Raw genomic sequence first — 57,671 nt, 5'->3', positions numbered from 1 at the left:
AGGCCGCCCGGGAGGCGGAGACGGCCGTATGGCGGGCGACCTACGCCCGGCTGCCCGCCGACACCCACCCGCACATCGCCGCCACGGCCCGCCACCTCGTGGCCGACATGCCGCACAGCTCCTATCCGGCCGCGCTGGACCTGCTGCTCAGCGCGGCGGCGGCACGGCTGGCCGAAATCCGGGAGCGGCGAGAGGCCTGACCGCCCCGGCCCCTTCGAGGAACGCGGCTACGCAGACCCGGCAGGCCACTCCTTCTGCGAAGTCCGCGGCGGTTCGGCAGCGCCCTGAAGGGGCGCGGGGCTGTGTCGACAAGCGGCTCCGCCGCGGGGCGCGACCAGCCACGATGGCGCCGCAGACGAACGACGGACATCGCCGCACAGCCCGAGGAGCGTCTAGTCCCGGTCACCCTTGTCGCTGGCCGGCCAGACACCGGTCGACCGCTCGATGGCCTTCGCACCCGTGCGGTCCACCGCACTGCGCACCACGGCGAACAGGGCGCCCTGCACCGCCGCGGCGAGCAGGATCTCTCCCCAGCCGCGCTCCTGGTCCAGGGCGTCGGGCGCGTCCTCCTCGTGCCGCAACGCCATCCATGTCTTGCGGAAGGCGAACCCGGCAATGGCCCCGCTGGCCCAGCTCATGGCGAACCCCAGGGGCTTGTAGGCGAGGGGCAGCTTCAGTTTCCTCTTCTTCGTCTTCGCCACGGCTGTCTCCTCCGTCGGTCAGGGCCGCCCGGGCGCAGCATCCTCGTGGCGGTGATGGCGAGCTCGACGGTGTCACCGAAGCCGGGCTTCCGGTAGAGGCCGGGTGCCCCGTCGCGGCTCGCGATCGGCTTGGGAGGCACGAGAAAGCCCCGCCGCGACGGGGGAGCGCGGCGGGGCCTTACGCACGGGTGCCCGGCGGAATCCGGTTCATGCGTCCTCAATCGAAGATTTTTTCCAGCCCGGTTCAGAGCCGGTCCCCCCGGCTCCTGCTCACTGCCCCGCGCCGGCAGGTTCCAGCACGAACACCGGGATCTGCCGGTCCGTCCTCTTCTGGTAGTCGGCGTACGGCGGATACGCAGCCACGGCACGCTCCCACCAAGCGGCCTTCTCGGCGCCGGTGACCTCGCGGGCCGTCATGTCCTGCTTCGCCGGCCCGTCCTGGAGCTCCACACGGGGATCTCCCTTGAGGTTGTGGTACCAGACCGGGTGCTTGGGCGCGCCGCCCTGCGAGGCGACGAGGGCGTACTGCCCCTCGTGCTCGACGCGCATCAGCGGCGTCTTGCGGATCTTGCCGCTCTTCACGCCGCGCGTCGTGAGCAGGATGACGGGCAGGCCGGTGTCCCGCAGCGTCGTTCCCTTCGTACCGCCGGAGCTCTCGTACAGCTCCACCTGCTCGCGCACCCACTGCGTCGGGCTCGGTTCGTACTCGCCCTCAAGAGGCATGGCATCCGTCCCATCGTCGAGTCCTACGGCTGACTGGCACCGTGCTTCAACACCGGTGCGCGCAGGAATCATCCATACCGCACCGCCCCTCGGCCCCGTTCACGATCATGCCGCGGGCGTGGCGGGATCCGGCAGACCGACCACTCGGGCGGTGGCTCCAATCGGGCCACCGCCCGCACGGCCGACGTCGTGATCACGCCACTCGGCGGCTGCCGGGCATGTCTGCCGGATCAGCCCGGCGCAGGGGTCCTGCGGCGGCCGACTGCCCGCCCGGCCGAATTCAGATGCACGAGCGAGCATCCCCGGCCAGATTGCCCGCGCCCCCGATCTGGCCGAACTTCACGGTGCCCCATAGGTGCCCCGGGCATCTAATGAAGATCTGCACGACGCACTCTTCGTCTGCGAGGTCTTCCATGACGGAAACCGAACCTGTCGCGTTCCCCCAGGACCGGACCTGTCCCTACCACCCGCCAACCGCCTACGATCCGCTGCGCGCAAACCGCCCGCTGACCCGGATCACGCTCTACGACGGCCGTCCGGCCTGGCTCGTCACCGGGCACGCCCTCGCCCGCGAGCTGCTCGCCGACCAGCGCCTGTCGACCGACCGCAACCATCCCGACTTCCCGGCCCCCACCGAGCGGTTCGCCGCGGTGAAGGACCGGAGGGTCGCGCTGCTCGGCGTCGACGATCCGAAACACCGCACACAGCGGCGGATGATGGTCCCCAGCTTCACCCTCCGGCGCGCCGTCGAACTGCGCCCCCGGATCCAGCGGATCGTGGACGAACGGCTCGACGCGATGATCGCGCAGGGGCCGCCCGGCGAGCTGGTGAGCGCCTTCGCACTGCCCGTGCCGTCGATGGTGATCTGCGCACTGCTCGGCGTCCCGTATGCCGACCACGAGTTCTTCGAGGGGCAGTCGCGCCGGCTGCTGCGCGGCCCGAAGGTCGAGGACGTGCAGGACGCGCGCAACCAACTGGACGCGTACTTCGAGGAGTTGATCGACACCAAGCTGAAGCAGCCGGAGCCCGGCGACGGTGTGCTGGACGAACTCGTCCACCAGCAGCTGCGCGAGGGGCAGCTGGACCGCCAGGAGGTCATCTCGTTCGCGACCATCCTGCTGGTCGCCGGTCACGAGACCACCGCCAACATGATCTCCCTGGGCACCTTCACCCTCCTCCAGCACCCGGAGCAACTGGCCGAGCTGCGCGGCAACGCGGAACTCCTGCCCGGCGCCGTCGAGGAGTTGATGCGCATGCTGTCGATCGCGGACGGGCTGCTGCGCAGGGCCACCGAGGACATCGAGGCGGGCGGCACGACGATCCGGGCGGGCGACGGCGTGGTCTTCGCGACCTCGGTCATCAACCGCGACGAGGACGTCTACCCGGCCCCCGACACCCTCGACTTGCATCGGTCCGCCCGCCATCACGTCGCGTTCGGCTTCGGTATCCACCAGTGCCTCGGCCAGAATCTGGCCCGCGCCGAGCTGGAGATCGCCCTGCACACCCTCTTCGACCGGCTGCCGACGCTCCGTCTCGCCGCCCCGGCGGACGAGATCCCCTTCAAGCCCGGCGACACGATCCAGGGGATGCTGGAACTCCCCGTGACCTGGTAAGAGGCTCAGGCCATGCACACCGACATGCACATCGAGATCGACAAGGACGTCTGTATCGGCGCGGGCCAGTGCGCCCTGGCCGCCCCGGGCGTGTTCACCCAGGACGACGACGGATTCAGCGCGCTGCTGCCGGGCCGGGAGGACGGCGCCGGCGACCCGATGGTGCGGGAGGCGGCCCGGGCCTGCCCGGTGAGCGCCATCACCGTGTCCGAGGGCTGAGGCTCAGCAGGCCCGCAGCAGCAGCCATGCCGCCTCGCGCGCCTCCCCGGCGGGCTCCGTGCTCTGGGTGATTCCGGCGGTGACCATGGCGCCCTCGGCCAGCAGGAACAGCTGCCCGGCCAGGGCGCCGGGCAGCCCCGCGTCCGCCACGAGCCCGGCCAGATACTCCCGGAACGCCCGCTTGTGCGCCCGCACTCGGTCCGCCACCCGGGCCGACGTGGCGCCCAGCTCGCCGTAGGAATTTATCCACGCGCACCCACGGAACCCGTCCTCGCCGAACCACGCCTGCAGCCAGTCGAAGACCGCCAGGATCCGCTCCTCGGGTCCCTCCTGCCGTTCCACGAACTCGGCGAGCCGGCCGCGCCAGCGCACGTCGCGGCGCTCCAGATACGCCTCCACCAGCTGCTCCTTCGCCGGGAAGAGCTGATAGAGCCGCTTGAGCGAGACCCCCGAGGCGCCGCGGATGTCGTCCATGCCGACGGACTGGATGCCCCGCCCGTAGAACAGCTCCTCGGCGGCGTCCAGCGCCTGCTCCCTGGCGACTGCGGTGTCCATGACGGGCATGCGGCGTACGACCTCTCCTCGACGAGCCCCGCTTGACGCGAGAACGAGCGTTCTCCTACGGTAGCAGCCCTGCGGAGAACGCTCGTTCTCCACGTCTGTCCGTCCGCCTGCCGAGGAGGAACCATGGCCGACCGCCCGCCCCTGCCCCCGTTCACCCGCGAGACCGCCGCGCAGAAGGTCCAGGCCGCCGAGGACGCCTGGAACACCCGGGACCCGCACAAGGTGGCGCTCGCCTACTCCGAGGACTCGGTCTGGCGCAACCGCGGCATCTTCGTCACCGGCCGCGCCGAGATCGTGGACTTCCTGACCGCCAAGTGGGCACGCGAGCACGACTACGCCCTGCGCAAGGACCTGTGGGCCTTCGACGGCAACCGCATCGCCGTCCGCTTCCAGTACGAGTGCCGCAACGCCGACGGCCAGTGGTGGCGCTCCTACGGCAACGAGCTGTGGGAGTTCGACGAACACGGTCTGATGACCCGGCGCGAGGCGAGCATCAACGACATGCCGATCGAGGAGAAGGAGCGCCGCATCCACGGCCCGCGCCCCGAAGCCGAACGGGGACGGTCCTTCCCGCTTGAGTAGGGTTCCCGGGTGACCGAACAGGCCGAGAAACCCTTCCTCTACGTCGTCGTGTGCGCCGCCGGGATCGCCGCGGACGTCAGCAAGCTGATCACCGCCGCGCAGGAGCGGGACTGGGAGGTCGGCGTCATCGCCACGCCGGTCGCCATGAACGGCTTCTTCGACACCGCCGCCGTCGAGGCGCAGACCGGCCGCCCCATCCGCTCCGCCTGGCGTACCCCCGGCGATCCGCGCCCCTTCCCGCCGCCCGACGCCGTCGTGGTCGCACCCGCCACCTTCAACACCGTCAACAAGTGGGCGGCGGGGCTGGCCGACACCCTCGCGGTGGCCACCCTGTGCGAGGCGTACGGCCTGGGCGTCCCGGTCGCCGTACTCCCTTGTGTGGCCGACGCGTTGGCCACCCACCCCGCCTATCAGGACAGCCTCGTACGACTGCGCGGGATGGGCGTCCGGTTCGGCGAGCCGTACTCCGGCGAGCCGGAAGAGGACGGCTCGCGCCCGGAGTTCGGCTGGGAGCGGGCGCTGGACCTGCTGGAACGCTGAGCGGCCCGCCCCGGGGTGCGACCAGCCCCCACCGGCCCGCACCCGCGACGGAGCCGCATATTGATACAGCATCACCGCACTTCCAGCGGAGCGCTCAGGCGCAGCCCACCGTCGGGCCCGCCAGCATCCCCCCGGTGTACAGGGCCTGTCCCTGTGGCATCCAGTAGCCCAGCTTCGACACGACCGTCGAGCAGGCGGACCCGACCGAGGCGCGGACGACGACCTTGGCCGGGTGACCGGGCTGGAGGTCGGTGACGGCGCAGTCGAGGGCGTAGGCGTTCCTGGTCGTCGCGGGATAGCGGCCGGTCAGCGGATTGACGCAGCGGGCGTCCTTCGTGGACAGCCGCACCCCCGAGCTCTCCTCTCCAATGAGCCCGAAACGCGCGCTGCCGTCCCCCTGCTCGCTGTCGCGGAAGATCCGGTACGTCAGCGTGGTCGCCGCGCCGCGCCGCAGCGTGCTCCGGTCGACCTCGATGCGGTGCGTGGCGGGCGGCTTCGGCGCGGTCAGGGTCAGTGTGGCGCGGACGGTGCCGTGCAGGTCCACGCCGGCGGGCGCCGACTTCACATGGACGTCGGCCGTCACCTCGTAAGTCCCCGGACCGGGGTACTCGCCGGAACCGGGAAGCCTCCCGGAGACGGCCGTCACACCGTCCTTCCGCGCGGTCCAGGTGCCCGAGGTCAGACAGGCGCCGCCGTCGCCCGACCCCCCGCCACGGCAGGTCGCCGGGGCCGACACCGCCATCGTCGGAGTGCCGCTGCCCGCGCACAGGCTGATCGAGGCGCGCTGTCCGTGCGCGCCCCGCAGGATCCCCGCGGGTGCGCACAGCGTCGACGGTTCGGGCGGCGGGCTCGGGCTGCTCCACGCGGGTGAGACCAGGGCCAGGGGCAGGGTGAGGGGCACTGCAGCCGCTCCGATCAGGAGCTTCAGCTTCGTCGCACGTGTCGGCACCGGGTTCCTCCCACAGGGCCACGACCGGCCGGGCGCCGATCACCTGCGCCGAGGATGCGCGAGCCCGCCGACCGCCCGGCGGCTCCCACGCCGGGCGGTCACCTGCGGGCAGCAACGCCCGGCGCCCGGACGGCGTGGTACTTGAAGCACAGACGAAGCCGTACGCTCCCCTTCGTACCCATCCCGAAGGCAGGAGCAGCAACGATGCAGTACGTGAAGCTCGGTTCGACGGGTCTGGACGTCTCGCGGGTCTGCCTGGGCTGTATGACCTACGGCCTGCCCGACCGCGGCGTGCACGAGTGGACCCTCGACGAGGAGGCCTCGCGTCCCCTGATCCGGCAGGCGCTGGAGGCCGGGATCAACTTCTTCGACACGGCGAACATCTACTCCGACGGCACCAGCGAGGAGATCGTCGGCAAGGCACTGCGCGACTTCGCGAACCGCGACGACATCGTGCTGGCCACGAAGGTGCACGGCCGGATGCGGCCCGGGCCGAACGGCGCCGGGCTGTCCCGCAAGGCGATCATGACCGAGATCGACCACAGCCTGAGCCGGCTCGGCACCGACTACGTCGACCTGTACCAGATCCACCGTTTCGACCCGCATACGCCGGTCGAGGAGACGATGGAGGCCCTGCACGACCTGGTGAAGGCGGGCAAGGTCCGCTACATCGGGGCGAGTTCGATGTACGCCTGGCAGTTCTCCAAGATGCAGTACACCGCCGAGCGGCACGGCTGGACCAAGTTCGTGTCCATGCAGAACCACTACAACCTCCTCTACCGCGAGGAGGAGCGCGAGATGCTGCCGCTCTGCGCCGACCAGGGCGTCAGCGCCCTGCCCTGGAGCCCGCTCGCCCGCGGCCGGCTCACCCGGGACTGGGGCACCGTCACGGAACGCAGCTCCAACGACAACTTCGGCAGCCGCCTCTACCCGGAGGGCGACCGCACCATCGTCGAGGCCGTCACCCGCATCGCGAACGACCGCGCCGTCCCGCGCGCCCAGGTCGCCCTCGCCTGGCTGCTGCACCAGGACACGGTGGCGGCCCCGATCGTCGGCGCGGCCAAGCCGCACCACATCGAGGACGCCGTGGCCGCCGTCGAACTCGAGCTCAGCGACAAGGAGATCGAGGAACTGGAGCAGCCGTACACCCCGCATCCCGTCGTCGGCCACAGCTGACCGGTGCTGCTCAGTGCGGCCCGTGCGGTGCGAACTCCGTGCCGCACGGGCCCGCGCCCTCGCTCTCCGCAAGCACCACCCGCTCGCCGTCCATCGACAGCGTGCGGTAGAAGTGCCCGATACGCTCCGCCGAGCGCCCCACGTAGTGGCCGATGAACGACCGGCGGAACCGGTCGGTGGTCCCGTTGGGCCCCGAGCCGTGCACCAGGCTGCCGTTGAAGAACAGGACGTCGCCCGGAGCCATGTCGACCGGCACGGCCGCAAGGCCCGGTGGCGGGGGAACGTACTCCCGCGCGAACGACACCTCGGCGTCCGCCTCCTCGGGGCAGAACAGGTCCATCCGGTGCGTACCGGGGACGACCTCCAGACCGCCGTTGTCCCGGTCGATCACATCGCAGGCCACCCATGCCGCCACACAGGTGCCCGGCTCCACCCGCAGATAGAAGTTGTCCTGGTGCAACGCCTGCCCCCGCGCGCCCGGCGGCTTGAAGTAGAACATGCTCTGGGCGGCCAGCACCTCCTCGCCGAGCAGCGCCTGAAGCGCCGTGCGCAGCCGGGCGTCGAGCAGGACGCCGAGCGCCGCCTCGCTGATCTCGTGCGGGTGCATCACCCTCGGGTACGCCGCCAGCGGATCCCCGGACGCGCGCGGCTCGAAATGTCCGGGCACCGGCCCGGCCGAGTGCAGCGCCGCGAACTCGGCGCAGAGCCGGTCGATCTCGTCGTACCCGAAAAGTCCGCGTACGACAGTGAAGCCGTCCTCCTGGAACCGCCTCAGCCCCTCCTGGGTCAGGATGGAAGCGCCGGCGGCGCCCATTCCCATGGCTGTCATCTGTCCGCTCCCTCGGTCCGGTGTCCTCGGCACATCACGCTAGGTCGCCGTGCACTTCAGGAGGATGCCCGTGAACGCTGACGGATTGCCCGGGACTGCTGCGCCCGGCGATCCCGCGCCACCGCCGGGCCTGGTCGTGGTCGGCCGCTACGACCAGCTGCCGGGGTACGGCGTCAACCGGCCGCGCGGCGCGGACAGTTGGCTGTTCACCTGGACGACGGGCGGGCAGGGCCGACTGCGCCAGGGTGCGGCCGAGGCGCGGGCCGGCGCCGGGGACCTGGTGGTGCTCGCCCCGGGCGTCCGGCACGAGTACGCGGTCGGACCGGGCGCCCCGCGCTGGCAGTTCTGGTGGGTGCACTGCCAGGCACGCCCGTCCTGGTCGCCGTGGCTGCGTCCGTACGACATGGGCAACGGACTGTTCGTCGTCACACCGACCCCGGCCGCCCTGCACGACCGGGTCGGGTCGGCCTTCCGCCGCATGCTCGCCGACGCCCGCTGGACGGGCGCCGAGCCACCGCCTGCCGCTGCGCCGGAGGACAGGGTTGCCGTGGCGCACGGCACCCCGGCCCGGGAGCTGGCCCTGTCCTCGCTGGAGGAGATCGTGCTGCTCACGGCCGCCACCGCGCGCACTCCGTCGCCGCCGCCCGGTACCGACGTCCGGGTGCGCCGCGCCGAGGCGCTGATCGCCGCCGACCCGGGCGCCCCGCACACTGTGCGCTCCCTCGCGGAAAGCGTCGCCCTGTCGCCCTCCCGGTTCGCCCACCTGTTCACCCGGCAACTCGGCCAGTCCCCGATGCGGGCGCTGCGCGAGGCCCGACTGCGGCACGCCGCCCGGCTCCTGGAGAGCACCGACCTGTCCGTGGACCGGGTGGCGGCAGCCTCGGGATTCGCCAGCCCCTTCCACTTCAGCCGGGTCTTCCGCGCTCGTTACGGGGTGCCGCCCGGCGCTTACCGGACGGGCGGCTCAATGGTTGGGACATGAGCCGAAGCACTCCGTCAGCCCCCTCGGATGTGCGGCGGAACGCCTGCTCAATGGTTGTAGGGGGAGTCTGTGCGCCGACCAACTGAATCCCCTTCCCAATTACCGACCGGACAGGATTGACGTTCAGTCAAATCCCGTCGCCGGGCAGGCAAAGCAGAAAACCGCTGGATCTCTTGTTAGGCGTCCCTGACCTGTGCAAAGGTGTGCCTGTCGGCGCACGGACAATACATTTTCCCGCTGTGTGCACGAGGTCGCTCCCGTTCGACCCACGCTTCAAAAGAGCTTCCCCGGGCGGGCGTTGGAGCTGCCGAATCCTGTACCCATACCCGTTGGTATGGACTTTATGACGCATGCCCCCGAGAGGAATGCAGCCGTGAAAGACGCGGGCCTGTCGAATTCCCCCACGCCCGATCGCCGGTTCTTCGTGACGGACGAACAACTGAGCGCCGAGCTGAAGAAGTGGACCGGGACGACGCCCGCGCTGCAGCCCGTCGGCGAACTCCTCGACCGGCACTGGGAAGCGGCGTTCGCCTATGCCCGGCTGTGCACCGACGGCGCTCCTTCGGCGGGCATGCTCACGACCGCCGCCTTCACGAGGCTCTTCGGCGAAACCCTGCGGCAGAACGGGCCGACCTCCGCCTGGCGGCCCCAACTCCTCGTCACCGTGCGCCGTATCGCCGCAGAGTGGGACAACGACCACAGACGGGAACACCTCCACCCCGAGCTGTGCTCCGAGGGCGGTGACCGCGTCGCGGCCCGGCTGCTCCCGCCGGCCGGCCGGCGCCTGCTGTCCGGGGCCTTCCAGCGGCTGCCCCAGTCGGCCCGCTGTCTGCTGTGGCACGTGGAGGTCGAGGCCGAACCGCTGGAGATACCCGCCGGCCTGCTCGGCATCGAGGAGCAGGACGCACGCGTCGAACTGGAGCGGGCCCGCGAACGGCTGCGCGAGGAGTGCCTCCAGGTCCACCGCGAACTCGCCCCCGAGCAGGAGTGCCGGCGCTATCTGCGCATGCTCGACGTGACCTACCGGCGCGGCGGAGTCGACGTCGACCCCGACCTGGGCGCCCACCTCGCCCGCTGCAGACACTGCCGCCACACCGCCGACCAGTTGGCACAGTTCAACCAGGGCCTCGGCCTCGCGCTGGCCGAGGCGGTGCTCGGCTGGGGCGCGCAGGCCTACGTGCAGTCCCGGATGGCCGCGTTCGCCGAGGAGTCCGGCGCCCTGCCCCCGGAGGTCCCGACCCCGCCGCTGCCGGGCGAGCCCTTCGCTCCCGCCCATCGCGCTCCCGGAGCGCCCCGCCCGGGCGGTCGCTCCGCCGCCCGCCGCGCCGCCCACAAGGCCGCCCGGCACGCCGCCGCCCGCCGTCGCAACCTCGCCGCGGCCGTCCTGACGGTGAGCGGGCTGATCGTCGCCCCGCTGGTCCTGTGGTCCGTCCTCGGCTCCGGCGACGGGACCACCACGGCCGGCGGCGACCACCCCTCCGAGACACCCGGCAGCGGAACGGGCACACCGTCCGCGGGCCCGTCCTGGGTCAGCACCGGAACGGGCTCCCAGGGCACCCTGAGCGGCAAACTCCACAACGTCGACTCCGGGCTGTGCGTCGCCGTCGTCGGCAAGAAGGCCGTCAAGGGAGCCGAGACCGAACTCGCCGACTGCTCCTCGGCATCCGTCCAGCAGTGGTCGTACGAGACCGACGGCCGGCTGCGCAGCGTCGCGGACCCCGACCTGTGCCTGGACTCCCACCTCGGCTACTCGGTACAGCTCACCCCGTGCACGGGCATGGACGAGCCGGGTGCCAGGAACATCCGTTACGACTACACCCTGCAGGGCACCCTGGTGCCGCGCTGGAACCAGGACCTGGCCCTGACCCCCGCCGCCACCGACGGGTCGGGCGCGCTGGTCGTCAAGACCCGCGACGACGGCGCCGCCCAGCGCTGGGTGTTCGACACGTCCAAGGCCGACCTCCAGATGCAGGTGGTCAACTGGGACGCCGAGAACAGCCCGTCCCCCTCGCCGAAGCCCACCCCCAAGGCCTCGCAGACACCGAGCCCCACGCCGACGCCGTCCGCGACTCCGACGACCGCCCAGCCGACGCCGACGAGCGCCTACCCCACGAACCCCTACTGCTACTACAACCCGTCCTACTGCGGATGGGGCGGCTACGGCTCGGGCTCCGGGTACGGCAACGGCTCCGGATACGGCGGTGGCGGCCGCCGCTGACCGTCAGGCCCGAAGCGGGTTCGGCAATGAAGGGGCGCGGGGAACTGCGCGACCAGCCACGATGGCGCTGCACACGGCCGACGGCACATCGCGGCACCTCCAGCGGAGCCTTCAGCCGACGGCCTGCAGCGACAGCCACAGCGCCGCCGTGGCCGGGACGAGCGCGGCCGGGGTGGCGAGCAGGCCGAGCCGGGTGAACTCGCCGAGCCGCACGTCCTGGCCGTGGCGGTGCACGATGCGCCGCCACAGCAGCGTCGCCAGCGATCCCGCGTACGTCAGGTTCGGGCCGATGTTCACCCCGAGCAGCACCGCAAGCACCGCACCGGGCCCGGACGCGGCGGTCAGCGGCAGCAGGACCAGCACCGCGGGCAGGTTGTTGATCAGGTTCGCCAGTACGGCGGCCAGCACGGCGATGCCCAGCAGCGCGGGCAGCCCCGAGCCGTCGGGCAGCACCCGGCCGAGTGCGTCGGCGAGCCCGTTGTCGACGACCGCCCGCACCACGATGCCGAGCGCGAGAACGAACGCCAGGAACGCCGGGGACGCGGCCCGCACCACCGACAGCGGGGTGGCCCTCCGCCGCAGCAGCGCACGGCCGGCCAGCACCAGCGCACCCGCTGCCGCCACCCACGCCGGGTCGACACCGGCCGCCGAGGCCACGACGAATCCGCCCAGCGTGCACCCCACGATGACCAGCGCGAACAGGGGCAGCCCGGGCGTCTCGCCTGGCTCGGGGGAGTGGACCGACGCGGTCAGGTCGTCGTCGAAGAAGCGCCGGAAGACCAGGTACTCGGCGCCGATCGCAACCAGCCACGGCAGCGCCATCAGCGCCGCGAACCGGGTGAAGCTCAGCCCGCTCGCCTCGAACGCCAGCAGGTTGGTGAGGTTGGAGACCGGCAGGAGCAGCGAGGCCGTGTTCGACAGATGGGCGCACGCGTAGAGATGCGGCCCGGGCCGCACGCCGGCCCGGGCGGCGGTCGCCAGCACCACCGGAGTCAGCAGCACCACGGTGGCGTCCAGGCTGAGTACGGCCGTGATCGCCGAGGCCAGCACGAAGACCGCGGCCAGCAGCCGCCCGGGTGACCCCGCCGCCCGCCGCGCCATCCACGCTCCGCATGCCTGGAAGAGCCCCTCCACGTCACAGAAGTGGGCCAGCACGAGTACCGCGGCGAGGAAGCCGACGACGGGCCCGAGCCGGGCGGCCTCTTCCCGGGCGTGGTCGAGCGAGATCGCGCCGGTGGCGATCACGATCCCCGCGGCCGGGACCGCCAGCACGGCCTCCGGCAGGCCCTTCGGGCGCAGCACGGCCCATGCGAGGACCGCGACGAGCAGGGCGACGGACAGTGTTTCGGCGAGCGGGGTGTTCAGGGCAGGGTCCTTCAGGGCGGATCAACGCGGACCTTCAATGAAAGCAGGCCGCGGCGACAGACCCGAGGGGCCCCTGCCCGCTCAGGCTCCGGTTCCGGGGCTGAACACCGTCAGCCACACCGAGGACGCGTTGCCGGACACGGGGACCTGACCGCCCTGCCACGTCACCGTGAGATGGTCCCGCTCGTCCGGCGGCGTCACCAACACCGATGCCGGGGTGGCCGTATGGGCGCCGCTGACTTCCGGATTGGAGAACGTCAGCCCTGCCCAGGCGCTCCTGCCCGGCGCCAGCGTCACCGTCGTGGGAGTGCCCGAGGAGCGCTTCGGGTCCGGACCCAGCTGCCTGCCCGACGCGTCCACGAACGCGGCACCCGGGTAGCCCCGCACCGTGCAGGTGCGGGAGGACGCATTGGTCAGGACGATCGGGAAGTTCTCCTGCCCCGCACCCGGGTTGTTCCGGCCGACGGTCGCCCGCAGCTCCGAGGTATGACAACGGCTCCCGGTCGCGCCGGCGGGCGTGGACTTCGCCGGGGACGTGGTCACGGTGGCCCCGCCGGGAGCGGTGCCCGACGTGGAGGCGGATGCGGGCGCACTCGCCGAATCGGTGCTGTGGCCCCCGGTGGCGGGCGCGGCCGTACCGGGCAGTGTCTGCGTGCTCGCCGTGCCGCTGTTGCCGCTGCTGCCGCAGGCCGTCAGCAGCCCCAGCACCGCGACCGCACTCGCGAGCAGGGCCGCCCGGTGGACGGAGGGGGACTTCATCGCCATGTGCCTCAACACTCCCGGAGATTCCTCGCACACGTCCTGGCGTGTGCGTACGGCGGCTCTGTGCCCCGTCATGCAGGTCCGATGCGCGGCTGGACGAAAAAGTTCGCGCGCGGCCCAAGTGTTCTGCGTCAGCTCCCGATGCGTACGGAGGCGAGGATGCGGTCGGTCGCCGAGGCTCGGCCGCCCTGGCGGATCTGCACGTACACCCGAGTCTGCGCGCTCCCGCCCGCCGGGGCGAGCGCGGCCTCCGTGACCGACCCGCCGCCCGGGCAGTCGCCCCAGGCACGCACCCTGCCGTGCCACACGGTGCCGGTGTAGACACGGCCGCCGTCGTAGTGGCAGCCGGGATGGGTGAGGGCGTTCACCGCGGCCGTGAGGTCGCCGTGCCTGCTCCGGCCCACCAGCACGCCGTTCACATCGGCCGTCAGATCCTGCCACCGGGTCAGGTGGTCCGCGACGGCGAATCCCGGCTCGGGCCCGGAAGGCAGGCCGAGCGCCCGCGGATCCCACCCGGAATCGCGCAGCTGGCGGTCCCAGCCGCGGGGGACCTCGGCAATGACGCTGCCGGTCCGGTCCGTGACCCGCACCTCCGTGGCCGGGGACTGCCGGTCCACCAGCGCCAGCGTCACACCGACGGCCGCGACCACGGCCACGGCACCCGTCAGGGTGAGGGCCGCCGTCCGGCGTCTTCGGGGCCGGTGACCGGACGCCGCGAGCCGTTCCAGCTCCTGGGCGAAGGACTCGGCATCGGGCCAGCGGCGCCTGCGGTCCGGTGCCAGCGCCCGCAGCAGGGCCCGCCGCACCGCGGGAGCCAGATCCGGACGCAGCCGGTCGGGCCGTACGACCTTGCCGGGCTCACCCGGAACCGTGCCGGTGACCAGGTGGTAGGCGACCGCGCCCAGGCTGTACACATCGGCCCGGGCGTCGATGCCCGCGCCCGGCTCGGCCTGCTCGGGCGGCCGGTACCCCGCCGAACCGGCGGCCTGAGTCAGCCCGGACGCCTGCGCCAGGCTCTTGGCCAGCCCGAGGTCGGCGAGCAGCACCCGCGACACGCCCTCGGGGGAGGAGCACAGCAGCACATTGCTCGGCTTGATGTCCCGGTGCACGATCCCCGCCGTGTGCAGCGCTGCCGCTCCGCGGGCGGACAGCGCCGTCAGCCGCAGCGCCTCGGACACCGGCAGCGGACCATCGGCCACCAGGTCGGCGAGGGTGCCGCCGTCGGCGTACTCCATCACGAAGTACGGCCTGCCGTCCGGGAGTTCACCGATGTCGTAGACCTGCACCACCCGGTCCGAACCCGCCCGGCGCAGCATCCGCGCCTCGGCCAGGAACCGCTCCCGGACATCGAGCCGGTGGGACCAGTTGTCGGCGAGGACCTTGACCGCCACCGGCGCGTCGAGCTCGTCGTCGTGGGCCAGCCAGACCGTGCCGAACGCGCCCGTGCCCAGGCGCCGTTCGAGACGGTAGCGGCCGATCCGCTCGACGGAGTGCATACGACTATCATGCCTGGCCGTGGATCGTTTCCGAGGAGAGCCCCAGGTCGCACCGACCGAGGACCTGGCCCGCAGCGCCGCGGCCGGTGACCCGGCGGCGCTGGAGGACCTGCTCCAGGTGATCCGGCCCGAGGTCGTCCGGCGCTGCGGCCGGTTCCTGCCCTGCCGCGAGGACGCCGAGGAGGCCGCGCAGGACGTCCTGCTCCAGGTCGCCCGGAAGATCTCCACCTTCCAGGGCCGCAGCCGCTTCAGCACCTGGCTCTACACGGTCGTCGCCAACTGCTGCCGCCAGAAGTACCGCGAACTGAAGCGGCGCTCGGCCGAACAGGCGGCCCCGATCGAGGCGGAACGGCACGTCGACCCGCGCACCACGAGCGTCATCGCCGGCTCCCGCCTCGACCTGCTGGAGGCACTGGACCGCCTGGAGCGCGAGCACCCGCAGCTCGTCGAGCCGCTGGTGTACCGCGACATCTGCCAGCTCGACTACGCCGAGGCGGCCGAACGAGCCGGCATCCCACTCGGCACCTTCAAGTCCCGCCTGCACGAGGCCCGCAAACAGGTCAGACCCTGGCTGACGGAAGCGCCCTAAAGGGGCGCGGGGAACTGCGCGACCAGCCACGACGAGCCCGGAGACAAAAGACGACCCTCACCGAACAGCCCGCGGAGCGTTACTCGTCGAGCAGCCCGATCTCCGCCCAGATCGTCTTCCCGTCCGCCGTGTGCCGGCTACCCCAGCGCTGGGTGAGCTGCGCGACCAGGAGAAGACCGCGCCCGCCCTCGTCCCACGTCTTCGCGCGCCGCAGGTGCGGAGCCGTGTGGCTGGTGTCCGACACCTCGCAGATCAGCGTGGCCTCGTCGTGGATCAGACGCAGCCGGATGGGGTGCGCGCCGTACCGGATCGCGTTGGTGACGAGCTCGCTCACCACCAGCTCGGCGGTGAACGCCGCCTCCTGCAGCCCCCATGTGTCCAACTGCTCGACGACCTGCTTGCGGATGGGGGAGACGAGCGCCGGGTCGGCGGGAATGTGCCAGGTGGCGACCTGGGACGCGGGCAGCCCCAGGGTGCGGGCCAGCAGCAGGGCCACGTCGTCGGCGGCGCCGCCGGGCGGCAGCAGGGCGTGCAGCACCCGGTCGCAGGTCTCGTCCAGCGAGTCCGCGTACGTCGCGAGGGCCTCGCACAGCAGCTGGTGACTGGCGTCCACGTCCCGCTCGCGGGTCTCGATCAGCCCGTCCGTGTAGAACGACAGCACACTGCCCTCGCGCAGTTCGAGCTCGGCCGACTCGAACGGCAGCCCGCCGAGGCCCAGCGGCGGCCCGGCCGGCAGGTCGACCTGCTGCGGTGCACCGCCCGGCGGGAGCACGACCGGCGGCGGATGCCCGGCCCGGGCCAGCGTGCAGCGCCGCGACACCGGGTCGTACACCGCGTACAGACAGGTGGCGCCGACCTCGCCGGGGCTGCCGTCGCTGCCGGCCTCCGCGGACAGCCGGACGACCAGGTCGTCGAGGTGGGTCAGCAACTCGTCGGGGGCCAGGTCTATGTCGGCGAGGGTGCGCACGGCGGTGCGCAGCCGGCCCATGGTGGCCGAGGCCTGGATGCCGTGCCCGACGACGTCCCCGACGACCATGGCGACCCGCATCCCGGAGAGCGGGATCACGTCGAACCAGTCGCCGCCCACGTCCGCCCGGGCCGCGGGCAGATAGCGCGAGGCGGCGTCCACGGCGGCGGTGCGCGGCAGCGAGCGGGGCAGCAGACTGCGCTGCAGGGCGAGGGCGGTCTCCCGCTCGCGGGAGAAGCGGCGGGCGTTGTCGATGCAGACGGCGGCCCGGGCGGAGACCTCCTCGGCCAGCAGCGCGTCGTCCGCGGAGAACGGGTCCGGGCGTCTGAAGCGCGTGCACACCACGACCCCGAGCGTCGTCCCCCGGGCCTGCAGCGGGACGGACATCGTGGAGTGGATGCCGTACTCCTTGACCCGCTGCACGCGCCGCGCATCCCAGGAGAGCCACTCCTCGAGATCGACGGACGGCACCGAGGCGACCACCGTGCGGCCCGCGATCAGTGAGGCGGCCTGCGGGGAGGTCTCCGGGTAGGTGTCGAGCTGCCCCGGTTTGACCACGGCCTCCGGGCTGCCGGGATTGATCGACTGGTGGGCGGCCCGGCGCAGTTTGACCGGTGCGGTCGGGGCCTCTGCCGGCTCGCCGCCGTGCTCCGCAGGATCGAGCAGGTCGACGCTGACGAAGTCGGCCAGCGCAGGCACACACACGTCCGCCAGCTCCTGCGCCGTACGTGTGACGTCCAGGGTGGAGCCGATGCGCACGCTCGCCTCGTTGACCAGCTGCAGCCGCTCCCGGGCGAGGTAGTTGTCGGTGAAGTCGTGCGCGGCCAGGCACACTCCCCGAATCCGCCCCTGTGTGTCCGTGACCGGGGCCATCCGGGCGAGCCAGGCGTGCGCACGGTCCTCGCCGCCGGTCCGCATGTACGTCTGGATGTCCTGTGCCCGCCCGGTCGTGAGCACCCGCAGCAGATGGCTCTCGAGCTCCTCGCTCTCGGCCCTGCCGCCGATCTCGGACAGCCGCAGTCCCTGGATGCGGTCCTCGGGCAGCCCGATCACGTCGGCCATCGCGTCGTTGACCCGGCGCAGCCGCAGCCGCTCGTCGTACACGGCGACGGCACACGGGGACTGGATGAGCGCGGCCGTGGCCAGCGGGTCGTCGGGGGAGGCCGAGCCGCCGATCTCCAGCGGAGTGACGACGAGCCAGCCGCCGGGAGCGCCGTCCTGTGCCCGCCGATGGTGGGCGAGCAGCCACACGGACACCTCGCGGCCGTCCCGGTGCCGCAGCGCGACGGTGTCGGCCCAGCGGGACCCCGCGGGCACCGCGGCCCCCTGGCCGGCCAGCAGATTCCCGGCCGGCCGGCCCACGACGTCGGCGGCCGGCCAGCCCAGCAGCCGCTCCGCACCGGCGTTCCACTCGACAAGCGTGCCGGATTCATCGAGGACGGCCCGCGCCGTCGCGGCATCGTCGAACGGATACTCCGGGCTCATCGTCGCCACTCCATCGCGAACACTCACAGTGAACCGCCGGGTCACTTGAGTTCCAAGCCTAGTCCGTCGGCGACCCGCACGGACTCGAACCCCCTCGGGCGCGCGCAGGCCCGGTCAAGGGGGAAATCAGGCCGTTGTGACCCGTGGGGCAGATGGGCACTCCCGCACCCTTGACGGCCCGGTGTGGCGCCGCGTCAGAATCTGTTTGTTCACGATCAGTTGTGAGTACTTCTGGGCCCTGACGAGGGGGAGCCGCCATGACAGTGACTCGAAGATCGGTCCTGATCGCCACCACCGCAGCGCCCGCGGCCGGGGCGCTTCTCGGCACCCCGGTGGCCCGCGCCGCCGAGGCCGCCGCGGGCGGATCCGGCCGCCGCAGCGTCGCCCTGCGCGACGGCTGGCGCTTCGCGCTGGTCAACCCGGGCGGGATCACCGACCCGACCGGCGCCTACGCACAGGCCGCCGACCCCGGCTACGACGACTCGGCCTGGCGCGAGGTCGCGGTCCCGCACGACTGGAGCATCGAGCAGACCCCGACCACCGAGCACGGCACCACCAGCGGCACCGGCTTCTTCCCCGGCGGCCTCGGCTGGTACCGCCTCGCCTTCACCCTGCCGCCCGACTTCGCCGGCAAGCGGATCTCGGTGGAGTTCGACGGCGTCTACATGGACTCCTACGTCTACTGCAACGGCACCCAGGCCGGCCGGCACCCCTACGGCTACACCGGCTTCGCCCTGGACCTCACCGACCTGCTGCACACCGACGGCAGCACCGAGAACGTGATCGCCGTCAAGGTGCAGAACCAGCTGCCCAGCAGTCGCTGGTACTCGGGCAGCGGCATCTACCGCGAGGCCCGCCTGGTCGTCACCGAACCGGTGCACGTCGAACGCTGGGGCACCTATGTCACCACACCGGACATCTCCGACGAGCGGGCCGTCGTACGCGTACGGACCTCGGTGGTGAACGAGTCCGGCGCCGCGAGCCAGGTCGAGATCCGCTCGACGGTCAAGGATTCCGACGGACGTGCGGTGGCCCGCACGGCCACCACGGTCGCTGTCACCGACAAGACGGCCGAAACCCACGAACTCACCGTTCCCAGGCCCAAGTTGTGGGATCTGGCGGCCCCGCACCGCTACACCCTTGAGTCCGAACTGAGCGTCGGCGGCAGGACGGTCGACACCTACCGCACCACCTTCGGCATCCGCACCTACCGCTTCGACCCCGACGAGGGCTTCCACCTCAACGGCGCCCACACCAAGATCAAGGGCGTCGACCTGCACCACGACCAGGGCGCGCTCGGTGCCGCGATCAGCATCGACGCGGTGCGCCGGCAGATGACCATCATGAAGTCCATGGGCGTCAACGCCTTCCGCACCTCCCACAACCCGCCCTCGCCGCAGATCATCGAGGTCTGCGAGGAGCTGGGCATCGTCATGATGGTGGAGGCCTTCGACTGCTGGCGGACCGGCAAGACGAAGTACGACTACGGCCGCTTCTTCGACGAGTGGTGCGAGAAGGACGCCACCGAGATGGTCCTCGCGGCCCGCAACTCGCCCGCCGTCGTCCTGTGGTCCATCGGCAACGAGATCCCCGACTCCACCTCCACCGCCGGGCTGGCCATGGCGGACCGGATCATCGCTGCCATCAAGGCGGCGGACGACACCCGGCCGGTCGTCATCGGCTCGAACAAGTACCACTCGGTGCCCGCCACCGGCTCCGCGGCCGACCTCATGCTGGCCAAGCTGGACGGCCTCGGTCTCAACTACAACACCGCCAAGTCGGTGGACGCACTGCACGCCAAATACCCCAAGCTGTTCCTCTTCGAGTCCGAGTCGTCGTCGGAGACCTCGACCCGCGGCTCGTACCAGGAGCCCGAGCACCTCAACACCGGCGAGAACCAGACGCCCGGCAGGCGCGAGGTTTCCTCCTACGACAACAACCTTGCCTCCTGGACCATGAGCGGTGAGTACGGCCACAAGAAGGACCGGGACCGCAGGTGGTTCGCCGGGCAGTTCCTCTGGTCCGGCATCGACTACATCGGCGAACCGACCCCGTACGACGTCTTCCCGGTGAAGGCGTCCTTCTTCGGCGCGGTCGACACGGCCGGATTCCCCAAGGACATGTACTACCTGTTCCAGAGCCAGTGGATCAGCGAGCCCATGGTCCATCTGCTGCCCATGAGCTGGAACCATGAGGAGGGCGACACGGTCGAGGTGTGGGCGTACTCCAACGTCGACACCGTCGAGCTGTTCCTCAACGGAAAGTCCCTCGGCACGCGCACCTTCGACACGAAGAAGACCACGGACGGGCGTACGTATCTGGAGACCACGGAGGCCACCGGCGACGACAAGACCGTCACCACCGGCTCCTACCCCGGCAGTTACACCAGCCCGAACGGCAGCGCGGGCAAGCTCCACCTGATCTGGAAAGTGCCCTTCCAGCCGGGCGAGTTGAAGGCGGTGGCCCGCAGCGACGGCAAGGTGGTCGCCACCGATGTGCTGCGTACGGCGGGCGAGCCGCATGCCGTACGGCTCACCGCCGACCGCAAGTCCCTGGCCGCGGACGGGCGTTCGCTGGCCTTCGTGACCGCGGACGTCGTCGACGCCCATGGTGTGGTGGTGCCCGACGCCGAGCACCTGATCACCTTCGACGTGACGGGCGGATCCCTCGCGGGGCTCGACAACGGCCGGGAGGAGAGCGCCGAGCGCTACCAGGCCACCACCCGTACCGCCTTCCACGGCAAGGCCCTTGCCGTCGTACGCTCCGGCACAAAGGCCGGCACCCTGAAGGTGACTGCGCGCGCCGAGGGCCTGCGGACGGGCACGGCGACCGTGCGCACCACGCCCGCCCGGTCGGTCGCGACCACCCCGGCGGCCGCGTTCGCACCGGACCTCCCGGCGCCCCCGAACTACCCGTACGCGGACGCCAGTTACTCCGGGCGCCCGGACACCCTGCCCGCCGCGATGCTCGACGGCGATGCGGCCACCGGCTGGTCCAACGCCTTCGCCAAGTCGGCCACGGCCCTGCTGCCCGCCTTCAACGGTGCACGGAAAGCGGACTGGGTCTCGGTGGACTTCGGGCGGGCCCGGAGCTTCGACCGGGTGGAGATCTCCTTCACTGTTGACGCGACGCACAGCCTGCCCGCGTCCGTCGAGGCGGCCCTTTGGGACGGCCACCGGTATGTGCCCGTCACCGGAGCGGCCGTCGACTGGGCCACCGCCTCGGACGCGCCGACGGTCCTCACCTTCGACGCGGCGCGCGGCTCCCGTCTGCGGCTCACGCTGACCAGCGCCCACCCGGGCGAAGTCCCAGGGGCCGTACGGATCAGCAAGTTGGCGGCGCCGGGCGGCTGAGCAGCCGTAGCGGTCCGGGCGGGAAACCAGTCCCGTCCGGACCGTTGACGGAGTGTCATGGCGCGAACAAGCATGAGCTGCGTCCGCATCTGGGAGCGCTCCCACCACGTTGTGGTCGGCGAGCGTCACCCGTACCTCAGCCCGAGGAGCCCAGACGTGAAACGACGCAGAACCGTCCTGTTCGCCCTGACGGCCCTGTTGGGGACGGCACTTACCGGAGTCCCGGCCGGTCCGGCAGCCGCCGACGAGGTCGAGCAGCTCAAGAACGGCACCTTCGACACCGCCATCGACCCCTGGTGGACGACCACCAACATCAGCGCCGGCCTGTCCGGCGGCAAACTCTGCGCGGATGTACCGGGCGGCACCGCCAACCGCTGGGACGCCGCCGTCGGCCAGAACGACGTCACCCTGGTGAAGGGGCAGTCGTACAAGTTCAGCTTCACCGCGACCGGTTCGCCCGAAGGGCATGTGGTGCGGGCGGTCGTGGGCCTCCAAGTGGCGCCGTACAGCACCTATTTCGAGGTGAGCCCGCAGCTGAGCGTCTCCGGCGACACCTACTCGTACACCTTCACCTCGCCCGTCGACACCACCCAGGGCCAGGTCGCCTTCCAGACCGGTGGCAGTGCGGACCCCTGGCGGTTCTGCATGGACGACATATCGCTGCTCGGCGGTGTCCCGCCCGAGGTGTACCAGCCGGACACCGGACCGCGGGTGCGCGTCAACCAGGTCGCCTATCTGCCCTCCGGCCCCAAGAACGCCACCCTCGTCACCGACGCCACCGCGAAACTGCCCTGGCAGCTCAAGGACGCCGACGGTACGACGGTCGCCCACGGCTGGACCGTGCCGCGCGGCGTCGACGTCTCCTCCGGGCAGAACGTCCACTCGATCGACTTCGGTGACTATCGCAGGCAGGGCAAGGGCTTCACGCTGGTCGCCGACGGGGAGACCAGCCGCCCGTTCGACATCGGCAGCAGCGCCTACGAGCAACTGCGGCTCGACTCGGTGAAGTACTACTACACGCAGCGCAGCGGCATCGCGATCCGCGACGACCTGCGTCCGGGGTACGGCCGGGCCGCCGGGCACGTCGACGTGGCGCCGAACCAAGGCGATTCCCACGTCCCCTGCCAGCCGGGCGTGTGCGACTACACCCTCGACGTCTCCGGCGGCTGGTACGACGCCGGCGACCACGGCAAGTACGTCGTCAACGGCGGCATCGCCACCTGGGAGCTGCTGAGCACCTACGAGCGCGAACTGCTCGCCCGCACAGGGGAGTCGGAGAGACTGCGCGACGGCACCCTCGCCATCCCCGAGAGCGGGAACAAGGTGCCCGACATACTCGACGAGGCCCGCTGGGAGCTGGAGTTCCTGCTGAAGATGCAGGTGCCCGACGGGCAGCCGCTGGCCGGCATGGCGCATCACAAGATCCACGACGCGCAGTGGACCGGCCTGCCCCTGCTGCCCGGCGCCGACCCGCAGAAGCGCGAACTGCACCCGCCGTCCACCCAGGCGACCCTCAACCTGGCGGCCACGGCAGCCCAGGCGGCCCGCCTGTACCTGCCCTACGACCGCGCCTTCGCGGCGAAGGCGCTGACGGCCGCCCGCAGGGCCTGGTCGGCGGCGCTCGCGCATCCCGCGATGTACGCCTCCGCGAGCGACGGCACCGGTGGTGGAACCTACGACGACACCAACGCCACCGACGAGTTCTACTGGGCGGCGGCGGAGCTGTATCTCACCACGGGGGAGAAGCAGTTCGCGGACTACGTGCTCAACTCCCCGGTGAACACCGCCGACATCTTCGGCCCGCTCGGCTTCGACTGGGGCAGGACGGCCGCTGCCGGGCGCCTCGACCTGGCGACGGTGCCGAGCAAACTGCCCGGCCGGGACAAGGTGCGCCGGTCGGTCGTCGCGGGCGCCGACCGCTATCTCGCGACGCTGAAGTCACAGCCGTACGGCATGCCGTACGCGCCCGACGGCAACGTCTACGACTGGGGCTCCAGCCACCAGATACTGAACAACGGCGTCGTCCTCGCCACGGCGTACGACATCACGGGCGCCTCGAAGTACCGTGACGGCGCGATCCAGAGCATGGACTACATCCTGGGCCGAAACGCGCTGAACATCTCGTACGTCACCGGCTACGGCGAGGTCAACTCCCACAACCAGCACAGCCGTTGGTACGCCCACGAACTCGACCCGAACCTGCCGAACCCGCCGCACGGAACCCTGGCGGGCGGGCCCAACTCGTCCATCCAGGATCCCTACGCACAGAGCAAACTCCAGGGCTGTGTCGGGCAGTTCTGCTACATCGACGACATCCAGTCCTGGTCGACGAACGAGACGGCCATCAACTGGAACGCGGCCCTGTCCCGGATGGCGTCCTTTGTGGCGGATCAGGGCTGAGGTTCCCGCTCCACGAGCTCACCCGGCCGCTTGTGGGCGGTGAGGGTGTGCAGCTCGGCCTGGTCGAGCGGCTGGTGCACCTCGACGTACTCGCCGTGCGGCAGCCGCTTGATCAGACCGGTCTCCCGGCCGTGCAACACCAGCTCCCTGTCCCGGAGTTGGAGGCCCAGACAGATGCGCCGGGTGACGACGAAGACGACCACCGGGAGGACGAACACCGCGACCCGGACCGTCCAGGTGACCGTGTTGATGGACAGGTGCAGACGGGTTGCCACGATGTCGTTGCCGCCGCCCGCCAACAGGATCAGATAGAGGCTGATCCAGACCGCACCGATCGCCGTGCGGACGGGGCGGTTGCGCGGGCGGTCGAGGAGGTGGTGTTCGCGTCTGTCGCCGGTCACCCGGGCCTCCAGGAAGGGATAGACCCCGATGAAGACGAGGAGGAGCGGGAAGACCACGATCGGGATCAGGACCCCCAGGACCAGGGTGTGCCCCCACAGCGTGATCTCCCAGCCCGGCATGACCCGGACCAGGCCCTCGGCGAAGCCCAGATACCAGTCGGGCTGCGCGCCCGTGGACACCTGGTCCGGGCGGAAGGGGCCGTACACCCAGACCGGGTTGATCGTCGCCACGGCCGCGATCATCGTGAGCGCGCCGAAGACCAGGAAGAAGAAGCCGCCCGCCTTCGCCAGGTACACCGGCATGAACGGCGTGCCTATGACGTTGCGTTCGGTCCGCCCGGGCCCCGCGAACTGAGTGTGCTTGTGGTAGACGACCAGGATGAGGTGCGCCACGACGAGCGCCGCCATGATGCCGGGGATCAGCAGGATATGCAGGGAGTAGAAGCGCGCCACGATGTCGTGACCGGGGAACTCGCCGCCGAACAGGAACATCGAGAGGTACGTTCCGACGATCGGCACCGACAGCAGGGCGCCGTTGACGAAGCGCAGGCCCGTGCCCGACAGCAGGTCGTCCGGCAGCGAGTAGCCGAACAGGCCCTCGAACAGGCCGAGGAACAGCAGCAGCCAGCCGAACAGCCAGTTGATCTCACGGGGCTTGCGGAACGAACCCGTGAAGAAGTGCCGCATCATGTGCGTCAGCATCCCGGCGACGAAGACCAGCGCCGCCCAGTGGTGCAGCTGCCGGATCAGCAGCCCGCCGCGCACGTCGAAGCTGATGTGCAGCGTGGAGGCGTACGCCTCGGACATCCGGATGCCGTTGAGCGGGACATAACTGCCGTGGTACGTCACCTCGTTCATCGACGGATGGAAGAAGAGAGTGAGGTACACGCCGGTGAGGATCAGCACGACGAAGCTGTAGAGGCAGATCTCGCCGAGCAGGAACGACCAGTGGTCCGGGAACACCTTGCGCAGGTACTTCCGGCCGAGCGAGTGGATGCCGAGGCGCCCGTCGAGCCAGTCGGCGACGCGCTCGCCCCTGCCCGGTGTCTGCGTGGCGGTCACTCGTCCTCCTCCTCGTCCTCGTCCTTGTGCACGTGCGTGAGCTTGTCGGGGTTGGTGACGATGTAGACGCCGTTCACCCGGTCGCCCTCGGGCGTGAGGTCCATGACCATCACTGCGTACGGGTCCTCGCCCTGGAACAGCACCGCGGCGTCGTCGCCGTTGACCCGGCGGTAGCGCAGATCGAGGTCCTGAGGGCCGCGCCGGGCCGCGTACGAGGTGATCAGGCGGACCGCCTTGTCCCGGCCGTGCACCGGGCGCAGCCCCGCCGGCTTGCGGTTGCCACCGCCGTCCGTCCACACCGTGACGTCCGGCGCGAGGATCTCCATCAGTGCGGCGATGTCACCACCGAGCGCGGCCCGCACGAACCGCTCCGTCGCCTCCTGCCGGACGCGTGGGTGCGCCCGGTAGCGCGGCCGGCGGGCCAGCACATGGTCCCGTGCGCGATGCGCCAGCTGCCGTACGGCCGCCGGGGTGCGGTCGATGATGTCCGCGATCTCGGTGTGGGCGTACCCGAACACCTCGTTGAGGACGAACACCGCGCGTTCCAGCGGGGTCAGCGACTCCAGGACCACCAGCATCGCCAGGGACACGGACTCGCCCCGCACGACCGGGTCGTCGGCGCTCGTGTCCTCGGCGACCAGCGGCTCGGGCAGCCACGGGCCGACATACGTCTCGCGGCGGCGGGTGATCACGGCCTGCCGCTGCAACGCCTGGTTGACCGCGATGCGGACCAGATAGGCGCGCGGGTTGGTGATCCCGTCGGCGCCCCGGCCCGACCAGGCCAGCCAGGTCTCCTGCAGCACGTCCTCGGTGTCGGCGACGCTGCCCAGCATGTTGTAGACGAGGCCGAACAACAGCTCCCGGTGGTTCATGAAGACATCGGTCGCCTCGTCGGTGACAGAGCTCTTGGACATACGTGGGCCTCCCCAGCGGCGTGCTCACCACTCCGAGGCCCGGAAGGGGTCCGAATGTGACATCGGACGGGCGATATGTGACGTACGTCTCAGTGAAATCCGGTCGCGTCACACTCGCCCACCGCACCGCCCTCTTGAACGCGAAACCAATGCAAGGAGACCGACATCGTGTTCAAGAAATGGCACGGCAACCCATGGGCGATTCTCATCACCCTCTCCCTCGGGTTCTTCATGACACTCCTCGACCTGACGATCGTGAACATCGCGATCCCGCAGCTGGGCGAGGATCTGAACGCATCTCTCGACGAGATCCTGTGGGTCGTCAACGCCTACACCCTGGCGCTGGCCGTCCTGCTGATCACCGGCGGGCGCCTCGGCGACCTGCGCGGCAAACGCAACCTGTTCGCCGCCGGAGTCGCCGTGTTCACCCTGGCGAGCCTCGCCTGCGGCCTCGCCCGGGACCCCGCCCAGCTCATTGCGTTCCGGACGGTGCAGGGCCTGGGCGCGGCACTGCTGATGCCGCAGACACTGTCGATCATCGCCGAGGTCTTCCCGGCCGACCGGCGCGGAGTGGCGATGGGCATCTGGGGCACGGTCGCCGGTGTCTCCGGTGCGCTCGGCCCGATCCTCGGCGGGGCGCTGATCACCCACCTGAGCTGGCGGTGGATCTTCTACGTCAACCTGCCGATCGGGGCGGTCGTGCTGCTGATGACCTTCGCGATCATCCCCGGCGCGAGGCGCACCCTGCGGCACCGCTTCGACACCCTGGGCGTCCTGCTCGCCTCGACCGCCCTGTTCTGCCTGGCCTTCGGGCTCACCGAGGGCCAGCGCTACGACTGGAACCGCTGGATCTGGAGCCTGTTCACCCTGGCCGCCGGCCTGTTCGCCGGCTTCCTGCTGCACGAGCGCGGCCAGCAGACGAACGAACCCCTGGTCCCGTTCGCGCTCTTCCGGGACCGCAACTTCACCCTCGTCAACCTCGTCGGCGTCACAGTGGCCTTCGGCATCGTCGGCATGTTCCTGCCGCTGACGATCTATCTGCAGTCCGTCCTCGGCTTCAGCGCCCTCAAGTCCGGCCTGGTGCTGCTCCCCGTGGCGCTCGGTTCCTTCGTCACGGCGGGGCCCGCCGGAGCGCTGTCCGACAAGGTCGGCGGCAAGTACATCCTGCTGACCGGGCTGCTCGCGTGGGCGGGCGGTCTGACCTGGGTGGTGACCGTTGCCGACGTCGGATCGGGATGGCTGAGCATCGCGCTGCCGCTCTTCCTCACCGGCCTCGGCGTCGGCTGCACCTTCGCCCCGTTCGCCACAGAGGTCATGCGCGGTGTTCCGGCCCGGCTGGCCGGAGCGGCGTCCGGCGTCACCAACGCGCTGCGGCAAGTCGGCTCGGTCCTCGCGGGCGCCGTCGTCGGCGCGGTGCTGCAGAACCGGCTCGCCTCCGCGCTCGCGGATCGGGCCCACGAGAGCGCCGGACGGCTGCCCGCCGCCTACCGGGACTCGTTCGTCGCTGCCTTCTCCAAGGCCGAGTCCGACGTCGGCGCCCGGCAGCAGGGCGGCGCGCCGCACGGGGTGCCGCAGGACGTCGCCGAGCGCATGCGCGCCCTCGGCGGACAGGTCTTCGGCCACGGCTTCGTCGACGCGATGGGCCCGGCCGTGTACGTGTCCGCCGCCGTGCTGCTGGCCGGAGCAGTCGCCTGTCTCGCCGTACGACGCCACCGCGGCCCGTCCGCCAACCCGCATGCCCTGCCGATCAACGAGACCGAACTGGAGGAAGCCGCCCGATGAGTATCGACTTCACCGCCATGTACGCCTCCCACGACGCCTTCCGACGCGACCTGGAGCGCCTCGCTCAGGCCGTCGCCGAGGGGCGCGCGCACACCCCCGGCGTGCGCGCCGGCTGGGAGAACTTCACCCGCCAGCTGCACATCCACCACACCGCCGAGGACAGCGACCTGTGGCCGCGCGTGCGGGAGCGCGTCGCGGGGCGTCCGCGTGAACTCGCCCTCCTGGACGACATGGAGGCGGAACACTCCCGCATCGACCCGCTGCTCGCCGCGGTCGACACCGCGCTGGACGACCAGGCGCCCGAACTGCCCGATCTCGTACGGGCGTTGACGGCCACCCTCGACGACCACCTCAAGCACGAGGAGGACAGCGCACTGCCGCTCATGCAGGACGTCCTGACGTCCGCCGACTGGGCAGCCTTCACCGGCCGCATCCGCGAGACCCAGGGCCTGCGCGGCGCCTCGGTGTTCGTCCCATGGATCGTTGACGGCACCCCACCCGCGGACCGCGCCCGCTTCCTCGACGCGATGCCGCCTCCGGTACGAGTCCTCAACCGGCTGTTCTGGCAGGGGAGTTACCGCCGCAAGGGGCTGTGGTCCGGAGCCTGAGGCGCTGGGCGGCCTTGGCGCGCCCCGTAAGGGGCGCGGGGAACTGCGCGACCAGCCACGACGGCGCCGCAGACGACAGACGGCACATCGCGGCACCCAGGGAGGGCTCACGCATCGTGGAAGACGATACCCAGCGCATGCCGCCGGCCGGAGCGAACGGTGCTCACACCGTGCCGCATCGCTCCGGCCGACCAGCCGCGCAGCGTGCGCACCGGCCGGTCCCGGGTGGTGAAGACCAGCCCGTGACCCTGCCGGAGCGCGGTCGCGGTGCCCCGGGACTGGGCCCGCGGCCGCTGCTCGACCATCAGGAACTCGCCGCCGGTGTAGTCGGCGCCGTACTCGTCGAGGCCGACGACCACCTGGAGCGGGAACACCTTGGCGCCGAACACATCACGGTGCAGGGCATTCCAGTCGCCCTCGCCGTAACGCAGCAGGATCTGCGCAGACCGGTCCTGCCCGGCCGCATGGCACGCCTCCAGCCACTCCTCCAGAGAGTCCGGCCAGGGCGCCGGACGGCCCAGCCGGGCCGCCCAGTCCCGCGCGACCGGCAGCAGACGCAGGTACAGGGCGGCGCGCAGGGCGGCCACCGGAGCAGGCAGATCGTGGGTGAAGTACCGGTACTCGCCGCGGCCGAAGCGGTGCCGTGCCATGTCGACCGTGGTCCGGAACAGCTCCGGCTTCTCGTACAGCGCGGCCAGGTCACGGCACTCGGCGGGCGTCAGCAGCGGCCCCGTCGGCGCGCTGCCGTGGACATCCAACTCGGCGGCGAGGGCCGCCCATTCGGTGCCGGCCACGCGCCTGCGGGCCTCGGCCTCGGTGAACGTCACGACCACTCCTCCCGTCAGCCCAGCATCGGCTGCAGCGCACCCTCGTGCGTGAGCAGCTGCACCTTGCGCTCGACGCCGCCCGCGTACCCGCGCATCGAACCGTCGGCGCCGATCACGCGATGGCAGGGGCGGACGACGAGCAGCGGATTGGCGCCGATCGCAGCGCCCACCGCCCTGATCTCGGCCCGGTCCACACCGAGCCGCGCGGCGAGCTCCCCGTACGTCGTCGTGGTCCCGTACGGGATCTCGTCGAGCGCTCGCCACACCCGCTGCTGGAACTCCGTCCCCTCAGGGGCGAGGCTCAGCTCGAAGCGGGTGAGCCGGCCCGCGAAGTAGGCGGAGAGCTGTCGGGCGGCCTCGCCGAACGCCTCGTCGTCGCGCCGCCAGTCGGCACGGACGACGGGCGCGTTCCGCTGCCCCGGCAGGGACAGCGAGGCAAGGGCCGTCCCCTCGCCCACCAGAAGCAGTTCACCCACCGGGCTGTCGATCCTCGTGTACGTCTTCATGGCTCCAGTCTGCTGCGCGGCCGAGCCCGGAGCTGGCGGGAATCGGACATGGCCCTCGGCCGGCGCCTACGTCGGTAGGTACCGTCATAAAGGTGCTGTGACCAGGGACTATTTACGAGTAAGTACCTCGGCGGTACCGTGAAGGCATGCCAGCCCTGAATGTCGAGTTCAGCGATCGCGAACTTGAGGACCTGCGGCAGATCGCCAAGGAGCGCGGTACGTCCATGAAGGCCCTCGTGCGCGAAGCCGCCGCCGCGGACATAGCCCGGCACCGTGCGCTGCAGGAGGGCGCGGAGGCGTTCCGGCGCTTCTTCGCTTCCCATGCCGACGAGTTCGCCGCCGCCTTCCCCGACGACGAACCCGCCCACACCGGCGAGGGGCGGGTCGCCTGACCCATGGCACCCGTCATCCATATCGACGTGCCCTGGCTGCTCCAGCGCCATGAAGAGGTGCTGCCGGACCAGCCCACCGTCAACGACTTCTCCGCCCTGGTCGCCGCCGTCGCCCGCCATCGCGTGGACCCACCCCGTCTCGGCGTGGACTCCGACCCGGCCTGGCGCGCCGCCGCCCTGCTGCACACCCTCGCCCTGCTCAAGCCGCTGCCGTCGGCCAACGCCCGTTTCGCCTGCGCGACAGCCGTGTCGTACATGTTCGTCAGCGGCGTCGGCATCGACCCGCCCTACGGAGCCCTCGTCGACCTCGCCCGCGATCTGATCTCCGGCAAGTCCGACGTCTACGGTGCGGCCGACCGGCTGCGCTCCTGGCAGATCTGAGGGCCGCCCTGCCGTAGCCGCAACGACCCGCCCCCGGGGCCGCCGACCGAGGGCGGGAGGAACAAGGTCGGCGGCCCGTGCGGCGCAGGAGAGCCGCCGTCCTGCGCAGGGCCTCCGAGAAGGGCCGCTACCCAGTGCACTACGGGGTGGTGCACGCCGGGAGCGTGCGCGGTGCTCCGGCGCGTGCGCCTGTTTCACACGGGGCGCATGGAATGACGAAAGCTCATGCGGGTGAGGCGAGTTGCCGCCGTTTCTGACCAACTTTCAAAGAGGCGGATGTTGCCCGAGTGCCTTGTTGGTCATGAGTGTGTTGTGCAAGGGTGAACTACCCGTGCGGGGGGTGTAATGGCCGGGTGTCGATCGGCCAATCGGAAACCGGGCCGAATGGACATACCTGAATTCACGCCCTCCTGTGTGTCCCATGCGCGTGGGAAGGAATCCGCTCAGTGCCCACCCCCCACCCACCTCGCCCCCCTTACCCGCCGCCCGGCGGGGTTCCCGGAGAATCCGACGAGAACCTCGCCACCCGGCTCAGGGGCCGTCCCGACGGTGAGGTCGCCCGTTCCGTCGCGCTGCTCATGGCGCGGCACTGGCAGCCCGCCCGCGACTACGCGGCCATCTGCCTCACCTCCACGGCCGAGCTCGCCTCCATGGCGACGGCGGCCGCCTTCCACCAGGTCCTCGACCGGCTGGCGCTGGGCGAGGCCGCGCTCGCGGTGCGCCCCCGGCTTCTGGTGGCCGTGCGGGAGACGGTCCGGGTGTGGTCCGCCGAGGACCGAATATCCAGTGTTCTGCCGGAGCTGCAGAAACCCTCCGGCGGCCGCGGTATGCGTACGACGAAGTCCATGACGCCCGAAAATCGCAGACTCGCCGAGCGTTCTTTCCAGGCCCTTCCGGGACTCTCCCGTTGTTTGCTCTGGCACACCGAGGTCGAGGCGGAGTCCATAACCGTTCCCGCCGGCCTGCTCGGCATGGATACCGACACCGCGTCGGCGGCGCTCGAACAGGCGCGTGAAAAATTCCGGGAAGGTTGTGTACATGCCCATAGGGAACTCGCGCCGAGCAAGGATTGCCGGTTCTACAACCGCCTCCTCGACGTTCCGATTCGCCGGGGCGGGGCCCTGCTGCCGGATGTCCAGCAGCATCTGGCTCAGTGCCGCTACTGCAGTTCCGCCGCCGAGCAACTGAGCCATTTCGAGGGCGGGTTGGGGGTGCTCATCGCCGAAGCGGTGCTCGGCTGGGGTGCCCGCCGCTACCTCGACACCCGTCCGGGCCGTACGCAGCAGGGAACGGGCAGAAGCGGCTCCGCGCGGCACGGCGGCGGACGCCCGCGCATCCTGCCCCGTATCCCGCTGCCCGGCCGCCGGCCTGAGGGGGCGCCGCGCAGCTCACGGGCGCTGCTGACCGGAGTGGGCGTCGCCTCCGCCGGGCTGCTCGCCACGGTGTTCGCGGCCGGTCTGTTCTCGCACGACGACGGCGTCGACCCGGCCGCCTCCAACAGCGCGAGCGGCGGCACTGCACCGGGCGTCGGCTCCCGGTCCTCGCCCGGTACCGCCCAACTCCCCACGGTTCCGGGGCAGTCGAGGCTGCGCAACGCCGGCGCCGACCTCTGCCTCGACATCAAGGGCAAGGTGAAGGCCGGAGCCGGCACCGAGCTGGCGGCGTGTTCGGACGCCGACACCCAGCAGTGGTCGCTGGAGAAGGACGGGCTGCTGCACAGCGCGGCGGACTCCGACCTGTGCCTGGACTCGCGAGTGGACGCGGGCGTGGTCGTCCTCGGCAAGTGCGCCGCCGAGAAGGACAAGCGGGGTGACGATGTGCGCTACGACCTCACCGTGCAGGGGGAGTTGCTGCCCCGCCGGGACGAACAGCTCGCCCTCGCCGCCACGAGCGAGAACCCGGGCGCGGACATCGTAGTCAAGATCCGCGACAGCTCCACGGCGCAGCGCTGGCTGGCCGATCCGACGGCGACGGCTGGCCAGGGCTCGCTGTCGATCGCGGGGACGCAGACGCCTGCGGTTTCGTCGGGCCTTGTCGCGGCCGCGCGGCGGAGCCGCATGTCGATCCAGCCGCCGCCCCTTGCGGGGCGCCCGGCGGGCGCCCCTGAAAGGTGACCGCTAGCTCACGACGTCCCGCGGTTCCCCGCCGGTCAGGAAGCCGGCGACGTTCTGCACGGCGGCCAGCGCGATGCGGATCAGCGTTTCGCGGGTCACGCCGCCGACGTGCGGCGAGAGGACCACGTTCGGCGACTTGAGCAGGCGCAGGGCCGGGGTGGGCGGTTCGGGGTCGAAGACGTCGATGCCCGCCCCGGCCAGGGTGCCGTTCTCCAGCGCGTCCGCGAGGGCGTCCTGGTCGATGAGGGCGCCCCGCGCCGTGTTGATCACGAACGCCGTCGGCTTGAGGAGCGCCAGCCGCTCGGCGTCGAGCAGATGCCGGGTCTCGTCCGTGAGCGGCGCATGCAGGGAGACGTAGTCCGCCGTGCGCAGCAACTCGTCGAGCGCGACGTGGCGGGCCCCGCCGAGCCTGGCCTCCGTCTCCTCGGGCAGCCTGCGGCGACCGGCGTACACGATGCTCATGTCGAACGCGACCGCGCGGCGGGCCACTTCCTGCCCGATGCCGCCGAGGCCGACGATGCCGAGCGTCTTGCCCGACAGCTCGGTGAGGGAGCGCTGCAGGCGGGGCAGCGCCCAGTCCGCCTCGACGAGCGCCGTGTGCGCCGGGATCAGCTGCTTGGCCAGTGCGAGCATGAGGGCGAAGGTCTGCTCGGCCACGTTCTGCGACTCGGCGCCACTGGAGCCGATGTTGCAGACGACCACGTCCCGGGCACGGGCGGCGTCCAGATCGACGTACTCGAAGCCGTGGCTCGCGCACTGCACCAGCTTCAAGTCCGGTGCGGCGGCGAGGTGTTCGGCGGTCACGGGGGAGAGCGCCGTGATGATCACGTGTGCCGTGTGCAGGGCGGCCGGGTTCTCGTCGGTCGCCTCGACGACGGTGACGTTCACCTCGCCGGGGAAGAGGGTGGCGAGTCCGGCGCCGGCGCCGCGGCCGCCCACGTGGGGCGCGACGACGGCGAGGACGTTCTTCGGGGCAGTGGTCATACGGATTCCTCGATGAGGTCGGCGGAGCCGATCGTGGCGGGCGTGGCATGCCCCGACAGGGCCAGCGTGAGGTCGAACTCGGCGAGCAGACAGCGGATCACATGCTCGACGCCCGCCTGTCCGTCGAGTCCGAGCCCGTAGACGTACGGCCTCCCCACAAGCACCGCCTGCGCGCCGAGCGCGAGCGCCTTGAAGACGTCGTCGCCGGTGCGGACACCGCTGTCGAACAGGACGGTCAGCCGGTCGCCGACCGCCTCGGCCACCCGGGGCAGCGCGTCGGCGGCCGCGACGGACCCGGCCACCTGGCGGCCGCCGTGGTTGGAGACCACCACACCGTCCATTCCGGCGTCGGCGGCGAGCCGGGCGTCGTCCGGATGCAGGATGCCCTTGAGGACGATCGGGCCGTCCCAGTTCTCCCGCAGGAACGCCAGGTCCGGCCAGGTCTTGCCCGGGTCCGCGAACATGCCGACGAAATGCAGCACGGCCGCGTTCGGGTCCTCGTGGACCGGTTTGGCGAGGCCTGCCTGGAAGGCCGGGTCGGAGAAGTGGTTGGCGGTGCCGACGCCGTGCAGGAAGGGGAGGTATGCCTGGTCGAGGTCGCGTGGACGCCAGGCCAGCAACGGCGTGTCGAGCGTGACGACCAGCGCGGTGAACCCGGCCACCTTCGCCCGGTTCAGGAAACTCCGGGTCACCTCACGGTCCTTGGCCCAGTACAGCTGGAACCAGCGCTCCGCGTCCCCCATTGCCTCCGCGACCTGCTCCATCGGCGTGCTGGACGCCGAGGACAGGATGTACGGCACACCCTGCGCGGCGGCGGCCCGGGCGGCTGCGGACTCGGCGTCCGGATGCATGATCGACAGCACACCGACGGGAGCCAGGGCCAGCGGGGCGGGCAGGGCGCGGCCCAACACCTCGACGGACAGGTCGCGTTCGTGGACGTCCCGCAGCATGCGCGGGACGATCCGCCGGCGCTGGAGAGCCGCCCGGTTCGCCCGCGCCGTGCTGCCGTCGCCCGCGCTGCCCGAAACATAGCCGACGGGCCCGGGACCGAGCCGCTGCTCGGTCAGCTCCTCCAGCCGGGTCAGATCGGTGGGCAGCCGCGGCACGGCGCCCGTCATCCCGTTGAGATAGATCTCGTACTGGAAGTCCGCCCAGTGCTTGGCCATGGGTACGGTCCCGCCTCTCGTCGGTGAGAACGCGTTGCACGCTGACGATACCGGCGGGTAGGTGGGGTGGAGATTCAGGGTCCGACGGCCGATTCATGCAGGATGCGGGCAAGTTCGCGTGGCTGCGAGAACATCGGCCAGTGACCGGTGTCCATCTCGACCAGGTTCCACCGCTCGCTCTTGAGGAGCTCGGCCACATCGTCGCTCGGCTCGGGCCAGTCCAGCAGGCACTTGACGTAGGTCGACGGCAGTTCGGCGGGGGAGCGGGTCAGGACGGCCGGTTCGGTGAGCGAGGCGCCCGGATGGGCAGTCGCGCCGCGCACGATCCGGTCGACCTGCTCCTCCGTGAGGCCCTGCTCCTGAAGGTCCTCCGCCGAGAAGGCCTGCCAGAAGCCGCCGTTCTCCGCGATCGCCGCCCGCACCCCGTCGCTGTCCCAGCCCCACAGGAACGACTTGCCGTCCGCGGGGACACTCGCGTCGACGTACACCACCCGCGCCAACCGGTCGCCGATGCGCTCCGCCGCCTGCCCCACGGGTATTCCCGAGTAGCTGTGCCCGACCAGCACGACGTTCCGCAGACCGAGCTGCTCCACCGCGTCGACGATGTCCTGCACATGCGTCTGCTGCCCGGCCGGTATGCCCTGCTTCTCGGCGAGCCCGGACAGTGTCAGCGCATGGGCTCCGTGCCCGGCCGCCCGCAGCTCGGCGACCACCTCGTCCCAAGCCCACGCCCCCAGCTTGGCACCCGCCACCAGAACGAATTCAGTCATGGCAGCAACGTAGCCGAAGGCACTGACAATGCCTCAGGCCCCGTGATCGGCGGCACCGGCACCTCAACGGTACGAGCCAGCCGTGCCCCCTCGGGCCCGTAGACCGCCCGCGGTTCGGGGAACAGCCGCAGCAGCGTCAGATACAGCACCGCGGCCACGACCAGCGACAGCGGCAGGCTGATGTCGACGCCGCCCGCCAGATCGCCCAGCGGGCCGACGAACTGCCCCGGGATATCGGTGAACAGCACGCCGAGCAGTGCGGACACCCACCACGCCGTCATGCCCCGCCAGTTCCAGCCGTGCGCAAACCAGTAACGGCCGCCGCGCTGACGGCGGTTGAAGACCTGGAGCGCGTCCGGGTCGTACCAGCCGCGGCGGGTGAAGAAGCCCAGCATCATGACGACCATCCACGGCGTGGTGCACGTGATGATCATCGTGGCGAAGGTCGAGATGGACTGCACCAGATCGAGCCCGAACCGGCCGATGAAGATGAACGCGATCGACAAGGCGCCCACCAGCACCGTCGCCTGCACCCGCGACAGCCGCGGGAACACTGACGAGAAGTCGAGCCCGCTCCCGTACAGCGAGGTCGTCCCCGTTGACATGCCGCCGATCAGGGCGAGCAGGCACACCGGCAGGAAGTACCAGGTCGGCGAGATGGCGAGCAGTCCGCCGACGAAGTCGGGTGCCGCCGGGTCGACGTACTCCGGGGCCTTCGCGGCGATGATGCTCGCGGTCGCCAGGCCGAAGACGAACGGCAGCAGCGTCGCGAGCTGCGACAGGAACGCGGCGCCGATCACCCGGCGGCGCGGGGTGCTCGCCGGGATGTAGCGCGACCAGTCGCCGAGGAACGCCCCGAAGGACACCGGGTTGGACAGCACGATGAGCGCCGCGCCGATGAAGGACGGCCAGAACAGGGACTTGGTCGTCGCATCCGCCGACTCCGTGAAGACACCGGCGTACGACGGGTCGAAGTCCCCGGCGAAGGCGATCGCGCCGAGCAGGAACAGCACGGTCGCCGAGGCCACCGCGACCTTGTTGACGAACAGCATGAACCGGAAGCCGTACACGCACACCGCGAGGACCAGACCGGCGAACAGCGCGTATGCGACGACGTACGACAGGTTGCTGCGCTGCAGGCCGAAGAGTCGGTGCGCGCCGCCGACCAGGGCATCGCCCGAGCTCCACACCGAGATGGAGAAGAAGGCGATCGCCGTCAGCAGCGACAGGAACGAGCCGACCACGCGGCCGTGCACGCCCAGGTGGGCGGAGGACGAGACGGCGTTGTTGGTGCCGTTGACCGGGCCGAACACGGCCATCGGGCACAGGATCAGCGCGCCCGCGAGGACGCCGAGGAGCGTGGCCGCGAGGCCCTGCCGGAAGGAGAGGCCGAAAAGGATCGGGAAGGCGCCGAGGACACAGGTGGAGAAGGTGTTGGCGCCGCCGAAGGCGAGCCGGAACAGGTCGAGCGGCGTCGCGGTGCGGTCCGCGTCGGGGATGCGTTCCACGCCATGGGCCTCGACCTCGGTGAGGGACGGCGGCGGCGTGCTGGGGGAGTCGGGCGACTGCGAGGACAAGGGGGCTCCAGCGGAGGCGGGGCGGTGGAGCGCGTGGTGGCGCGGCGGGGCGGGCGGCCGGTCGCTGTCGCGGGGATGTGCGGCGGGCATGGCGGCCGTCCTCTCGACGGTCTGCCGACCGTACGGCCGTGGGCAGAACCCGCACCAGAGGACGGTTCATCCATCTTTTCCGCCGGGAGTGTATGAATCCTCCATCACTTGTCGTCCGGCGCCGAGGCGTCGGTCGGGGTGTCCGTCGATGCATCCTCCGGTTCCGCGTCCGGGCCCTGTGCCCGTACCCGCTGGACGTGTTCGAGGGATTCCCGCAGCTCGGCGAGCCAGTCGTCGGTGTGGCGCTGGACCAGGCGCACGCACCAGGCGAGGGCGTCGCTGCGGCTGCGGGCCACACCACCGGCGATCAAGGTGTCGAGGACCTGCCGCTCGGGCTGGCGCAGCCGGGTCATCACGGGTGCGGCGACATGCGTGAACAGGGCGTGCTCGTCGCCGCACTCGACACCCCAGGACACTTTCCGGCGGAACCGGTGCTCGGCCTCGCGGGCCACCTCGATGCGCGCCTCGCGGGTGCGCTCCCGGAACTCCTGGATCCGGGCCTGTGTCGCGGCCTCCCGCTCGGCGTCCGATGCGCCCTCGGCGAGCCGCGGTTCGGCGATGCGGCCGATCACGGTGATCTCCTCGCGGTCGACCGTGAGCTCGACCGGCTCTTCGAAGAGATCGTCGGGCAGCCGGCCTGCGAACCAGCCGCGCAGCTTCTCTCGTTGCTCTGTCGTAATCATGTAATGACGATTACTCGCCGCGCTCATGAACGCAAGGGGGTGCGGGGGAGTCCGCCGACAGCTCAACCGGAATGTTTCAGGCCTATTAACGAAGCGTAGGAAACCAGCCACTTGGCTGCTTCGGGCGATCAAGAACCGCTCAGTTCCGGGGTTTGAACGTTCGAATTCCGTGACTTCACGCCACTGTTTCAACACGCAAGGTTACTGAAACGCGTGGGGTCGAGGTGTATTTCGGCGGCGGACTCGGCAGACTCGCGCTCGCCGGTCCGGCACCAACCCGACTGCGGTCCGGCACACCCTCGAATCCTGCGGAAGGATGCACACAATGCGGAACACCGCGCGCTGGGCAGCCACCCTCGCCCTCACGGCCACCGCCGTCTGCGGACCCCTGACCGGGGCCGCCCTCGCCGACCCGGCCGCCGCCCCCGCCTCGCTCTACGCCCCCTCGGCCCTGGTGCTCACCCTCGGCCACGGCAACAGCGCGGCCACCGCGACGCCGCTTCGCGCCGTCACCCTGAGCTGCGCCCCGACGGCCTCGGGCACCCACCCGGCCGCCGCCCTCGCCTGCGCCGAACTACGCAGCGCCGCCGGCGACTTCGACGCCCTGTGGGCGAGAGACGACGCCCTGTGTACGAGGCTTTACGACCCGGTCGTCGTCACGGTCGACGGCGTCTGGCAGGGCAAGCGCGTCTCCTACGAACGGACCTTCAGCAACGAGTGCGTGAAGAACTCCTACGGGACCAGCGTCTTCACGTTCTGAGAGACCGGGATCGCGGAGCCCTCGTGCACATCTGAAGAGGCGCGCTTGTGGGGAGTGCGAGTCCCTTGTCGCGGGGTACCCGTTGATCTCGCACCAGGGGTCGGCAGGGCGGAGTGGGGCCGCCCGCCGACTCCTGGGATCAGTTCCGCCCCTCCCCGGGGATCGCGGGGAGGGGCGGAAAACGTGCCAGCAGTCCCGCACCGCCCAGCAGCCGGCGGATGCCAGGTGCGTCGGAGACGACACGCAGCCGACCGCCGCGCTCCCTGGCCCGCGACTCGGCCCGGCACAGCACCCGCAGGCCCGAGCAGTCGAAGAAGTCGACCTGACGCAGGTCGACCAGCACGTCCGGCTGTGGCCCCGCGGTCGCCGCGTCGAGGTGCTCCAGGAGGAAGGCCACGGTCGCCAGGTCGATTTCACCCACGACCTCCACCACGGTGAACCGGCTGCCGGCCCGAGTGCGGGCATGAGGGTTCGCCGCGGGCGGTTGGAAAGCGCGGTCGTCCGCATGCGGCGTCATGTCCGCTCCACCTAGGCATAGGGCGCATTCGATCTCGGTAGTTACCCCGACGCGCGGGGGAACATCCCCGACACGCCGAGCGCAAGATCTAGTTCACTCGACCTGGTGAATTGCAGTGGAAGTGCTTGACGTTTCGCGTGTGCAACGACTGACCGGCGCCCTTTCTTCAGGGTGTCGCGGCCGCGACACGCAGGGGCACCGGATCCTGGGGAGGGGGTGCCTCGTCGAGGCGGTTGATCTTCGCCCACCAGGATGCGCCGTCCTCGATCTGGCGCAGCAGGATGCCTTCACGGATCGCCCAGGGGCAGATCGTGACCGCTCTGAGGCCGGTCAGCTTCATCGCGGTGTGGGCGACCACCGCGCCGGCCAGGCTCTGTTCGGCGCGCGGCGCGGAGATGCCGGGGAGCCGGGCGCGTTCGGCGGCGGGCAGAGCGGCCAGACGGCCGACCGCAACACGTAGGTCCGAGCGCTCCAACTGCCGTTCCATGAACGGGCCGTGGCGCCCGGGCGGCGCCCCGCACAGCCGTCCCAGCTGCTGGAACGTGCGTGAGGTGACCACCGCCGTGCGCGGTCCCTCCCAGCGGATCCGCGCGGCGACGTCCCGCAGCTGGTGCCGGACCCTGCGGCGCAGCGCCCGTACCTGGTCCGGCGCAGGCGGGTCCGCTCCCTGGAAGAACTCGTGGGTCAACCGCCCCGCACCGAGCGGCAGCGAGGCCACGAAGTCCGGCAGCCGGCCACGTCCGAAGGCCACTTCGAGCGAACCGCCGCCGATGTCCAGCAGCGCGAGGGGCCCCGACCGCCAGCCCATCCAGCGCCGCGCCCCGAGGAACGTCAGCTCGGCCTCGACCTCCCCGGGCAGCGTGCACAGACCGACCCCGGTCCGCGTCCGGACGGTGCGCAGCACCTCCCGGCGGTTCGGAGCGGCGCGCACCACGGCGGTCGCAAACGCAAGGGGTCCGGTCGCACCCCACCGGATCGCGGTCCGTCTCGCCTCGGCGACCGCCCCGGAGATCCGGTCGACGTCCTCCTCGGGAATGCTGCTCCCCGGCTTCACATGTTCGGACAGCCTCAGACGCCACTTCTCGGTGTGGACCGGCAGCGGCACCCCGCCCTCCGCGTCCGCCACAACCAGCCGAACCGTGTTCGACCCCACATCCACCACGCTGATTCGCATGGGCCAGGGGGTACCCAATTACGGTCGGTTCAACGCCCGTTACTCCCCGCGCCAGGGCGTCAGCCGTGGCCACCAGCCCGGCACCGCGCGCCGGTAACGGGTGTAGTCGGCACCGAACCTGCGGGTCAGCGCGGGCTCCTCGTACCCCTTGGCGAACGCCCACATCGCCACTCCGGCGCAGGCGCCGTACCCGAACAGCACCGGCCGGGCGAGCAGCAGTCCCTGGCCGCCGATCGCCGCGACCACGGCGACGTACATCGGATTGCGCACGTACCGGTACAGCCCGCCCACCACCAGGTGCTCGGGCGGCGCGACCGGCGCCGGTGTGCCCAACCCCTCGACCACGAAGCGGACGTAGGCCGACAGCAGGACGACCGCCCCCGCGGCCAGCGGGACCAGACCGAGCACCCGCGCGGGCGGCCACCAGTCGCCGGCCCGCCAGTCGGTCAGCCACCACGGCAGCAGGACGACCACACTGCCGGGCGCGAGGAACAGGAAGACCGTGGTCCCGAGGGCCGCCGCAGTTTTCCGCATACGGCCACCATGGCAGCGCAGAGGGGCCGCCGTCTCCCTGCGGACGGCGGCCCCTCGGACCGGTTGCGGCTCAGGTCGAAGCGATCAGATGCGCACGACCCGGGCCTCTCACATGTGGACGACCGGTGCGGCGTCCGCGTCCTGCTCCGGCACCCCGCGGCGGAAGAGTGCGAAGGCGAGCACCGCGCCGACGGCGAACAGACCCGCCGACCACCAGAAGGCGGTGGTGTAGCTCTCGATCGTCGCCTGCGCCTGGACCAGCTTGCTGGTGGCGTCCTTGCCGGCCAGGTAGTCGGTCGCGGCGCTCGCGGCGAGGGTGTTGAGCAGCGCCGTACCGATCGAACCGCCCACCTGCTGCATGGCGTTGACCGTGGCGGAGGCGACGCCCGCGTCCTCGGCCGCGACCCCGCCGGTGGCCAGCTGCATGGCCGCCGGCATCACCAGGCCGAGGCCGACACCGGTCACGATCAGCTGCGGCAGCACCGCGCTGACGTAGCTCGAACCGACGCCGATCCCGGTCAGCCAGGCCATGCCGGCCGCGGCGATCGCGAAGCCCAGTGGGATGGCCACCTTCGGTCCGACCCGCGGCACCAGCACCGTCGTGCCGAGCTGCGCCGCCACCATCAGCGCGCCGACCATCGGCAGGAACGCCACACCGGTCTTGGTCGGGCTGAAGCCGAGGTTGAGCTGCAGGTAGTAGGTGAGGAAGAGGAACACCCCGAACATGCCGCCGCCCGAGATCAGCACGGCCAGGAACGAGGCCGCCCGGTTGCGGTCCAGCAGGATGCGCGGCGGCAGCAGCGGGTGGGCGGCCTTGGTCTGCCACCAGGCGAAGGCCGCCAGCAGCACACCGCCCGCGATCAGGAAACCCCAGGTCAGGGCGGAACCCCAGTCATGTGTCTCGGCGTTGGAGAAGCCGTAGACGAGGGAGAACAGACCGGCGGCGACGAGCACCGTGCCCGGTACGTCCAGCTTGGAGTTTCCGGCGTCGCGGTGGTTGGTCAGCAGCAGCCAGCCGCCCACGAAGGCGACGACGGCGATCGCGACGTTCACATACAGCGTCCAGCGCCAGTCGAACGCATCGGTCAGGACACCGCCGAGCAGCAGGCCCACCGCACCACCGGCACCGGCGATGGCGCCGTAGACGCTGAACGCCCTCGCGCGCTCGCGGGCATCGGTGAACGTGGTGTTGAGGAGGGAGAGCGCCGCCGGCGCAAGCAGTGCGCCGAAGGCTCCTTGCAGGGCCCGCGCGGTGACCAGCATGCCGAAGCCGTTCGCTGCGCCGCCCAGCGCGGAGACGGCGGCGAAGCCGACGACACCTATCAGGAAGGCCGTCTTGCGGCCGAAGAGGTCGGCAATGCGGCCGCCGAGCAGGAGCAAGGATGCGAAGGCCAGCGCGTAGGCCGTGACGATCCACTGCCGGTTGCCGTCCGAGAACCCGAGGTCGGCCTGGGCCGACGGCAGGGCGATGTTCACGATGGTGGCGTCGAGGACCACCATCAGCTGCGCGACGGCGACGACCGCGAGGATCCACCATCGCTTCGCGGAGGCCGCGGAGGCCGCCTCGACTGCACCCTGCTGGGCGCTGTCGGTCAAGGTCTTCTGGGACATGGAGAACCACTCCAGGGAAGTCGTTCGGGAAGCCGAGAACGAAACGGTTTCGTACAGCAGCAGCTTAGACCGCCAGTGAGCGAAACGGCAACGTTTCGCTAGGTGTGGTCTCGGTCTCAAGGTGCTGCGGGAAGCGGGCCTGGTGCGGGTACGGCAGGATGCGCAGCGTCGCGTCTATGCGCTCGACCCGGCGCCGGACCATCCCGAGGAACCCGCCCCGAAGGACTGATCCACCATGGCCGCTGATCTCACCGGCACCTATCTGACCCTGGACGACGGCCGTCCGGCCGTCCGCTTCAGCCGTACCTACGACCATCCCGTCGAGCGCGTCTGGCAGTTCGTCACCGACGCCGACGAACTCGCCCAGTGGTTTCCGTCGCGTGCCGACATCGACCTGCGACCCGGCGGTGCGATCGCCTTCAGCGGCGACCCGAACATGCCGGAGTCGACGGGCCGGGTGCTCACCGTCCACGCACCGCGCCACCTCTCCTTCGAGTGGGGCGGCGACGAACTCCACTTCGACCTGGAGGAGGTCGGCGACAAGCGCACCCGCTTCACCCTCACCAACGTCCTGCAGGCCGCCGATACGGCCGCCCGCAACGGCGCCGGCTGGGAGGTGTGCCTGGCCGCCCTGGACGCGAAGGCGCGGGGTGAGCGATCAGAGGGACCGCAGGCCGGCGCACCCTGGAAGGAGCTCTACCAGGCGTACATCGACGCAGGCATCCCCTCCGGGGCGCCGGCCCCCGGCATGGACTGACCCGTCACGCCATCTGCCGCCGCACCAGCTCGTGCAGCCGCCCGCCCGTGTCCGCCAGCAGCTGCGCGGGCGGGCCCTGCTGGGCGACCTTGCCGTCCTCCATCACGATCACGCGGTCCGCGTCCAGGACCGTGGACAGGCGGTGCGCGATGACGATGCGGGTGGCGTTCAGGGCCTTGGTGGACTCGATCACCGTGCGCTGTGTCTCGTTGTCGAGGGCGCTGGTCGCCTCGTCGAAGAAGAGGATCCGCGGCCGGCGGATCAACGCCTGGGCGATCATGAGGCGTTGGCGCTGGCCGCCGGAGACGGCACCGCTGCCCTGGACGATGGTGTGCAGGCCCATCGGCATCCGCTTGATGTCCTCGGCGAGACCGGCCATCTCGGCGGCCGCCATCGCCTCCTCCGGCGTGTACGGCTCGGTGCCGCAGATGACGTCCAGGATGGAACCGGTGAACGGCTGCGCGTGCTGCAGCACGACCCCGCACTGCCGCCGCACGGCCGACTGGTCGAGCGCGCCCAGGTCCTGGCCGTCGTACAGGACACTGCCCGAGACCGGCTTGTCGAAGCCGATCAGCAGTCTGAGCAGCGTCGACTTGCCGCAGCCGCTGGGGCCGACGATCGCCACGAACTCGCCCGGGCGAATGTCGAACGACACGTCGTCCAGGACCAGTGGACCGTCGTCCGTGTAGCGGAAGGAGAGCCGCCGCGTCTCGATCGCGCCGGACAGCGGGCCCGGCCGGGTGCTCGCCGTGCGCACTTCCGGCGTGGCCTCCAGCACCGGCTTGATCTCCTCGAACAGCGGCAACGCGGCCACCGCCGAGACGAACGCACTGGTCAGCGAGGTGACCGAGGTCAGCACCATCGTCACCGAGGTGTTGAAGGTCAGGAACGCGGCCGCCGACATCACGCCGCGCGCCGGGCCCGCAAGCAGCATGAACATCAGCAGGGTGCACAGCGGCAGATAGACCGCGCCCAGCACCGTGGTGAGGTTCTTGATCCGGCCGACCTTCTGCTGCAGTTCACGGCTGTGCGCGAACTCCGAGGCCCAGGCCGCGTAGGCATAGTTCTCGGCCGCCGCCACCCGCAGCTTCGGCAGGCCGCGCAGGGTCTGGAAGGCCTGGTTGTTCAGCTTGTTGCTGAGCACGACCAGTTTGCGCTGCCAGCGCACCTGCCACAGGCCGAGCCCGAGGAACACGCTCGCGATGACGACCAGCATGGCGATCGCCGCCAGCGCCATCGAGGGGCTGTACCAGAACAGCAGCCCCAGGTTCATCGCGCCGACGGTCACCGACTGGGCGACGACGGGCCCGAGTCCCGCCATCAGACGGCGGATCGAGCTGATGCCCATGGCCGCGCTGGCCAGCTCGCCGGTCGAGCGTTCGGTGAAGAACTTGGTCGGGAGTCTGAGCAGCCGGTCCCAGACGGCCGGTTGGAGCGTGGCCTCGATCCGGCCCTCCAGCCGGAGGATGGTGAGGTTCTCCAGCAGCATGAAGGCCGCCGCCACGATGCTGGTGAGCATCACGGCCAGACAGACCTGGGCGATCAGCCCCGTCTGCGCCTTCGGCACGAACTCGCCCAGCACCTTGCCGGTCGCGATCGGCACCAGCGAGCCGATCGCCACCGTCACCAGACCGCTGAGCAGCAGGCCGGACAGGTCGCCGCCGGTGCCGCGCATGCTGAACCGCAACAGCCGCAAGGGGCTCAACGTCCGCTCGGGCAGCGGACGGTAGAACATCACCGCGCGCGGCTCGAACTCCTCCGCGTTGGCCTTCTCGATCGGCGTCTCACGTCCGGTCGACGGATGTACGGCGACGTATCCGCCGCGCCGCCACAGCAGCGCGACCGGCGCACCCGACAGGGCGCGATGGCCCACCAGGGGGCCGACGTTGTCGCGCCACCAGCTGCCGTCCAGGCGTACGGCCCGGGTACGGACGCGGGAGGCGATCGCCACCAGCTCCACCGGGTCGAGGCGGTCGCTCTCCGTCCCGCTCTGCGCGGGCTCGGCAAGCGTGATCCCGGCCGCCTCGGCCACCAGCTTGCACGCCGCGTACGAGGCGTCCGCGTCGGCGGCCGTGGTGCGCTTGCCGGACGACTTGCCGATGGAGGCGAGCAGCGTGCGGTCGGCCTGGGCGCGGACCGCCTCGCCCGCCTTGATACCGGCGGCCGTCCGCGTCTCGTGGGTGCGCTCCAGCTGCTCGATCCAGCGGTCCAACGTGGTCAGCAGCCGGTACTGCTGGTCGACCATGCTCTGCCAGATCGCAGGATCCATCAGCAGATCGGCGGCCGCCTCGGCGCCGTACAGCGAGCCGTACTGCACGCTGCCCGGCGGCACCTGCATCCAGAAGACGTCGTCGTCGGTGATCTCGGCGGCGCGCTCGGTCGCCATCGGTGCCTGGAAGAGCACGGACAGGCTGCGGCCCACGCCTAGGGCGAGGGCGTACTCCAGGGGGCTCGTCGTCGGCGGCACGTACTGGGCGTTGCCGTACTCGTCGTAGGACCAGGTCTGGGTGTCGGCCGTCTGGTACAGCTCGCGCAGGCCGATGCGGTGCACCACGCAGTCGCGCAACGGGCGGGCGACCAGGGTGTGCTGGGGGCCGGGGACCGGGCCGAGGATCAGCGACCCCGCCTCCAGGCGGCCGAGGTGGTGCCAGTGGCCCTGCTGCACGGCGTCCACCGCGAACAGGTCCAGGCTGCCGGCCGCGACCAGCCACAGCACCTGGGGACCCTCCAGATCGAGCCGGGTCAGGCCCGAGCAGTCGACGTAGGTGCCCATGGAGCCGAGGGCGCTGAGAACCACGTCGCCTTCGTGTTGTGCGGTCGTCATCTCATCGCTCCCTGACCAGCGCCGCGTACGCGCCGCCGCGCGTCACCAGGTCCTCGTGTCGTCCGCGTTCCACGATCGTGCCGTGCTGCAGTACGACGATCTCGTCGCTGTCGCGCACCGTGCTGAGCCGGTGGGCGATCACCACGCAGGCGCAGCCGCGCTTGCGCAGGTTGTCCATCACGACCTGCTCGGTCTCCGCGTCCAGCGCGCTCGTCACCTCGTCGAGGACCAGGATGCTGGGGCGGCGCACCAGCGCCCGGGCGATCTCCAGGCGCTGACGCTGCCCGCCGGAGAAGTTGCGGCCGTCCTGCTCGACCCTGCTCTGGATGCCGCCGGGGCGGCGCATCACGACGTCGTAGAGGGCCGCGTCCCGCAGGGCGTCCACGACGGCGTCGTCCGGGATCGACGGATCCCACAGCGCCACGTTGTCGCGCACCGAGCCCTCGAAGAGGAAGACCTCCTGGTCGACGAAGGAGACCGAGGCGGCGAGCGCGCCGCGCGGGATGTCGTCCAGGCGCTGTCCGTCGATGCGGATCACGCCCTCCCAGGGGGTGTACAGGCCGGAAATCAGGCGGGAGACCGTCGACTTCCCGCTGCCTGAGCCGCCGACCAATGCCACCTGCTGGCCGGGGCCGACGGTCAGGTCGAAGCCGGTGAGCAGGGGCTTGTCGAGCGGGTTGTAGCCGAAGGTGATGTTCTGCAGCTCGACGTGGCCGTGCAGGCGGCGCGTGGAGTCGCCGGCGCCCGGGCGGCCGTAGAGCGGGTCGGCCTGGAAGTTCTCGACGTCCTTGAGGCGGGCCACGTCGGCGGCGAAGTCCTGGATGCGGCCCGCGACGCCGTTGAGGCGGGTGATCGGGGCGGTGAAGCGGGTGACCAGGGCCTGGAAGGCGACCAGCAGGCCCACCGAGATGCCGCCCTCGACCGCGCGCAGGCCGCCGATCCACAGGATCAGGGCGCTGTTGAGCGAGGCCAAGGTCGGCGCGACCACGCCCAGCCAGGCGCTCGGCACACCGAGCCGCTGCTGCTCCTCCAGGGTGGTGGCGTGCTGTCCGGCCCACTTGCGGAAGTAGCCGTCCTCGCCGCCGGTCGCCTTCATCGTCTCGATCAGCTGCAGCCCGGTGTAGGCGGTGTTGGTGAGCCGGGCGCTGTCGGCGCGCAGCTTCGCCGTCCGGGTGGCGCGCAGGCGGATCACGACACGCATGGCGACGATGTTCAGCACCGCGACGCCGATGCCGAGGAACGTCAGCTGCGGGTCGTAGGTGTAGAGCAGGACGGCGTAGAGCACGACGACCACGGCGTCGACGCCCGCAGCCGCGAGGTCGCGGGCCAGGGTCTCGGCCACCTGGTCGTTGGACTGCAGCCGCTGCACCAGGTCGGCCGGGCTGCGCTGGGCGAAGAACGTCACCGGAAGCCGCAGCAGATGCCTGAGGAAGCGGGCGCTGGAGAGGGTGGAGGAGATGATGCGGCCACGCAGCAGGTTCGCCTGCTGCAGCCACGTCAGCACGATCGTGAGCAGCACGGACGCGCCCATCGACGCGAACAGCACACCGAGCAGCGAGGTCTGCCCGCCGATCAGGAACTCGTCGATGTACGTCCGGCTGAGCGCGGGCACCGCCGCACCGACCGCCACCAGCAGCAGGCTCGCCAGCACCGCGGCGGGCATGGTGCCCGCGGTGCCGCGCAGCCGGGCCGGCATCGCGCCCAGAATGCCGGGTTTGCGGCCGCCCTTGGTGAAGCCCTCGCCGGGCTCCATCACCAGCACGACACCGGTGAAGCTGCCGTCGAAGTCCTCCATCGGCACAAAGCGGCGGCCCTTGCCGGGGTCGTTGATGTACACGCCGCGGCGGCCGAAACGGCGCCCCATGCCGTCGTAGACGACGTAGTGGTTGAACTCCCAGAACAGCACGGCCGGCGTCTTCACCTCGGAGAGGGCGGCCGTGTCCATCTGCATGCCCTTGGCCGTCAGGCCGTAACTGCGCGCCGCCTTCAGCAGGTTGCTGGCGCGCGAACCGTCGCGGGAGACACCGCAGGCTATGCGCAGCTCCTCCAGCGGGACGTGCTTGCCGTAGTGGCCCAGCACCATCGCGAGGGAGGCGGCGCCGCACTCCACGGCCTCCATCTGCAGGACCGTGGGCGTGCGGACGGTCTTCGCCCTGCCCTTGGGGACCGGGCGCTTGGGCGGAGCGGCGCGGCGCCTGCTCCGTGTCTCCTGTGCGGTGCTCACGGCAGCAGCCAATCGACGGGACGCTGATCGGCCAGCCGGATCGAACCCGAGGCCAGGGTCATGGAGGTGAGGCTGAACGGCGGCCCGTCCGCGGACGACCACTTGTAGCCGCTCTTCGTGCCCGACGACTTGTCCAGTTCGACCAGTACGGCCACCGGGCGGCCCTTCTTGGTGAACTGCTCGCCCAGCTGGCCGTCCCCGAGGAACGCGGCGATCTCCTGGGACGACTGCGCCGAGCGGTCCACCGACTTCACATGGCCGCGCAACACGCCGTACGTCTGGGTCGGCACCGACGAGACGGTCAGGTCCACGGTCGCGTTCGCGGGGATGGAGGCCGCGTTCTCGGCGGGGACGTAGACGGTGGCGTACAGCGGGTCGTCGGCCTTGGCGACCTTCTCCACGGCGGCGACGTTCGCGCCGGTCTGGATGATCTGGCCGATGGTCGCGGCGAGCCCGGTGATCCGGCCTGCGGCGACCGTGCGGACGACGGTGGCGCCCTGGGCCGTACGGACCTTCAGCACGGGGGAACCGGCCGGCAGCCGCTCGCCCTGCTTGGCGAGAACCGCCGTGACCTGGCCTGCGACGGGGCTCTGCAGGATGTAGCTGCCCTCACCGTGCGTGAGGATGGCGGGCGCGCCCACCGTCGAGGTCACCGAGCCGGTCACCGCCCACACGGAGGCGGCCGCCATCGCGACCACGGTCACCGACAGGACGAGCCAGCCCTGAGGGCGGGCGAAACGCACCGGAAGATCGAGCTCCTCCGGCGACTGGAGCTTGGCGAGGGCCTGCTGGCGGAACTGCACGGAACTTTCCCTCACCTGAAAACGAGAGAGGACCGGCTCGCAAAAACCGGCTGGTTTACGGCAACCGAAGGCCCCGGAGCCAGAATGCGGCTCCGGGACTCGACGATCACAAAAGGCGCGATCAGAGACCGGCAACCAGGCCCGTGATGGGGGCGGTGTTCAGGCCGGTGACACCCTCGACGGTGCCGACGACCGTGTCGACCGTGCTGGAAACGGGAGCAATGCCGTCCAGCGCACCGGTGACGGAGTTGACAGCGTTGATGGACAGGCCGCCGGAGACGGCGTCGAGCTCGGCGTCCGAGATCTCAACGGTCTCAACACGGGGGGTGGAGTTCATGATGGAACTTCCCTTCGTATGGATATTTCACAAGGGGGGAGCGGCCCCCCTCTGGGGACAGAGCGACGGCCGCGACCGCAGGCGCCGGGCGCCCGTTTCCAGGAACCCTTCGCGGCTCCTGCGGTGCGATGGATCAAAGCACGCTGCGGGCACGCGCTTCCAATCAACCAACGGCCTCACCAGGCAACTTGAGCCCCAGGGACACCCATCCGTGCAGGCTTGCGCACGGTGTGATGGCGAGTTCTTCACATGCGTCACGGCATCGGTTCGTCCACGGTCTTGCGGCCTCCGCGACGAATCCGACACTCCCGTCCCAATGGCGTGGCGGACGCTTCCGGTGTGTGCAGATCACCTGCACTCGGTGACTTGGTTGGGTATTGGATGTGCAGATTCGCTGAAGCTTGTTTTCCGATCAACGTTCTGAACAGACCGTTGTCGACCGACTGCGGACCGTGTCAGCCCGGAAGTGCTCAGCCGAGAAGTGCATAGTCAGCCGAGAAGCGCATAGACCGTGCTCGCCCGCGCCGCGAGCTCACCCGACGCCTCGGCGGTCATCGAGATGTCCGCGAACGCCATACGGCGGCCCAGCTTGGTGAGCACCGCCTCGATCAGGACATCCGAACCCGTCACCGCGCGCTGGAACGACGTCGACTGCTGAACCGTCGTCATCGGTCCGTAGGCCCCGCGGGCGGCCGACACGGCGATCACGGTGGCCGTGTCGGCGGCGGCCATCAGTGCCTGACCCGACAGCCCGCCGCCTTCCCGTGACAGCCGGTCCGACCAGGGAAGTCGCAGTGTCGCCCGGTCGTCGGCCAAGGCCTCGACCGTCAGGCCCAGCTCAAGGACCCAAGGAGCGAAGTTGGCGGAGAGGATCTTGTCGGCTTCGGCGGTGGTCATCGTCATATGGGCGATTGTTCCCCGCGCCGGATCGTCGGACGCGGGTCATGGCCGATTCGCCGTCGTGCAAAGCGAGTTGGCAAACGGAATTGAACGCACCGTGCGACCCGTGCGTACCAACAGCCATCCAGGCGCCCCGAACAGAACAGCTGCCGAACGGCGGCACAGACTCCGGTCCCCCAGGAGGTCGAGAAGTTTGAGTCACAAGCGAATTCCGAAGCGCAAGGCCGCGATCGCGGCAGGCAGCGTCGCGGCGCTCGGCGCAGCCGCCATCCTGCTGCCGCACGCCAACGCGTCGCAGGACGGGGCGACGACCAACGCCGCCCCCAAGACCCTGAAGGCGACCGACGCCTCGGATCTCGCCTCGCAGCTGCAGAACCTGCTCGGCGACGCCTTCGCCGGTTCGTACTACGACTCCGGCACACAGCAGCTCACCGTCAACGTCATATCCGGCGACAAGAACAATGTGGTCGTCCAGGCGGAGAAGGCGGGCGCGAAGGTCCGCGAGGTCAAGAACAGCCTCGCCGCGCTGAAGGCGGGCGCGCAGACGCTGAAGGCCGACGCGACCATCCCGGGCACGGCGTGGGCGATCGACCCGAAGACCAACAAGCTCGCCGTCACCGCCGACTCCACGGTCACCGGCGCCAAGTGGGACAGACTGACGTCGACGGTCAAGAGCCTCGGCGCCGACATGGCGACCGTGAAGAAGTCCTCCGGCACCTTCAAGACGAAGGTGTCGGGCGGTGACGCCATCTTCGCCCAGACCGCCCAGGGCGGGGTCCGCTGCTCCCTCGGCTTCAATGTCACCGCCAGCGACGGCAGCCCCGCCTTCCTGACCGCCGGCCACTGCGGGGTCGCGGCCAAGCAGTGGTCCGACTCCCAGAACGGCCAGCCGATCGCCACCGTCGACCAGGCCACGTTCCCGGGCAACGACTTCTCCCTCGTCAAGTACGACGACGCCACCACCCAGGCGCCCAGCGAGGTCAACGCCGGCAACGGCCAGACCGTCCAGATCACGAAGGCCGCGGACGCCACCGTGGGCGAGACGGTCTTCCGGATGGGCAGCACGACCGGCCTGCACAACGGCCAGGTCACCGGGCTCGACGCCACCGTGAACTTCGCGAGCGAGACCGTCCCGGGCGGCACCGACACCGTCAACGGCCTCATCCAGACGAACGTCTGCGCCGAGGCCGGTGACAGCGGCGGCTCCCTGTTCACCCAGGACGGCAGCGCGGTCGGCCTGACCTCCGGCGGCAGCGGCGACTGCACCGCCGGCGGCGAGACCTTCTTCCAACCGGTGACCGCGGCCCTGCAGGCCACGGGCGCGACGCTGGGCGACGGCGGCGCGGGTGCGGGCGCGGGCGACCAGTCCGGCAGCGCCGACCCGTCGGCCTCTGCCGCCGACCCGTCCGCCTCGGCCGGTGACCAGGCGGGCGGCGGCGACGCGGTCGGTGGCGGCGCCGCGGCCGGCACCGCCGACCCGTCCGCGACGGCGGGCGACCAGAGCGGAGCCGGTGACCAGTCCGGGACCGGCGCCGGTGACCAGTCCGGCACCGGTGCGGGCGACCAGAGCGGGACCGGCTCGGACGGCTCGTCCCTCACCGGATCCCAGTGATCGAGCCCCGGCCGACCGATCGGGCGCCGATCCGCTGACGACAGACCCACTGATCGGCCTGCAGCGCGGTTCCGGTCGACGGTGGACGGTCCGGCCCTCCGGCGGGAGGGCCGGACCGCGTCATGTCCGGCGCCGCCTCCTCAGACCTCTGCACGGGCCCGGAGCAGCAGCAACGCCACGTCGTCGAGCCGCTCCCGCGCGGCGGTGCTGTGTCGTACGAGATGGTCGGCGAGCTCGTCCAGAGGCAGCTCTCCGGCTTCGGTGAGGCGCTCACCGAGTCCGGCGAGCGCGTCCTCGATGTCGACGCCGGGGGACTCGATCAACCCGTCCGTGTAGAGGGCGAGCACGGAGCCGGGAGCGAGATCGACCTCCGTCGTCGGGTAGACGGCACTGCCGTCGATGCCGAGCAGCGGGCCACCGGCGAGGTCGAGCACCCGTACCCGCCCGTCGGGGCGGCGCAGCAGCGGTGGCGGATGACCCGCCCGGGCCATCACGGCCCGCCCGCGCGCGGGGTCGAGACGCAGATACAGGCAGCTGGCGAACAGATCGGCGCCGAGATCGATCAGCAGCCGGTTGGTGCTGCCCATGACCTCCTCGGGGGCCTGCCCGACGGTGGTGTAGGCGCGGACGGCGGTCCGGATCTGCCCCATCAGCCCGGCCGCGGTCACATTGTGGCCCTGTACGTCGCCGATCACCGCCGCGGCTCCGCCTCGCGTCGGCACCAGGTCGTAGAAGTCGCCGCCGATCTCCATGCCGTGCGTGGCCGGCAGATAGCGGGAGGCCGAGTCGATGCCGGCCAGCGGCGGCAGCGAGTGCGGCAGCAGAGCCGCCTGCAGCCCGTGCGCCAGCTGGTGCTTGGCGTCATAGAGCAGGGCCCGCTCCAGAGCCTGCGCGATCAGTCCGCCCAGGCTCGTCAGCACCGCCCGCTCGTCCGCGGGGAACGGGTGCGGTTCCGCGTAGGCGAGCACACAGGTGCCCACCGGGCGTCCCGAGGCGATCAACGGCAGATACGCCCAGGCCGCGAAGCCATCGGGGGTGGCGTGCCGCGACGGGTAGAGGCGCTCCAGCTGCTCCCGGGAGTCGAAGAACGCCGGCACCCCGGTGTTCAGGGCGTGCGCACCCGGCGTCGGCTCCGCAAGCGGCAGCCCGTCGAACCGCTCCACGACCTGCGCGTCCGGATACCCGCGGTGCCCCAGCACATGCAGCCGCCCCGCCCGCGAACCGAGGACCACCAGCGCCTGGCTGCCCACCGCCGGTGCGATCTCGTCCGCGACCAGCTGCACCACGTCCTGCACTCCCACCGCCTCGGTCAGCGCACCGGCCAGCGTCAGCACCTGGGAGATGGTGACCAGCCGGGACGGCGCGTCGCCGGGCTGCGGCCCAGCCCGCCTCATCTCCGCCACCGCCCGCGCCCGGGTGACCCGCACACTGAGCCCGGTCGTACTGGGATACATCCGGAACGACAGCCAGTCCCCGGGCGGGCGCAGCGCCACGAACGAGGTGGTCTGCTGGCTCATCAGCGCGGCCCGGTAGCGGTCCTCGTACACGGGGTCGTTGAGCCAGGGCACCGACGCCCACAGCTGCGTGCCCAGCAGCCTGCTGACCGGGAGCCCGATCAGCTCGGCCGCCGCCGCGTTGGCGAAGGCGATCCGGCCGTGCAGATCGAGCGAGCACAGCCCGTACGGCAGCCGTGCCACCAACCGCGCCGCCTCCACCGTGCCGAGCGTGCCGGCCGCGCCGCCCATCGGCGGCACGCCCAGCAGATCCGGCTCGGGGAGCAGCGGGCGGCTCTCCTCCATGGCACGCTCCAGCCGCTTCGCGAGCCGGTCGCAGGCCGCGGTCAGATGCTCCCGCTCCCGGTCGGACAGCTCGGGCGGATGGGCGCCGGGCCAGGTCACGAAGACCGCGCCGTACGCCGTCGAGCCGGTCGCCACCGGTACCGCGGCCAGTGCGAAGGGATAGGGCAGCACCACGGCGATGCGCGGATAGCGGGCCGCCATCTCCTCCTCGCCGCCCACCCACACCAGTCGCCGGTCACGCACCGCCTCGGCGACCGGGATCGGCGCGCTGAGTCCCACCCGCTCCCAGGGCGCGGCGAAGGCCCGGGGCAGGCCTGCCATCACTGCCATCTCCAGCACCGGTTCGGCCGGCGACAGCAGATACACCGCGCCGGAGTGCGCCTGGACGTCGTCCATCATCGACGCCAGCGCCAGAGAGAGCAGGGGGCGGCCCACCCGCGTCCTTGCGGCCGCCGGTGCCTGTGCGGACGTCTGCCCGTCGGACACGCCGACCACCTCCTTGCACGGCCGGGCGACGGGTCCCAGGGATCAATCTGCCCCCTGGCGGCCGGTCGCGCACGGCGAGAGGTGGTCCGGACGCTGCCGCCCGGCCCGCGGATGGGCACAGCTCAGCCCCCGGCACGGTGAAGAACCCCTGTGTACCCACTCCGCCCCGGAGCATGCACTCTCAGTTGATGCGTGGGGCAGCGTGCAGGCGCCGTGCGTGCGCCCCCGCGCCCCCTGTTGGCCGGTTCTTCGCGCCCATGAACGGTCGCGGGCGCCAACAATGGGCACGCGTTCAACACCAATGCGACCGCAGACGGAAAGCTACGGAAAACTGAGGGGCGGCAGTGATCCGGGTACTTCTGGTGCACGACGAGTGTCTGGTCCGATCGGTGCTGGCGGACTGGCTGCGCAGAGAACCCGACCTCACAGTGGAGGACACGCCTTGGCGCAGCGCGCCCGGCCGGGTGCGGTCCCTGCGGCCCGACGTCTGCGCGGCGGACCTGGAGTGCGCCGACGCCTACGGCATCCCACCGCTCGGCGAGCTGCGGTCCAGAGACCCGGACACGGCACCGCCGAGACTTCTCGTGCTTGCCAGTGCGAACAGGCCCGGCCTGCTGAAACGGGCGATCGAGGCGGGGGCGCTCGGCTATGTCGACAAGGAGGCCTCGCCGGAGCACCTCGTGCACGGGATCCGTCGGGTCGCCCAGGGGGAACGTTTCATCAACGATTCGCTGGGCTTCGGCTTCCTCAAGGCCGCCGAGATGCCGCTGACCCGGCGGGAGCTGAGCGTGTTATCCCTGGCCGCCGAGGGTGCCTCCGTTGCGGAGATCGCCGGGAGCCTCCATCTGTCCCACGGGACCGTGCGCAACTACATGGCGGCCATCACCCGCAAGACCGGGGCCCGCAACCGCATCGACGCGATCCGGATCTCGCAGGGGGAGGGCTGGCTGTGACGGCACCGGTGTCCAGCTGCCGACGAGCTCCCGGTACAGCGGCGAGGTCTCCAGCAACTCGTGGTGGGTTCCGCACGCCGTACCCCGCCCGTCCATGACCAGCACCCGATCGGCGCGCCGGGCCGAGCTGATGCGGTGGGCGACCACGACCAGGGTGCCGCCCGGCCGCTGCGCGAAGGCACGCTCGGCGCGTTCCTCGGCCTGCGGATCCAGGTGACAGGTCGCCTCGTCGAGCAGGGCGAGCGGGGCGTACGACAGATAGGCCCGGGCCAGCGCGATCAGCTGCCGTTCGCCCGCGGAGAGCGCCGCGGGGTCGACCTGGGCGCCGGGCCCGCCGAGCGCGTCGACCAGCGGGCGAAGCCCGACGGCATCGGCCGCCGCGAGCAGCTCCGCCTCGGGCACGGGGTCCTGCCGGAAGTGCGCGAGGTTGTCGGCGACGGTACCGGTGAAGACGTACGCCTCCTGAGGAATGAGCACCCGCAGCCGAGCGGCCCCACCCGAGGGGACCGCCTCCCCACCGACCCGGATCGTCCCGTGCCGCGGCTCCAACATCCCCGCGACGAGAGCGGTGAGCGTGGACTTCCCGATGCCACTGGGTCCGACGACGGCCAGATGGGAGCCGGGAGCAAGGGTGAGGTCGAGGTCCTCGATCACGGGGGTGGCGGTGGAGCTGTAGGCGAAGGTGACGGAGGCGAGGGAGAGCGCGGGGGCGTGGTGGGCGCGGCCATGGTCGGTCGGGGTGTTGGTCGGGTCGGCAGGGGTGGGCGGGGTGTTGAGCCGGTCTGTGGGGGACGGCTGGCACTGGGCAGTGGTCGGATGGCTGCCTTGCCCGGCGGGTGTGGGCAGTGCCTTACGAGGCTGGTCATCAGGGGTTGGTGAAGTGGTGGGCGGATCTGTGGGTGTCAGTTCTGGCAGAGCCGATTCGGGGCGTTCGCCGTGGCTGCCTGTTGCGGTTCGTTTCGGGCGGGGTCCGGTGCTGCTGGGGCTGTGGGGCCGGGACAGCCGGCGTAGGACCACCGTCAGGCGTGAGCCGCTTGTGCCCAGGCCGTGGACCAGGTTGCGGAGGGCCGGGAGGAGGGACTGGGTGATGTAGGCGAGGGCGCCGACCAGGGCGCCTGTGGTGACGCCTTGGGCCAGGAGCCAGGGGGCGGCAGCGAGCAGCAGCACGACCGGGAGCTGGCCTCCGATGGCGAGCGCGGCGATGCGCAGGACGCCCCAGCGGGCGAGGGAACGGGCGGCCCGCAGTTCGGCGTCCACGAGTTCCCCCGTGTCGGCGGCGATCCGCTCCTCGGCGCCGGTGGCCGTGATGTCCCGCAGCCCCGGGCAGACGGCACCCAGCCGTTCGGCCAGGGCCTCGTCGGCGACGAGGAACGCCTCCTGCCTACGGGCCAACGGCCGCAGCGACGCCGCGAACAGGGCCACCCCGGCCACGAGCGGCGGCCCCACGACCAGCAGGAGCAGCGGGGCGAGAGAGAACAGCCCGAAAAACGCTCCCACCGCGGTGAACACGAACGACCGCGACACCATCACGAGCCCGGCGAAGGTGTCCCGCGCGATCTCCACCTGCTGGGTGAGCCCCGACAGCACCCCGCCGTCGGGATTGCGTACGCCGCGCGCGACCACCCCCTCCACGAGCCGGTCCCGGACGGGTTCGACCAGCGCGGCGACGGCCGCGTAGACCTGCCCGGTCCCGTACGCGCCCACGACGACACCGAGCGCGGCGACACCGAGCCAGGCGAGCCCCACCTCGGCCCGCCCGGCCAGGAACCCTGCATCGAGGGCCCGCGCCGGGGCGTACCCGATGACAAAGGTCTGCCCCGTCTCCAGCACGGACCACCCCGCGAGCCGCACCACGGCCCGCCGACGCTCCCGCAGATAGCGCAGGCCACGCACACGGATCCCCCCGGCCGTGACCTTGCCTTGCCGCGCACCGACCCGGTCGCTCATGTCGGCGCTCCGTACCCGGCCATCGCTGCCCGGAAGCGGGCGTCCCGCCAAGGACCCGTGCGCGCCCCCAGAGCCTGTGAACAAGCCCCCGCCTGGGCCGCGATGCCCGGCGTGCACGCTCGACCTCGCTCGCGCGCAGGGACCCCCGTGCCGCCGCAGAGCTCGTCCTTCGGGCGGACGACGGGGGTTTGTTCACAAGCCCTCACCGCACATTCCTCGCCCCGCAGCACACGCGAACCTTGCCACTGGACCCCATCGCGCAAGGTCGATACCCCCTCGCCGAGCCCGGCCGCGCAGCCGGCGTTCCGCCGCACCCCCTCGTTCCACGTCCGCACCCGGTTCCCGGGCATCGTCCGCATCCCGCCCCGCCGAAACCCGCAACCACCCCGGTGGCCCCCGCCGTTCACGCCCGCCCCCCGTCCCCGAACACCGCCCGGTACCCGGCGGCCGTCCGCCACAGCTCCGCATGCGTTCCCACTGCCCGCACCCGCCCCCCGTCCAGCCACGCCACCGCATCCGCCCGGGCCGCCGTGGCTGAGCGTGTCTGAAAGATCGTGTAAGTCCGTGATGTGAAAACCTGGCCCGGGGCTCGCCCGCGGGCCCTCGGGCCGGGCGGATCGGACGAGTCATGGCAGACAAAGACGAAGCGGCCGCGTATGTGGC

48 protein-coding genes and 2 pseudogenes (1 of these 50 running past the window's edge) are annotated in these 57,671 nt (G+C 71.1%); 21 read left to right on the top strand and 29 right to left on the bottom strand.

The features are described from left to right. On the top strand, positions 1–200 hold the 3' portion of the coding sequence (locus P2Q00_RS11110; RefSeq protein WP_275771952.1) for a TetR/AcrR family transcriptional regulator. It extends 520 nt beyond the left edge of the window; 200 of the gene's 720 nt are visible here — the last part of the coding sequence; its start codon lies beyond the left edge, outside the window; its stop codon occupies positions 198–200. Positions 201–392: 192 nt separating this feature from the next. On the opposite strand, the gene P2Q00_RS11105 is transcribed toward P2Q00_RS11110, so the two are convergent. Together P2Q00_RS11105 and P2Q00_RS11100 are read right to left on the bottom strand one after the other, a co-directional pair. Continuing rightward, positions 393–701: a DUF4235 domain-containing protein gene (locus P2Q00_RS11105; protein ID WP_275771950.1), complete on the bottom strand. Its 309-nt coding sequence runs from the start codon at positions 699–701 to the stop codon at positions 393–395. A 270-nt stretch (positions 702–971) separates the two neighbouring features. Further along, positions 972–1,424, bottom strand: a complete 453-nt coding sequence (locus P2Q00_RS11100) for a nitroreductase family deazaflavin-dependent oxidoreductase (RefSeq protein ID WP_275771948.1) — start codon at positions 1,422–1,424, stop codon at positions 972–974. Positions 1,425–1,837: 413 nt separating this feature from the next. Between P2Q00_RS11100 and P2Q00_RS11095 the strand changes: the two genes are divergently transcribed. Next, the gene (locus P2Q00_RS11095; RefSeq protein ID WP_275771946.1) at positions 1,838–3,037 is read left to right on the top strand and encodes a cytochrome P450; all 1,200 of its coding nucleotides are present in this window, start codon (positions 1,838–1,840) and stop codon (positions 3,035–3,037) included. A gap of 24 nt (positions 3,038–3,061) precedes the next feature. Next, positions 3,062–3,256 carry a ferredoxin gene (locus P2Q00_RS11090; RefSeq protein ID WP_275772701.1) on the top strand — a complete coding sequence of 65 codons (195 nt, stop codon included), beginning with the start codon at positions 3,062–3,064 and terminating at the stop codon, positions 3,254–3,256. Between the two features lie 3 nt (positions 3,257–3,259). On the opposite strand, the gene P2Q00_RS11085 is transcribed toward P2Q00_RS11090, so the two are convergent. Beyond that, positions 3,260–3,811, bottom strand: a complete 552-nt coding sequence (locus P2Q00_RS11085) for a TetR/AcrR family transcriptional regulator (RefSeq protein WP_275772700.1) — start codon at positions 3,809–3,811, stop codon at positions 3,260–3,262. 132 nt (positions 3,812–3,943) lie between these two features. Between P2Q00_RS11085 and P2Q00_RS11080 the strand changes: the two genes are divergently transcribed. Both P2Q00_RS11080 and P2Q00_RS11075 read left to right on the top strand, forming a co-directional pair. Next, positions 3,944–4,402, top strand: coding sequence for a nuclear transport factor 2 family protein (locus P2Q00_RS11080; RefSeq protein WP_275771943.1), 459 nt, complete (start codon positions 3,944–3,946; stop codon positions 4,400–4,402). Between the two features lie 9 nt (positions 4,403–4,411). Continuing rightward, positions 4,412–4,942 (top strand): flavoprotein, encoded by a 531-nt coding sequence (locus P2Q00_RS11075; RefSeq protein ID WP_275771942.1) that lies wholly within the window; start codon positions 4,412–4,414, stop codon positions 4,940–4,942. A gap of 94 nt (positions 4,943–5,036) precedes the next feature. Here the strand turns inward: P2Q00_RS11075 and P2Q00_RS11070 are convergent, their stop codons facing one another. After that, complete coding sequence (locus tag P2Q00_RS11070; RefSeq protein ID WP_275771941.1) at positions 5,037–5,891, bottom strand: hypothetical protein; 855 nt, start codon at positions 5,889–5,891, stop codon at positions 5,037–5,039. 204 nt (positions 5,892–6,095) lie between these two features. On the opposite strand from P2Q00_RS11070, the gene P2Q00_RS11065 reads away from it, so the two are divergent. Beyond that, positions 6,096–7,067, top strand: a complete 972-nt coding sequence (locus P2Q00_RS11065; RefSeq protein WP_275771940.1) for an aldo/keto reductase — start codon at positions 6,096–6,098, stop codon at positions 7,065–7,067. Between the two features lie 10 nt (positions 7,068–7,077). On the opposite strand, the gene P2Q00_RS11060 is transcribed toward P2Q00_RS11065, so the two are convergent. Further along, positions 7,078–7,896: a phytanoyl-CoA dioxygenase family protein gene (locus P2Q00_RS11060; RefSeq protein WP_275771939.1), complete on the bottom strand. Its 819-nt coding sequence runs from the start codon at positions 7,894–7,896 to the stop codon at positions 7,078–7,080. Between the two features lie 64 nt (positions 7,897–7,960). On the opposite strand from P2Q00_RS11060, the gene P2Q00_RS11055 reads away from it, so the two are divergent. Together P2Q00_RS11055 and P2Q00_RS11050 are read left to right on the top strand one after the other, a co-directional pair. After that, entirely contained in the window at positions 7,961–8,878 is a 918-nt protein-coding gene (locus P2Q00_RS11055) for a helix-turn-helix domain-containing protein (RefSeq protein WP_275771937.1), read from the top strand. 373 nt (positions 8,879–9,251) lie between these two features. Then, on the top strand, positions 9,252–11,096 hold the full coding sequence (locus P2Q00_RS11050; RefSeq protein WP_275771936.1) for an RICIN domain-containing protein: 1,845 nt from the start codon (positions 9,252–9,254) through the stop codon (positions 11,094–11,096). 111 nt (positions 11,097–11,207) lie between these two features. On the opposite strand, the gene P2Q00_RS11045 is transcribed toward P2Q00_RS11050, so the two are convergent. The 3 genes from P2Q00_RS11045 to P2Q00_RS11035 form a co-directional block, all read right to left on the bottom strand. Then, positions 11,208–12,461 (bottom strand): arsenic transporter, encoded by a 1,254-nt coding sequence (locus P2Q00_RS11045; protein ID WP_275772699.1) that lies wholly within the window; start codon positions 12,459–12,461, stop codon positions 11,208–11,210. An 81-nt stretch (positions 12,462–12,542) separates the two neighbouring features. Next, positions 12,543–13,226 (bottom strand): DUF4232 domain-containing protein, encoded by a 684-nt coding sequence (locus P2Q00_RS11040; RefSeq protein ID WP_275771934.1) that lies wholly within the window; start codon positions 13,224–13,226, stop codon positions 12,543–12,545. A 128-nt stretch (positions 13,227–13,354) separates the two neighbouring features. Further along, on the bottom strand, positions 13,355–14,719 hold the full coding sequence (locus P2Q00_RS11035) for a serine/threonine-protein kinase (protein ID WP_275771933.1): 1,365 nt from the start codon (positions 14,717–14,719) through the stop codon (positions 13,355–13,357). 19 nt (positions 14,720–14,738) lie between these two features. Here P2Q00_RS11035 and P2Q00_RS11030 point away from each other — a divergent pair, with 19 nt between their 5' ends. Next, positions 14,739–15,308, top strand: a complete 570-nt coding sequence (locus P2Q00_RS11030) for an RNA polymerase sigma factor (protein ID WP_275771932.1) — start codon at positions 14,739–14,741, stop codon at positions 15,306–15,308. Between the two features lie 79 nt (positions 15,309–15,387). On the opposite strand, the gene P2Q00_RS11025 is transcribed toward P2Q00_RS11030, so the two are convergent. Beyond that, positions 15,388–17,760 carry a SpoIIE family protein phosphatase gene (locus P2Q00_RS11025; RefSeq protein WP_275771931.1) on the bottom strand — a complete coding sequence of 791 codons (2,373 nt, stop codon included), beginning with the start codon at positions 17,758–17,760 and terminating at the stop codon, positions 15,388–15,390. Positions 17,761–18,017: 257 nt separating this feature from the next. On the opposite strand from P2Q00_RS11025, the gene P2Q00_RS11020 reads away from it, so the two are divergent. After that, positions 18,018–21,113, top strand: a complete 3,096-nt coding sequence (locus P2Q00_RS11020) for a glycoside hydrolase family 2 TIM barrel-domain containing protein (RefSeq protein WP_275771929.1) — start codon at positions 18,018–18,020, stop codon at positions 21,111–21,113. A 156-nt stretch (positions 21,114–21,269) separates the two neighbouring features. Beyond that, entirely contained in the window at positions 21,270–23,513 is a 2,244-nt protein-coding gene (locus P2Q00_RS11015; protein ID WP_275771927.1) for a glycoside hydrolase family 9 protein, read from the top strand. Here P2Q00_RS11015 and qcrB read toward each other — a convergent pair. Together qcrB and sigJ are read right to left on the bottom strand one after the other, a co-directional pair. Next, a complete protein-coding gene (qcrB, locus tag P2Q00_RS11010; RefSeq protein ID WP_275771926.1) occupies positions 23,504–24,976 on the bottom strand; it encodes a cytochrome bc1 complex cytochrome b subunit in 1,473 nt (490 codons plus the stop codon). The two genes, P2Q00_RS11015 and qcrB, sit on opposite strands and share 10 nt — an antisense overlap. Further along, the gene (gene sigJ / locus P2Q00_RS11005; RefSeq protein ID WP_275771925.1) at positions 24,973–25,890 is read right to left on the bottom strand and encodes an RNA polymerase sigma factor SigJ; all 918 of its coding nucleotides are present in this window, start codon (positions 25,888–25,890) and stop codon (positions 24,973–24,975) included. Before sigJ ends, qcrB begins: the two co-directional genes overlap by 4 nt. A gap of 168 nt (positions 25,891–26,058) precedes the next feature. Here sigJ and P2Q00_RS11000 point away from each other — a divergent pair, with 168 nt between their 5' ends. Next, the gene (locus tag P2Q00_RS11000) at positions 26,059–27,672 is read left to right on the top strand and encodes a DHA2 family efflux MFS transporter permease subunit (RefSeq protein ID WP_275771923.1); all 1,614 of its coding nucleotides are present in this window, start codon (positions 26,059–26,061) and stop codon (positions 27,670–27,672) included. Beyond that, a complete protein-coding gene (locus P2Q00_RS10995; protein ID WP_275771921.1) occupies positions 27,669–28,280 on the top strand; it encodes a hemerythrin domain-containing protein in 612 nt (203 codons plus the stop codon). Before P2Q00_RS11000 ends, P2Q00_RS10995 begins: the two co-directional genes overlap by 4 nt. Positions 28,281–28,387: 107 nt before the next feature. Here the strand turns inward: P2Q00_RS10995 and P2Q00_RS10990 are convergent, their stop codons facing one another. Then, positions 28,388–29,107 carry a 2OG-Fe(II) oxygenase gene (locus P2Q00_RS10990; protein WP_275771919.1) on the bottom strand — a complete coding sequence of 240 codons (720 nt, stop codon included), beginning with the start codon at positions 29,105–29,107 and terminating at the stop codon, positions 28,388–28,390. A 14-nt stretch (positions 29,108–29,121) separates the two neighbouring features. Beyond that, a complete protein-coding gene (locus P2Q00_RS10985) occupies positions 29,122–29,613 on the bottom strand; it encodes a methylated-DNA--[protein]-cysteine S-methyltransferase (protein ID WP_275771918.1) in 492 nt (163 codons plus the stop codon). A 146-nt stretch (positions 29,614–29,759) separates the two neighbouring features. Between P2Q00_RS10985 and P2Q00_RS10980 the strand changes: the two genes are divergently transcribed. The 3 genes from P2Q00_RS10980 to P2Q00_RS10970 all read left to right on the top strand — a co-directional run bounded on the left by P2Q00_RS10980 (position 29,760) and on the right by P2Q00_RS10970 (position 32,500). After that, positions 29,760–30,005: a hypothetical protein gene (locus P2Q00_RS10980; protein ID WP_275771916.1), complete on the top strand. Its 246-nt coding sequence runs from the start codon at positions 29,760–29,762 to the stop codon at positions 30,003–30,005. Between the two features lie 3 nt (positions 30,006–30,008). Then, positions 30,009–30,386 (top strand): toxin Doc, encoded by a 378-nt coding sequence (locus P2Q00_RS10975; protein WP_275771915.1) that lies wholly within the window; start codon positions 30,009–30,011, stop codon positions 30,384–30,386. Positions 30,387–30,832: 446 nt separating this feature from the next. Continuing rightward, positions 30,833–32,500 (top strand): RICIN domain-containing protein, encoded by a 1,668-nt coding sequence (locus P2Q00_RS10970; protein WP_275771914.1) that lies wholly within the window; start codon positions 30,833–30,835, stop codon positions 32,498–32,500. A gap of 3 nt (positions 32,501–32,503) precedes the next feature. On the opposite strand, the gene P2Q00_RS10965 is transcribed toward P2Q00_RS10970, so the two are convergent. From P2Q00_RS10965 to abmR, 5 genes are all read right to left on the bottom strand, one after another. After that, positions 32,504–33,484: a 2-hydroxyacid dehydrogenase gene (locus P2Q00_RS10965; protein ID WP_275771913.1), complete on the bottom strand. Its 981-nt coding sequence runs from the start codon at positions 33,482–33,484 to the stop codon at positions 32,504–32,506. Beyond that, positions 33,481–34,650, bottom strand: coding sequence for a lactate 2-monooxygenase (locus P2Q00_RS10960; RefSeq protein WP_275771912.1), 1,170 nt, complete (start codon positions 34,648–34,650; stop codon positions 33,481–33,483). Before P2Q00_RS10960 ends, P2Q00_RS10965 begins: the two co-directional genes overlap by 4 nt. 74 nt (positions 34,651–34,724) lie before the next feature. Continuing rightward, positions 34,725–35,420 (bottom strand): alpha/beta fold hydrolase, encoded by a 696-nt coding sequence (locus P2Q00_RS10955; RefSeq protein WP_275771911.1) that lies wholly within the window; start codon positions 35,418–35,420, stop codon positions 34,725–34,727. Beyond that, positions 35,417–36,997 (bottom strand): purine-cytosine permease family protein, encoded by a 1,581-nt coding sequence (locus P2Q00_RS10950; protein WP_275772698.1) that lies wholly within the window; start codon positions 36,995–36,997, stop codon positions 35,417–35,419. The genes P2Q00_RS10955 and P2Q00_RS10950 overlap by 4 nt, the downstream gene beginning before the upstream one ends. 194 nt (positions 36,998–37,191) lie before the next feature. Then, positions 37,192–37,770, bottom strand: coding sequence for an ATP-binding transcription factor AbmR (abmR, locus tag P2Q00_RS10945; RefSeq protein WP_275771910.1), 579 nt, complete (start codon positions 37,768–37,770; stop codon positions 37,192–37,194). A 325-nt stretch (positions 37,771–38,095) separates the two neighbouring features. Here abmR and P2Q00_RS10940 point away from each other — a divergent pair, with 325 nt between their 5' ends. Further along, complete coding sequence (locus P2Q00_RS10940) at positions 38,096–38,530, top strand: protease inhibitor (protein ID WP_275771909.1); 435 nt, start codon at positions 38,096–38,098, stop codon at positions 38,528–38,530. A gap of 139 nt (positions 38,531–38,669) precedes the next feature. On the opposite strand, the gene P2Q00_RS10935 is transcribed toward P2Q00_RS10940, so the two are convergent. The 4 genes from P2Q00_RS10935 to P2Q00_RS10920 form a co-directional block, all read right to left on the bottom strand. After that, entirely contained in the window at positions 38,670–39,047 is a 378-nt protein-coding gene (locus P2Q00_RS10935; protein WP_275771908.1) for an STAS domain-containing protein, read from the bottom strand. Between the two features lie 166 nt (positions 39,048–39,213). Next, the gene (locus P2Q00_RS10930; RefSeq protein WP_275771907.1) at positions 39,214–40,221 is read right to left on the bottom strand and encodes a Ppx/GppA family phosphatase; all 1,008 of its coding nucleotides are present in this window, start codon (positions 40,219–40,221) and stop codon (positions 39,214–39,216) included. 39 nt (positions 40,222–40,260) lie between these two features. Beyond that, positions 40,261–40,755 carry a methyltransferase family protein gene (locus tag P2Q00_RS10925; RefSeq protein WP_275771906.1) on the bottom strand — a complete coding sequence of 165 codons (495 nt, stop codon included), beginning with the start codon at positions 40,753–40,755 and terminating at the stop codon, positions 40,261–40,263. A 108-nt stretch (positions 40,756–40,863) separates the two neighbouring features. Beyond that, positions 40,864–42,366 carry an MFS transporter gene (locus tag P2Q00_RS10920; protein WP_275771905.1) on the bottom strand — a complete coding sequence of 501 codons (1,503 nt, stop codon included), beginning with the start codon at positions 42,364–42,366 and terminating at the stop codon, positions 40,864–40,866. A 115-nt stretch (positions 42,367–42,481) separates the two neighbouring features. On the opposite strand from P2Q00_RS10920, the pseudogene P2Q00_RS10915 reads away from it, so the two are divergent. Continuing rightward, positions 42,482–42,562: pseudogene (locus P2Q00_RS10915) on the top strand (transcriptional regulator); the annotation flags it as partial. 39 nt (positions 42,563–42,601) lie between these two features. Then, on the top strand, positions 42,602–43,123 hold the full coding sequence (locus tag P2Q00_RS10910; protein WP_275771904.1) for an SRPBCC family protein: 522 nt from the start codon (positions 42,602–42,604) through the stop codon (positions 43,121–43,123). Between the two features lie 4 nt (positions 43,124–43,127). On the opposite strand, the gene P2Q00_RS10905 is transcribed toward P2Q00_RS10910, so the two are convergent. The 5 genes from P2Q00_RS10905 to P2Q00_RS10885 all read right to left on the bottom strand — a co-directional run bounded on the left by P2Q00_RS10905 (position 43,128) and on the right by P2Q00_RS10885 (position 50,214). Then, entirely contained in the window at positions 43,128–45,947 is a 2,820-nt protein-coding gene (locus tag P2Q00_RS10905) for an NHLP bacteriocin export ABC transporter permease/ATPase subunit (protein WP_275771903.1), read from the bottom strand. Between the two features lies 1 nt (position 45,948). After that, a complete protein-coding gene (locus P2Q00_RS10900; RefSeq protein WP_275771901.1) occupies positions 45,949–48,171 on the bottom strand; it encodes an NHLP family bacteriocin export ABC transporter peptidase/permease/ATPase subunit in 2,223 nt (740 codons plus the stop codon). Continuing rightward, complete coding sequence (locus tag P2Q00_RS10895; RefSeq protein ID WP_275771899.1) at positions 48,168–48,974, bottom strand: HlyD family efflux transporter periplasmic adaptor subunit; 807 nt, start codon at positions 48,972–48,974, stop codon at positions 48,168–48,170. The genes P2Q00_RS10900 and P2Q00_RS10895 overlap by 4 nt, the downstream gene beginning before the upstream one ends. A 121-nt stretch (positions 48,975–49,095) precedes the next feature. Then, on the bottom strand, positions 49,096–49,311 hold the full coding sequence (locus P2Q00_RS10890) for a type A2 lantipeptide (RefSeq protein WP_099933477.1): 216 nt from the start codon (positions 49,309–49,311) through the stop codon (positions 49,096–49,098). Between the two features lie 489 nt (positions 49,312–49,800). Then, a complete protein-coding gene (locus tag P2Q00_RS10885) occupies positions 49,801–50,214 on the bottom strand; it encodes a PaaI family thioesterase (RefSeq protein WP_275771897.1) in 414 nt (137 codons plus the stop codon). Positions 50,215–50,404: 190 nt separating this feature from the next. On the opposite strand from P2Q00_RS10885, the gene P2Q00_RS10880 reads away from it, so the two are divergent. Then, the gene (locus tag P2Q00_RS10880; protein WP_275771896.1) at positions 50,405–51,823 is read left to right on the top strand and encodes a S1 family peptidase; all 1,419 of its coding nucleotides are present in this window, start codon (positions 50,405–50,407) and stop codon (positions 51,821–51,823) included. A gap of 140 nt (positions 51,824–51,963) precedes the next feature. Here the strand turns inward: P2Q00_RS10880 and P2Q00_RS10875 are convergent, their stop codons facing one another. Next, a complete protein-coding gene (locus P2Q00_RS10875; RefSeq protein ID WP_275771895.1) occupies positions 51,964–54,117 on the bottom strand; it encodes a PP2C family protein-serine/threonine phosphatase in 2,154 nt (717 codons plus the stop codon). Between the two features lie 335 nt (positions 54,118–54,452). On the opposite strand from P2Q00_RS10875, the pseudogene P2Q00_RS10870 reads away from it, so the two are divergent. Further along, positions 54,453–54,977 (top strand): annotated as a pseudogene (locus tag P2Q00_RS10870) (response regulator transcription factor); the annotation flags it as partial. Here the strand turns inward: P2Q00_RS10870 and P2Q00_RS10865 are convergent. Then, a complete protein-coding gene (locus tag P2Q00_RS10865; protein ID WP_275771893.1) occupies positions 54,900–57,008 on the bottom strand; it encodes an ATP-binding cassette domain-containing protein in 2,109 nt (702 codons plus the stop codon). The pseudogene P2Q00_RS10870 and the gene P2Q00_RS10865 overlap by 78 nt on opposite strands. Positions 57,009–57,671 lie beyond the last annotated feature (663 nt).

It is taken from the genome of Streptomyces coacervatus, from assembly GCF_029223485.1.
Classification (GTDB): Bacteria; Actinomycetota; Actinomycetes; order Streptomycetales; family Streptomycetaceae; genus Streptomyces; species Streptomyces coacervatus.
The sequence above is the reverse complement of the archived record's forward strand: the minus strand, read 5'-3'. Positions and strand labels throughout refer to the sequence as shown.

Coding starts and splice junctions, on each gene's coding strand:
- P2Q00_RS11100 (WP_275771948.1), bottom strand. CDS start 1,424: ATGCCTCTTGAGGGCGAGTACGAACCGAGCCCGACGCAGTGGGTGCGC.
- P2Q00_RS11095 (WP_275771946.1), top strand. CDS start 1,838: ATGACGGAAACCGAACCTGTCGCGTTCCCCCAGGACCGGACCTGTCCC.
- P2Q00_RS11090 (WP_275772701.1), top strand. CDS start 3,062: ATGCACATCGAGATCGACAAGGACGTCTGTATCGGCGCGGGCCAGTGC.
- P2Q00_RS11085 (WP_275772700.1), bottom strand. CDS start 3,811: ATGGACACCGCAGTCGCCAGGGAGCAGGCGCTGGACGCCGCCGAGGAG.
- P2Q00_RS11080 (WP_275771943.1), top strand. CDS start 3,944: ATGGCCGACCGCCCGCCCCTGCCCCCGTTCACCCGCGAGACCGCCGCG.
- P2Q00_RS11065 (WP_275771940.1), top strand. CDS start 6,096: ATGCAGTACGTGAAGCTCGGTTCGACGGGTCTGGACGTCTCGCGGGTC.
- P2Q00_RS11060 (WP_275771939.1), bottom strand. CDS start 7,896: ATGACAGCCATGGGAATGGGCGCCGCCGGCGCTTCCATCCTGACCCAG.
- P2Q00_RS11055 (WP_275771937.1), top strand. CDS start 7,961: ATGCCCGTGAACGCTGACGGATTGCCCGGGACTGCTGCGCCCGGCGAT.
- P2Q00_RS11040 (WP_275771934.1), bottom strand. CDS start 13,226: ATGGCGATGAAGTCCCCCTCCGTCCACCGGGCGGCCCTGCTCGCGAGT.
- P2Q00_RS11035 (WP_275771933.1), bottom strand. CDS start 14,719: ATGCACTCCGTCGAGCGGATCGGCCGCTACCGTCTCGAACGGCGCCTG.
- P2Q00_RS11025 (WP_275771931.1), bottom strand. CDS start 17,760: ATGAGCCCGGAGTATCCGTTCGACGATGCCGCGACGGCGCGGGCCGTC.
- P2Q00_RS11020 (WP_275771929.1), top strand. CDS start 18,018: ATGACAGTGACTCGAAGATCGGTCCTGATCGCCACCACCGCAGCGCCC.
- sigJ (WP_275771925.1), bottom strand. CDS start 25,890: ATGTCCAAGAGCTCTGTCACCGACGAGGCGACCGATGTCTTCATGAAC.
- P2Q00_RS10995 (WP_275771921.1), top strand. CDS start 27,669: ATGAGTATCGACTTCACCGCCATGTACGCCTCCCACGACGCCTTCCGA.
- P2Q00_RS10985 (WP_275771918.1), bottom strand. CDS start 29,613: ATGAAGACGTACACGAGGATCGACAGCCCGGTGGGTGAACTGCTTCTG.
- P2Q00_RS10980 (WP_275771916.1), top strand. CDS start 29,760: ATGCCAGCCCTGAATGTCGAGTTCAGCGATCGCGAACTTGAGGACCTG.
- P2Q00_RS10975 (WP_275771915.1), top strand. CDS start 30,009: ATGGCACCCGTCATCCATATCGACGTGCCCTGGCTGCTCCAGCGCCAT.
- P2Q00_RS10965 (WP_275771913.1), bottom strand. CDS start 33,484: ATGACCACTGCCCCGAAGAACGTCCTCGCCGTCGTCGCGCCCCACGTG.
- P2Q00_RS10960 (WP_275771912.1), bottom strand. CDS start 34,650: ATGGCCAAGCACTGGGCGGACTTCCAGTACGAGATCTATCTCAACGGG.
- P2Q00_RS10955 (WP_275771911.1), bottom strand. CDS start 35,420: ATGACTGAATTCGTTCTGGTGGCGGGTGCCAAGCTGGGGGCGTGGGCT.
- abmR (WP_275771910.1), bottom strand. CDS start 37,770: ATGATTACGACAGAGCAACGAGAGAAGCTGCGCGGCTGGTTCGCAGGC.
- P2Q00_RS10940 (WP_275771909.1), top strand. CDS start 38,096: ATGCGGAACACCGCGCGCTGGGCAGCCACCCTCGCCCTCACGGCCACC.
- P2Q00_RS10935 (WP_275771908.1), bottom strand. CDS start 39,047: ATGACGCCGCATGCGGACGACCGCGCTTTCCAACCGCCCGCGGCGAAC.
- P2Q00_RS10930 (WP_275771907.1), bottom strand. CDS start 40,221: ATGCGAATCAGCGTGGTGGATGTGGGGTCGAACACGGTTCGGCTGGTT.
- P2Q00_RS10925 (WP_275771906.1), bottom strand. CDS start 40,755: ATGCGGAAAACTGCGGCGGCCCTCGGGACCACGGTCTTCCTGTTCCTC.
- P2Q00_RS10920 (WP_275771905.1), bottom strand. CDS start 42,366: ATGTCCCAGAAGACCTTGACCGACAGCGCCCAGCAGGGTGCAGTCGAG.
- P2Q00_RS10910 (WP_275771904.1), top strand. CDS start 42,602: ATGGCCGCTGATCTCACCGGCACCTATCTGACCCTGGACGACGGCCGT.
- P2Q00_RS10905 (WP_275771903.1), bottom strand. CDS start 45,947: ATGACGACCGCACAACACGAAGGCGACGTGGTTCTCAGCGCCCTCGGC.
- P2Q00_RS10890 (WP_099933477.1), bottom strand. CDS start 49,311: ATGAACTCCACCCCCCGTGTTGAGACCGTTGAGATCTCGGACGCCGAG.
- P2Q00_RS10885 (WP_275771897.1), bottom strand. CDS start 50,214: ATGACGATGACCACCGCCGAAGCCGACAAGATCCTCTCCGCCAACTTC.
- P2Q00_RS10865 (WP_275771893.1), bottom strand. CDS start 57,008: ATGAGCGACCGGGTCGGTGCGCGGCAAGGCAAGGTCACGGCCGGGGGG.